General features: G+C 68.0%; 50 protein-coding genes (1 of these 50 only partly in view). 18 read left to right on the forward strand and 32 right to left on the reverse strand.

The window, feature by feature from the left end:
* Positions 1 to 184: 184 nt before the first annotated feature.
* Positions 185 to 955 carry a GntR family transcriptional regulator gene (locus U9J39_RS10125; RefSeq protein WP_326346999.1) on the forward strand — a complete coding sequence of 257 codons (771 nt, stop codon included), beginning with the start codon at positions 185 to 187 and terminating at the stop codon, positions 953 to 955.
* 18 nt (positions 956 to 973) lie between these two features.
* On the opposite strand, the gene U9J39_RS10130 is transcribed toward U9J39_RS10125, so the two are convergent.
* From U9J39_RS10130 to U9J39_RS10145, 4 genes are all read right to left on the reverse strand, one after another.
* Positions 974 to 1747, reverse strand: a complete 774-nt coding sequence (locus tag U9J39_RS10130) for an ABC transporter permease (RefSeq protein WP_326347055.1) — start codon at positions 1745 to 1747, stop codon at positions 974 to 976.
* Positions 1748 to 1771: 24 nt separating this feature from the next.
* Complete coding sequence (locus U9J39_RS10135; RefSeq protein ID WP_326347000.1) at positions 1772 to 2608, reverse strand: ABC transporter ATP-binding protein; 837 nt, start codon at positions 2606 to 2608, stop codon at positions 1772 to 1774.
* A gap of 20 nt (positions 2609 to 2628) precedes the next feature.
* Positions 2629 to 3771 (reverse strand): ABC transporter substrate-binding protein, encoded by a 1143-nt coding sequence (locus tag U9J39_RS10140; RefSeq protein WP_442784896.1) that lies wholly within the window; start codon positions 3769 to 3771, stop codon positions 2629 to 2631.
* Positions 3772 to 3971: 200 nt separating this feature from the next.
* On the reverse strand, positions 3972 to 5870 hold the full coding sequence (locus tag U9J39_RS10145) for an ABCB family ABC transporter ATP-binding protein/permease (protein WP_326347001.1): 1899 nt from the start codon (positions 5868 to 5870) through the stop codon (positions 3972 to 3974).
* A gap of 116 nt (positions 5871 to 5986) precedes the next feature.
* On the opposite strand from U9J39_RS10145, the gene U9J39_RS10150 reads away from it, so the two are divergent.
* On the forward strand, positions 5987 to 6391 hold the full coding sequence (locus U9J39_RS10150) for an acyl-CoA thioesterase (protein WP_062796782.1): 405 nt from the start codon (positions 5987 to 5989) through the stop codon (positions 6389 to 6391).
* A 225-nt stretch (positions 6392 to 6616) separates the two neighbouring features.
* Here the strand turns inward: U9J39_RS10150 and U9J39_RS10155 are convergent, their stop codons facing one another.
* The 7 genes from U9J39_RS10155 to clsB all read right to left on the reverse strand — a co-directional run bounded on the left by U9J39_RS10155 (position 6617) and on the right by clsB (position 16434).
* Complete coding sequence (locus tag U9J39_RS10155; RefSeq protein ID WP_326347002.1) at positions 6617 to 7393, reverse strand: enoyl-CoA hydratase; 777 nt, start codon at positions 7391 to 7393, stop codon at positions 6617 to 6619.
* Positions 7394 to 7413: 20 nt separating this feature from the next.
* Positions 7414 to 8370: a DegV family protein gene (locus U9J39_RS10160; RefSeq protein ID WP_115708146.1), complete on the reverse strand. Its 957-nt coding sequence runs from the start codon at positions 8368 to 8370 to the stop codon at positions 7414 to 7416.
* Positions 8371 to 8483: 113 nt separating this feature from the next.
* Positions 8484 to 9683: an acetyl-CoA C-acyltransferase gene (locus tag U9J39_RS10165; RefSeq protein ID WP_115679371.1), complete on the reverse strand. Its 1200-nt coding sequence runs from the start codon at positions 9681 to 9683 to the stop codon at positions 8484 to 8486.
* Between the two features lie 21 nt (positions 9684 to 9704).
* On the reverse strand, positions 9705 to 12161 hold the full coding sequence (locus U9J39_RS10170) for a 3-hydroxyacyl-CoA dehydrogenase/enoyl-CoA hydratase family protein (RefSeq protein ID WP_326347003.1): 2457 nt from the start codon (positions 12159 to 12161) through the stop codon (positions 9705 to 9707).
* A 123-nt stretch (positions 12162 to 12284) separates the two neighbouring features.
* Positions 12285 to 14072: an acyl-CoA dehydrogenase C-terminal domain-containing protein gene (locus tag U9J39_RS10175; RefSeq protein ID WP_326347004.1), complete on the reverse strand. Its 1788-nt coding sequence runs from the start codon at positions 14070 to 14072 to the stop codon at positions 12285 to 12287.
* Between the two features lie 76 nt (positions 14073 to 14148).
* Entirely contained in the window at positions 14149 to 14739 is a 591-nt protein-coding gene (locus U9J39_RS10180) for a TetR/AcrR family transcriptional regulator (protein ID WP_025583452.1), read from the reverse strand.
* A gap of 348 nt (positions 14740 to 15087) precedes the next feature.
* Positions 15088 to 16434 (reverse strand): cardiolipin synthase ClsB, encoded by a 1347-nt coding sequence (gene clsB / locus U9J39_RS10185; protein WP_326347005.1) that lies wholly within the window; start codon positions 16432 to 16434, stop codon positions 15088 to 15090.
* A 98-nt stretch (positions 16435 to 16532) separates the two neighbouring features.
* Between clsB and mobB the strand changes: the two genes are divergently transcribed.
* The gene (gene mobB, locus U9J39_RS10190; protein ID WP_115711541.1) at positions 16533 to 17063 is read left to right on the forward strand and encodes a molybdopterin-guanine dinucleotide biosynthesis protein B; all 531 of its coding nucleotides are present in this window, start codon (positions 16533 to 16535) and stop codon (positions 17061 to 17063) included.
* A 12-nt stretch (positions 17064 to 17075) separates the two neighbouring features.
* Here the strand turns inward: mobB and U9J39_RS10195 are convergent, their stop codons facing one another.
* The 15 genes from U9J39_RS10195 to U9J39_RS10265 form a co-directional block, all read right to left on the reverse strand.
* Positions 17076 to 17858, reverse strand: a complete 783-nt coding sequence (locus U9J39_RS10195; RefSeq protein WP_115708136.1) for an endonuclease/exonuclease/phosphatase family protein — start codon at positions 17856 to 17858, stop codon at positions 17076 to 17078.
* The gene (nudB, locus tag U9J39_RS10200) at positions 17855 to 18364 is read right to left on the reverse strand and encodes a dihydroneopterin triphosphate diphosphatase (RefSeq protein ID WP_115708134.1); all 510 of its coding nucleotides are present in this window, start codon (positions 18362 to 18364) and stop codon (positions 17855 to 17857) included. The genes U9J39_RS10195 and nudB overlap by 4 nt, the downstream gene beginning before the upstream one ends.
* 103 nt (positions 18365 to 18467) lie before the next feature.
* Positions 18468 to 19379 carry a hypothetical protein gene (locus U9J39_RS10205; protein ID WP_116313226.1) on the reverse strand — a complete coding sequence of 304 codons (912 nt, stop codon included), beginning with the start codon at positions 19377 to 19379 and terminating at the stop codon, positions 18468 to 18470.
* A 209-nt stretch (positions 19380 to 19588) separates the two neighbouring features.
* The gene (aspS, locus tag U9J39_RS10210; RefSeq protein ID WP_115708132.1) at positions 19589 to 21397 is read right to left on the reverse strand and encodes an aspartate--tRNA ligase; all 1809 of its coding nucleotides are present in this window, start codon (positions 21395 to 21397) and stop codon (positions 19589 to 19591) included.
* 65 nt (positions 21398 to 21462) lie between these two features.
* On the reverse strand, positions 21463 to 22173 hold the full coding sequence (locus U9J39_RS10215; RefSeq protein WP_115708130.1) for a DUF502 domain-containing protein: 711 nt from the start codon (positions 22171 to 22173) through the stop codon (positions 21463 to 21465).
* A gap of 13 nt (positions 22174 to 22186) precedes the next feature.
* Positions 22187 to 22525, reverse strand: coding sequence for an FmdB family zinc ribbon protein (locus U9J39_RS10220; protein ID WP_115711538.1), 339 nt, complete (start codon positions 22523 to 22525; stop codon positions 22187 to 22189).
* Between the two features lie 165 nt (positions 22526 to 22690).
* Positions 22691 to 24127, reverse strand: a complete 1437-nt coding sequence (locus tag U9J39_RS10225; RefSeq protein ID WP_115708128.1) for a sodium:solute symporter family protein — start codon at positions 24125 to 24127, stop codon at positions 22691 to 22693.
* A gap of 287 nt (positions 24128 to 24414) precedes the next feature.
* Positions 24415 to 25035: a methyltransferase domain-containing protein gene (locus U9J39_RS10230; RefSeq protein ID WP_115708126.1), complete on the reverse strand. Its 621-nt coding sequence runs from the start codon at positions 25033 to 25035 to the stop codon at positions 24415 to 24417.
* A gap of 36 nt (positions 25036 to 25071) precedes the next feature.
* Positions 25072 to 26649 carry a ubiquinone biosynthesis regulatory protein kinase UbiB gene (gene ubiB, locus U9J39_RS10235; RefSeq protein ID WP_116312135.1) on the reverse strand — a complete coding sequence of 526 codons (1578 nt, stop codon included), beginning with the start codon at positions 26647 to 26649 and terminating at the stop codon, positions 25072 to 25074.
* Positions 26650 to 26716: 67 nt separating this feature from the next.
* Entirely contained in the window at positions 26717 to 27424 is a 708-nt protein-coding gene (locus tag U9J39_RS10240) for a ubiquinone biosynthesis accessory factor UbiJ (protein ID WP_116312134.1), read from the reverse strand.
* 127 nt (positions 27425 to 27551) lie between these two features.
* The gene (locus tag U9J39_RS10245) at positions 27552 to 28535 is read right to left on the reverse strand and encodes a Tim44 domain-containing protein (RefSeq protein ID WP_326347006.1); all 984 of its coding nucleotides are present in this window, start codon (positions 28533 to 28535) and stop codon (positions 27552 to 27554) included.
* A 73-nt stretch (positions 28536 to 28608) separates the two neighbouring features.
* Positions 28609 to 29340 (reverse strand): bifunctional demethylmenaquinone methyltransferase/2-methoxy-6-polyprenyl-1,4-benzoquinol methylase UbiE, encoded by a 732-nt coding sequence (gene ubiE / locus U9J39_RS10250; RefSeq protein WP_115679357.1) that lies wholly within the window; start codon positions 29338 to 29340, stop codon positions 28609 to 28611.
* Positions 29341 to 29371: 31 nt separating this feature from the next.
* Positions 29372 to 29788, reverse strand: coding sequence for a gamma-butyrobetaine hydroxylase-like domain-containing protein (locus U9J39_RS10255; protein WP_115708119.1), 417 nt, complete (start codon positions 29786 to 29788; stop codon positions 29372 to 29374).
* Positions 29789 to 29876: 88 nt separating this feature from the next.
* Positions 29877 to 31742, reverse strand: coding sequence for an ABC transporter ATP-binding protein/permease (locus tag U9J39_RS10260; RefSeq protein ID WP_115708117.1), 1866 nt, complete (start codon positions 31740 to 31742; stop codon positions 29877 to 29879).
* 123 nt (positions 31743 to 31865) lie between these two features.
* Entirely contained in the window at positions 31866 to 32303 is a 438-nt protein-coding gene (locus U9J39_RS10265; RefSeq protein WP_115708115.1) for an HIT family protein, read from the reverse strand.
* Between the two features lie 164 nt (positions 32304 to 32467).
* Between U9J39_RS10265 and U9J39_RS10270 the strand changes: the two genes are divergently transcribed.
* Positions 32468 to 33496 carry a fimbrial protein gene (locus U9J39_RS10270; protein WP_326347007.1) on the forward strand — a complete coding sequence of 343 codons (1029 nt, stop codon included), beginning with the start codon at positions 32468 to 32470 and terminating at the stop codon, positions 33494 to 33496.
* A gap of 119 nt (positions 33497 to 33615) precedes the next feature.
* Here the strand turns inward: U9J39_RS10270 and U9J39_RS10275 are convergent, their stop codons facing one another.
* Positions 33616 to 37590: a DUF3683 domain-containing protein gene (locus U9J39_RS10275; protein ID WP_115708111.1), complete on the reverse strand. Its 3975-nt coding sequence runs from the start codon at positions 37588 to 37590 to the stop codon at positions 33616 to 33618.
* 181 nt (positions 37591 to 37771) lie between these two features.
* Positions 37772 to 38350, reverse strand: a complete 579-nt coding sequence (locus U9J39_RS10280; protein WP_111518313.1) for a YqaA family protein — start codon at positions 38348 to 38350, stop codon at positions 37772 to 37774.
* Between the two features lie 319 nt (positions 38351 to 38669).
* On the opposite strand from U9J39_RS10280, the gene U9J39_RS10285 reads away from it, so the two are divergent.
* From U9J39_RS10285 to U9J39_RS10320, 8 genes are all read left to right on the forward strand, one after another.
* Positions 38670 to 39176, forward strand: a complete 507-nt coding sequence (locus U9J39_RS10285; protein ID WP_115679351.1) for a (2Fe-2S)-binding protein — start codon at positions 38670 to 38672, stop codon at positions 39174 to 39176.
* 12 nt (positions 39177 to 39188) lie between these two features.
* The gene (locus U9J39_RS10290) at positions 39189 to 41570 is read left to right on the forward strand and encodes a xanthine dehydrogenase family protein molybdopterin-binding subunit (protein ID WP_115708110.1); all 2382 of its coding nucleotides are present in this window, start codon (positions 39189 to 39191) and stop codon (positions 41568 to 41570) included.
* Positions 41571 to 41596: 26 nt separating this feature from the next.
* Positions 41597 to 42397, forward strand: a complete 801-nt coding sequence (locus U9J39_RS10295; protein WP_115679349.1) for an FAD binding domain-containing protein — start codon at positions 41597 to 41599, stop codon at positions 42395 to 42397.
* Between the two features lie 101 nt (positions 42398 to 42498).
* Positions 42499 to 43395 carry an AAA family ATPase gene (locus tag U9J39_RS10300; RefSeq protein ID WP_116312130.1) on the forward strand — a complete coding sequence of 299 codons (897 nt, stop codon included), beginning with the start codon at positions 42499 to 42501 and terminating at the stop codon, positions 43393 to 43395.
* Positions 43396 to 43404: 9 nt separating this feature from the next.
* Positions 43405 to 44655: a vWA domain-containing protein gene (locus U9J39_RS10305; protein ID WP_116312129.1), complete on the forward strand. Its 1251-nt coding sequence runs from the start codon at positions 43405 to 43407 to the stop codon at positions 44653 to 44655.
* Positions 44646 to 45212, forward strand: coding sequence for a CoxG family protein (locus U9J39_RS10310; RefSeq protein ID WP_115708106.1), 567 nt, complete (start codon positions 44646 to 44648; stop codon positions 45210 to 45212). The genes U9J39_RS10305 and U9J39_RS10310 overlap by 10 nt, the downstream gene beginning before the upstream one ends.
* Positions 45185 to 46222, forward strand: a complete 1038-nt coding sequence (locus U9J39_RS10315) for an XdhC family protein (protein ID WP_115708105.1) — start codon at positions 45185 to 45187, stop codon at positions 46220 to 46222. Before U9J39_RS10310 ends, U9J39_RS10315 begins: the two co-directional genes overlap by 28 nt.
* Before the next feature lie 19 nt (positions 46223 to 46241).
* The gene (locus U9J39_RS10320; RefSeq protein ID WP_252667171.1) at positions 46242 to 46847 is read left to right on the forward strand and encodes a nucleotidyltransferase family protein; all 606 of its coding nucleotides are present in this window, start codon (positions 46242 to 46244) and stop codon (positions 46845 to 46847) included.
* Between the two features lie 17 nt (positions 46848 to 46864).
* Here U9J39_RS10320 and U9J39_RS10325 read toward each other — a convergent pair whose 3' ends face one another.
* From U9J39_RS10325 to otsB, 4 genes are all read right to left on the reverse strand, one after another.
* A complete protein-coding gene (locus U9J39_RS10325; protein WP_115708104.1) occupies positions 46865 to 47221 on the reverse strand; it encodes a 4a-hydroxytetrahydrobiopterin dehydratase in 357 nt (118 codons plus the stop codon).
* 31 nt (positions 47222 to 47252) lie between these two features.
* On the reverse strand, positions 47253 to 48644 hold the full coding sequence (gene otsA, locus U9J39_RS10330; protein WP_018008747.1) for an alpha,alpha-trehalose-phosphate synthase (UDP-forming): 1392 nt from the start codon (positions 48642 to 48644) through the stop codon (positions 47253 to 47255).
* Between the two features lie 83 nt (positions 48645 to 48727).
* Positions 48728 to 50593, reverse strand: coding sequence for a glycoside hydrolase family 15 protein (locus U9J39_RS10335; RefSeq protein WP_115708103.1), 1866 nt, complete (start codon positions 50591 to 50593; stop codon positions 48728 to 48730).
* 13 nt (positions 50594 to 50606) lie between these two features.
* Positions 50607 to 51413, reverse strand: a complete 807-nt coding sequence (otsB, locus tag U9J39_RS10340; protein WP_115708101.1) for a trehalose-phosphatase — start codon at positions 51411 to 51413, stop codon at positions 50607 to 50609.
* Between the two features lie 306 nt (positions 51414 to 51719).
* Between otsB and ilvA the strand changes: the two genes are divergently transcribed.
* The 6 genes from ilvA to U9J39_RS10370 all read left to right on the forward strand — a co-directional run.
* Positions 51720 to 53258 (forward strand): threonine ammonia-lyase, biosynthetic, encoded by a 1539-nt coding sequence (ilvA, locus tag U9J39_RS10345; RefSeq protein ID WP_115706203.1) that lies wholly within the window; start codon positions 51720 to 51722, stop codon positions 53256 to 53258.
* A 15-nt stretch (positions 53259 to 53273) separates the two neighbouring features.
* Positions 53274 to 54107, forward strand: coding sequence for an NADPH-dependent 7-cyano-7-deazaguanine reductase QueF (queF, locus tag U9J39_RS10350; protein ID WP_111518284.1), 834 nt, complete (start codon positions 53274 to 53276; stop codon positions 54105 to 54107).
* 256 nt (positions 54108 to 54363) lie between these two features.
* Complete coding sequence (locus tag U9J39_RS10355; protein WP_115708099.1) at positions 54364 to 55098, forward strand: TetR/AcrR family transcriptional regulator; 735 nt, start codon at positions 54364 to 54366, stop codon at positions 55096 to 55098.
* Positions 55095 to 56084, forward strand: a complete 990-nt coding sequence (locus U9J39_RS10360) for an HlyD family secretion protein (RefSeq protein ID WP_326347008.1) — start codon at positions 55095 to 55097, stop codon at positions 56082 to 56084. The genes U9J39_RS10355 and U9J39_RS10360 overlap by 4 nt, the downstream gene beginning before the upstream one ends.
* Positions 56081 to 57040: an ABC transporter ATP-binding protein gene (locus U9J39_RS10365; RefSeq protein ID WP_115708095.1), complete on the forward strand. Its 960-nt coding sequence runs from the start codon at positions 56081 to 56083 to the stop codon at positions 57038 to 57040. The genes U9J39_RS10360 and U9J39_RS10365 overlap by 4 nt, the downstream gene beginning before the upstream one ends.
* Positions 57037 to 57203: the beginning of an ABC transporter permease gene (locus U9J39_RS10370; RefSeq protein WP_115708093.1), read on the forward strand. The gene runs 991 nt beyond the window's last position; only the first 167 of its 1158 coding nucleotides appear in the window; the start codon lies at positions 57037 to 57039; its stop codon lies off the right edge, out of view. The genes U9J39_RS10365 and U9J39_RS10370 overlap by 4 nt, the downstream gene beginning before the upstream one ends.

Genomic DNA, 57203 nt, shown 5'->3' on the forward strand with positions numbered 1-57203 from the left:
TGCCGGATACGGGCAGCGCGGCAGGTCAAGCATCTGCATGGCTCGAACTATAGGACTTTGTTCGAACATTCGAATATTAGGAAAAACCCTGCGCGCAATGCTAAGATCGATCCGCGCGTCGCGGCGGCTGTCACGGGCATCGGCCGCGGCGCCGACGCCCTTGCCGCCGACCTCTCGCCAATTCATGCAAAGAGACATCGACCCCGTTTCCGCCGCCCTGGGCGCGACCTCGCCGCGCCATCTCGACCTGGCCCGCACGCTGATGCAGGAAATCGTGAACGGCAACCCGCCCGTCGGCGCGCTGCTGCCGACCGAGGCGGAGTTGTGCGAAACCTGGAACCTGAGCCGGTATGCGGTGCGCCAGGCGGTGCAGAAGCTGACCAACCTGGGCATGGTTTCGCGCCAGGCCGGTGTCGGCACGCGTGTGATCTCAGACCGTCCGCAAAGCCGCTTCACCCAGCTGATGGACTCACCTGCCGATCTGGTCAGCTATGCCAAGGGAACGACGTTGCGCACCTCGGCGTTCGGCACGGTGAAGGCAGATGACACGCTGGCGGCATTGCTGCGCTGCGCGCCCGGCGCGCGCTGGCTGCATATCCGCGGCACCCGCTTCGACAGTGCGCCCGGCCACGAGCCGATCGGGCTGGTCGACATCTATGTCGACGGCGCTTACGGCGAGCTGTCTCCGCCCGGCGAGACGCTCGACGTGCCGGTGTACACGATGGTGGAGAAGCAATACGGGATCAAGGTCACCCGCGTGGAGCAGGAGGTGCAGGGATGGCTGGTCGAAGGCGCGCAGGCCGCTGCCTTGCAGGTGCCGGACAAGTCGGCGGGCCTGCGCATCGTCCGCACCTATTTCCTGCGCGACCAGGCGATCATCGTGACCACCGGCGTGCATCCGGCCAGCCGCTTCAGCTACTGCTCGACTTACCAGCTGCAGCAGGCCGGCAGCTAGTGCGGCACTGAGCCCGCCTCAACCCCGGTGGGCCCAGCCGGTCATGCGCTTCTCGGCCACCGCGAACAGCTCGTACATCGCCATCGCCATCACCGCGATCACCACCAGCCCGGCAAAGGCCAGCGGCATCTTCATGGCGGAGCCGGCCGACACCAGCAGGTAGCCGATGCCCTCGTTGGCGGCATTCATCTCCGACACCGTGGTGCCGACAAAGGCCAGCGTGATCGCCACCTTCAGCGAGGCGAAGAAATACGGCAGCGCGCGCGGCAGGCCGACCTTGAACAGCACGTCGCGCCGTTTGGCGCCCAGCACGCGCAACACGTCTTCCAGTTCCGGCTCCAGCGTGGCCAGCCCGGTGGCGATATTGACCATGATCGGGAAGAACGAGATCAGGAACGCGGTCAGGATCGCCGGCCCGGCGCCGAGCCCGAACCACACCACCAGGATCGGCACGAAGGCGGCCTTGGGCAGCGCGTTGAAGGCGGTCATCAGCGGGTAGCTGGCGGCATAGAGCAGCCGCGACGAGCCCATCGCCAGCCCGAGCAGCACGCCCACGCCGATGGCCACGCCAAAGCCCACCATGGTGGTCCAGAAGGTGCGCCACGCATGGCCCGCAATCACGTCCGCATAGTCCGCCAGCGCGGCCACGATGGCGGACGGCGCCGGCAGGATGAAGTCGGATACGTCAAAGGCCATGCACGCGCCCTGCCACAGCAGCAGCACCGCGGCCAGCAGCAGCCACGGCGCCACGCGCTGCACGCGGCGCTCCTGCGCGGAAGTCAGCATCATCATCATTGTCTTGCCTCGGGGTCTGCTTCAGTGTTGGCGCACATGGCCGATCTTCTCGCGCAGCGCGTGCACCAGCCCGGCAAAGGGCTCGGTATAGGTCAGCTCGAGATCGCGCGGGCGCGGCAGGCCGATCTCCTTGCGCAGCACGATGCGGCCGGGGCGCTGGCTCATCACGTAGACCGTGTCGGCGAGGAACACGGCCTCGCGCAGGTCGTGCGTGACCAGGATCACGTTGAAGCGCTGCGCCTGCCACAAGTCGCGCAGCACGCACCACAGTTCCTCGCGGGTGAAGGCGTCGAGCGCACCGAAGGGCTCGTCCAGCAGCAGCATGCGCGGCTGGTGGACCAGCGCGCGGCAGATCGAGGCGCGCTGCTGCATACCGCCGGAGAGCTGCCACGGGTACTTGTCCTCGTAGCCGCCCAGGCCCACGGTATGCAGCAGCCGGCGGGCGCGGTCGACGTATTCGTCGCGCCTGGCACGCAGGGTCGAACGGTAGGGCTCGACGATTTCCAGCGGCAGCATCACGTTGTCGAGCGTGGTGCGCCATGGCAGCAGCGTTGGCGCCTGGAACGCCATGCCGACCTGCTTGAGCGGCCCGCTCACCTTCTGACCGGCCACCTTCACGGTACCGCGCGTGGCCGGTCTCAGCCCGGTCGCCAGCTTCATGAAGGTGGACTTGCCGCAGCCGGACGGGCCGACGATGGCGATGAACTCGCCCGGCGCGGCCTGCAGCGACAGGTCTTCCACCGCGAACTCGCCCTGGCGCGCGAGCGTGTCGTCATAGGCCAGCCAGACCCGGTTGAAATCGACGAAGGGCTCGACGGGCGCGGACGCTGCCGCCGCGGCAGCCGCGGTGGCCGGCATGGATTCAGCCAGGCCCGCCATCATCGCAGCACATCCAGTTCGGCCGCGCTCGGCAGGTACGCGTCGGTCCACAGCGCATCGGCGTTGATACGGCCCTTGGTGCCGAAGGCATCGGCCACCTGCGAGGCCATCAGCGACAGGCGCGGCTTGCTGATGCGGCCAAAGCCCTCGGCCTTGGCGTCGGGCGACCGGACCACGCTGTCCAGCGCCAGCTTCAGCCGGCGCGTTTCGAGCTTTTCGTCGATGATGCCGTCGCGCGCCTTGAGGGCGCGGATGCCCTCTTCCGGCCTCGCGATCACTTCGCGCGCCGACTTGCTGAAGGCGCGCAGGAACGCCTTCACCGCCTCCGGGTTCTTCCTGATGAATTCCTCCGACGCGATCACGGCGTTGCCGTACAGCTTCACGCCGAACTGCGGGTACGGCAGCACCACGATGTCCTCGTCCTTCACGCCGCGCGCGTTCAGGTTCAGGATCGACGTGAACGAGAACCCGGTGATGGCATCCAGATCGCCGCGCACCAGCATGGTTTGGCGCAGCGTCGGGTCCATCGCCTGCCAGTTGAACGACGATGCCTGCAGGCCGTTGGCCCGGGCGAAGATGGGGAAGGCGCGGCGGCCGGCGTCGAATACCGGCGCGCCCAGGCGCTTGCCGGACAGGTCCTTCGGCGCGCGGATGCCCGACTTCTTCAGCGCGAGGATGGCCGCGGGCGTGTTGTTGTAGACCATCATCACGGCCACCGGCTTGTTCTTCGCGTCGGGGTTGTTGCCGTAAAACTCCATCACCGACGACATGTCGGCGAAGCCCATGTCATAGGTGCCCGAGGCCACGCGGTTGACCACGTTGCCCGAGCCGTTGCCGGCATCGATCGCGACTTCCAGCTTCTCGGCCTTGTAGTAGCCCTTCTGCTCGCCGAGCAGGAACAGCGCCGCCGGCCCTTCGAAGCGCCAGTCGAGCTGGAACCGGACCTTGGTGGACGCAGCCTGCGCGTGGGCCGCGCCGGCGAATGATGTCGACAGCACCAGGCTGGTGCCGAGCATTGCGCCCAGCTTCAGCAGGCGGCGGCGTGCCGAAGCGCGGGCCGGGTGCGCACCGGCATGGCCAGCGCCTTCCGTGGCAGCCGTGAAAACGCCGGGCAACACTTGCGCAGCGCGGGATTTGGGCATGGCATCTCTCCGTGGATGGTGATTTCGGAGGGATTCGTCCGCAAGGGACATGCCAGCTTTGCCGGCCCCGTTCCAGGGCGTGCCCGCACGCGATTGTCGAACCAGAAATGGGCGTGGCGATTGCCGCGGCGGCATCGTCGGCAGCGATTGCCGACAATCCGCGCCGCGCCCTGGTGCAAGCCGGCGCGGCGCAACAGCGCTCAGGCGTCCTGCGTGGCGTCGCCCACGTCGAGCGCCAGCGCGTCCGCGCCGACCGCGTCGCCGCCCCTCGCGGCGGCGCGCGCCTGGATGTCCCACATCTCGGCATAGCGCCCGCCCGCGCGCATCAGCTGCGCATGGGTGCCGCGCTCGACGATGCGGCCGTGGTCCATCACCAGGATCTGGTCGGCATGAACCACGGTGGAGAGCCGGTGCGCGATCAGCAGCGTGGTGCGGTTCTGCGCCAGGCGCATCAGCTCGGCCTGGATCGCCTGCTCGGTGCGCGAATCCAGCGCGGAAGTCGCCTCGTCGAACACCAGCACCGGCGGGTTCTTCAGCAGCGTGCGCGCGATCGCCACGCGCTGCTTCTCGCCGCCGGACAGCTTCAGGCCACGCTCGCCCACGGGCGTGTCATAGCCCTGCGGCAGCTCGCGGATAAAGGCATCGATCTGCGCCGCCTGCGCCGCGGCGATGACTTCGTCGCGGGTCGCGTCCGGGCGGCCGTAGGCGATGTTGTAGTAGATGCTGTCGTTGAACAGCACGGTGTCCTGCGGCACGATGCCGATGGCGCGGCGCAGGCTGTCCTGAGTGATGGCGCGGATGTCCTGGCCGTCGATCTCGATCGCGCCGCCGCCCACGTCGTAGAAGCGGAACAGCAGCCGCGCCAGCGTCGACTTGCCCGAGCCGCTGTGGCCCACCACCGCGGTGGTGGTGCCGGCGGCGATGGTGAAGTCGACCCCGTCCAGGATGGTGCGGTCCGGCTCGTAGCCGAAACGCACGTCGCGGAAGCGCACCTGCGCCCCGCCGACTCGCAGCGGCGGCGCGCCCGGCGCGTCGGCCACCTCCTGGTGCGTGCCCAGCAGCACGAACATGCGGTCCATGTCGGTGGTGGCCTGCTTGATCTCGCGGTAGATCACGCCAAGAAAGTTAAGCGGGATATAGAGCTGGATCATCAGCGTGTTGACCAGCACCAGGTCGCCCAGCGTCAGCTTGCCGTCGACCACGCCCACGGTGGCACGCCACAGGATCAGGATCAGGCCGATCGCGATGATGGCCTGCTGGCCGAAGTTGAGGAACGACAGCGAGTTCTGCGAGCGGATTGCCGCGGTGCGGTACTTGCGCAGGTTCTCGTCATAGCGCTGCGCCTCGTAGGCTTCATTGCAGAAGTACTTGACGGTCTCGAAGTTCAGCAGCGAATCGATCGCCTTCTGGTTGGCGCGCGAATCCAGCTCGTTCATGCGGCGGCGGAAGTGCGTGCGCCATTCCGTCACCACGATGGTGAAGACGATATAGCCCACCAGCGCGGAGCCGGTGATGGCGGCGAACCAGATGTCGTAATGCAGGATGAAGAAGCCGATCACCAGCGCCATCTCCACCAGCGTGGGCAGGATGCTGTACAGCGAATACGAGATCAGCGACTGGATGCCGCGCGTGCCGCGCTCGATGTCCCGGCTCATGCCGCCGGTCTGGCGGTCCAGGTGGAAGCGCAGCGACAGTGCATGCAGGTGCCGGAACACCTGCAGCGCGATTTCGCGCACGGCGCTCTGCGTGACCTTGGAAAAGAGGATCTCCCGCAACTCGGTGAACAGCGTCGCGGACAGGCGCAGCATGCCGTAGGCGACGATCAGCCCGACCGGCACCGCCAGCAGCGCGCGCGGGTCGCCGGCGGAGATGTTCATGCTGTCGATCAGCCGCTTCATCAGCACCGGCACGCCCAGGTTGGCAACCTTGGCCGCCACCAGGCAGGCCAGCGCCAGCATCACGCGCCACTTGTAGTGCCAGACATAGGGCAGCAGGTTGCGCACGGTCTGCCAGTCGCTGCGGGGGGCGCGCTGGCCGGGAAAGAGCTTCACCGAGGCCGTGTCGGGGGCCTGCTCGGCGGTCGTGGAATAGCGGCGCATACGTTAGAATCCGGGCCAATGCGCGATTGTCGCAGAGATCGCGTTGCGCGGCTGGCGAAGGGTCTTTCGCTGCCACGCCCCATCCCCATCCCTCAGCAGTCCACCCGCATACCGCCATGAACGCTCCCCACACCGTCCCCGCCCTGCCTGCCGGCAAGAACCCCGCGCTGCGCGTGGTGCCGATGCCCGCCGACGCCAACGTGCACGGCGATGTGTTCGGCGGCTGGATCATGTCGCAGGTGGATATCGCCGGCTCGATCCCGGCGGTCGAACGCGCACAGGGGCGCGTGGCCACCGTCGCGGTCAATTCCTTCCTGTTCAAGCACCCGGTGTTCGTGGGCGACCTGGTCAGCTTCTATGCCGACATCGTCAAGACCGGACGCACCTCGATCACGGTCGAGGTCGAGGTCTATGCGCAGCGCATGCGGCACAGCAATGAGATCGTCAAGGTGACCGAGGCGACGTTGACGTATGTGGCGACGGATGAGTCGCGGCAGCCGCGGGTGTTGCCGACGGCTTGAGGGATGAAAGGCTCCTGCCCATCGGTCGGTGTGCTCCCTCTCCCGCTTGCGGGAGAGGGTTGGGGTGAGGGCGGGCGCTGGCCGAAGCTATCGCGCTGGAAAAAACCGTTGGCCCCGCTTTATGTGGTTCCTTGCCTAGCCCACCCCTCACCCCGGCCCTTTCCCCATGAGGGGAGAGGGTGAACACCTTGCTTAGGCGAGATCAAGCGGCTTGGGAGCACTCCCTCATTCAAACTTCCTAAAATCCGGCTTCCGCTTTTCAAAGAACGCGCTGAACGCCTCCTTCGCCTCCGGCGCCACCAGCATGCGCCGGAACACCGCGCCCTCGTCGGCCATCTGCTTCTCCACTTCGGCCATCGCGCCGGCCTTCATCAGGCGCTTGGTCTCGCGCAGCGACGACGCCGGCAAGGCCGCCAGCTTGCGTGCCTGTGCCAGGGCAAAGTCATGCAACTCGGCCACCGGCAGCACCCGCGTCACCAGCCCGATCTCCAGCGCTTCCTGCGCGCTGAAGGCCTCGCCCAGCAGCAGCTTCTCGGCCGCGCGCTGGTAGCCGACCAGCCGCGGCAGCAGCAGGCTGGAGGCGGCCTCGGGGCACAGCCCGAGCTGCACGAACGGCAGCGACAGCTTGGCGGTGTCGGACGCATAGACCAGGTCGCAGTGCAGCAGCATAGTGGTGCCCACGCCCACCGCGGCGCCGCTGACCGCCGCGACCACCGGCTTGCTGGCATGGCTGATCTGGTACAGGAACTGGAACACCGCGGCGGCTTCGGCGCCCTCGCCCGCGGTGGGCGGGCGCTGCATGAAATCCTCAAGGTCGTTACCGGCGGTGAAGACTTCGGGCTTGCCGCGCAGCAGGATGGCGCGCACGGCGGGATCGGTCTCGGCCGCGCGCAGCGCGTCGGCCAGCGACTGGTACATCGCCGCGGTGATGGCGTTCTTCTTGTCGATGCGGTCGAATTCGAGCGTCAGGATGCCCTGCTCGATGCTGGTACGGATGCTCATGGTGTCCTCGTCTGTGGGAGTTATTCGAAAGGCGGCGGCGACTCGGCGAGATAGCTGAGCCCGAACGCGCGCGCGCCGACATTCAGTGCCACTGTCAGGCTCATCGGCGCCAGCATCAGCTCGACGCCCTGGCTTCGTGCGGTATTCGCCAGCGACTGGTACGCCGGCATCGCGCGCACTTCGTCCAGCGGGCCTGCGTAGCAGGCCGAGATCGCCGGCACCAGCAGGTTGCCGGCGCGCAGGCATTGCTCGGCATGCTGCAGCACGCGGCGCCTGCCCTCTTCCGAGCCGCGCGCCCTGGCGATGGCTTCGGTCTGGCCGCGGTGCATATGCACCACGGGGCGGAGGTTGAACGCGCTGCCCATCACGTAGCGGCCCCAGGTAATGCTGCCCTCGCCCTTCTGCCGTGCGCGGGTGTACAGGTAGAGCAGTTCGTCGGGCACCAGGAACATGTGGGCGGCATCGCGCAGCCGTGTTTCCACGGCCTCGCGCACGGCCTGCGGACTGGCGCCGGCCAGCGTCATGCGCGCGGCTTCGCGCACGATCAGCGCCTGGCCCGGGCCGATGGCCCCGGTGTCGACCACGGTCAGGTCGAACAGCCCCGGGCGTCCCGCTTGCTTGCGCAGCCGCACGCTGCGCGCCACGGTGCCGATCACCGCGCCGCTCGCATGCGCATACAGCTTGCTGCGCGTGCTGGCGATGGTGAACAGGATGGCGCGGTCGCACTGCGCCGCCACGTTGCGCAGCAGGTGTTCCTCCAGCTCGCGCTCGACCATCGGCACCGATTCGGCATAGTGGTCCTGGCGGCCGACCAGGTATTGCTGGTAAAGCCGCGGCAATGCGTCTTCATCGCGCGTGTCGGCGACGAACTGCTCGCCGGCGCGGATGCGGAACGGAATGGTGTGGACCTTCAGCGCGGCCATGACGTCGCGTGGCAAGTCGCACGCGGCATCGGCCAGGATGGCTGTCTCCTGCATATTGTTGTCTCCTCCCCTACCTGGTGACCCGCGTCGCGGGCGGCAGCCCCGGTACTGCTTTCTTCACCTGATGCAGAAGGGCGGGATGGCCATGGGCCATCCCGCAGGCGCGTTTATACGCGCTCGAAGATACCTGCGGCGCCCATGCCGGTGCCGACGCACATGGTGACCATGCCGTACTTCAGGTTGTGGCGGCGCAGCGCATGTACCACCGTGGCCGAGCGGATCGCACCGGTCGCGCCCAGCGGGTGGCCCAGCGCGATCGCGCCGCCCATGCGGTTGACCCTCGCGGGATCGAGGTCCAGGTCGCGCATTACCGCCAGCGATTGCGCGGCGAAGGCTTCGTTCAGTTCGATCCAGTCGAGCTGGTCCTGGGTCAGGCCCGCCGCCTTCAACGCCGCCGGGATCGCTTCCTTGGGGCCGATGCCCATGATCTCGGGCGGCACGCCGCGCACCGCGAACGAGACGAAGCGCGCCAGCGGCACCAGGTTGAACTGCTTCAGGATCTTCTCCGAGACCAGGATCAGCGCGCCGGCGCCGTCCGAGGTCTGCGAGCTGTTGCCGGCGGTGACGCTGCCCTTGTTGGCAAACACCGGGCGCAGCTTGCCCAGGCCTTCGAGCGAGGTATCCGGGCGCGGGCCTTCATCCAGCGCGATGGTGCGGGTCTTCACGCTGACCTGGCCGCTGGCGAGATCGGGGAAGCGCTCGACGGTCTCGACCGGCGTGATCTCGTCGCGGAACTCGCCGGCCTGTTGCGCGGCGATGGCCTTCTGGTGCGACGCCAGCGAGAACGCGTCCTGGTCCTCGCGGCTGACCTGCCACTGCTGCGCCACCTTCTCGGCGGTCAGGCCCATGCCGTAGGCAATGCCGACGTTCTCGTCGCGGGCGAAGATCTCCGGCGACATCGACGGCGAGTTGCCCATCATCGGCACCATGCTCATCGATTCCACGCCGGCGGCAATCATCACGTCGGACTCGCCTACGCGGATGCGGTCGGCGGCCATCGCCACCGCGCTCAGGCCAGAGGCACAGAAGCGGTTGACGGTGATGCCGCCGACGGTGTTGGGCAGGCCCGACAGCAGCGCGCCGATGCGGGCCACGTTCAGGCCCTGCTGGGCTTCCGGGATGGCGCAGCCGACGATGGCGTCCTCGATCAGCTTCGGGTCCAGGTTCGGCACCTGGGCCACCGCGGCCTTCAGGATGGTGGCCAGCAGGTCGTCGGGGCGCGTGTGCTTGAAGGCGCCCTTGGGGGCCTTGCCGATCGGCGAGCGGGTAGCCGCAACGATGTATGCGTCTTGCAGTTGTTTCATGATCTCGGTTCCTCGCTAGCCTGATTAGTTACGCACCGGCTTGCCGGTCTGCAGCATGCCCATGATGCGCTCCTGCGTCTTGGCGGTGCCCAGCAGGTCGACGAAGGCCTTGCGCTCCAGCGCCAGCAGCCAGTCCTCGCTGACCAGCGCGCCGGCCTCGACGTCGCCGCCGCACACCACTTCGGCGATGCGGGTGGCGATCAGGAAGTCATGCGCGGAGATAAAGCCGCCGTCGCGCATATTGACCAGCGACGCCTTGATGGTGGCGATGCCCGAGCGGCCGGCCACCGGGATCAGCGCCGGCAGCGGCGCGCGGTAGCCGGCATCGGCCAGCGCGCGCACTTCGTTCTGCGCCACGTGCAGCAGCTCGTGCACGTTGAAGACGATCCTGTCCGACGGCTGCAGGTAGCCCATCTGGCGCGCTTCCAGCGCCGATGCGGAGACCTTGGCCATCGCCGCGCTCTGGAAGCGGCTGGTCACGAATTGCAGGATGTTGGTGCTGCCCGCTGCCTGCGCGGCGCGTGCTGCGGCCAGCGCGGCTTCCTTCAGGCCACCGCCGGCGGGCACCAGGCCCACGCCGACTTCGACCAGGCCCACGTATGTTTCCAGCGCAGCCACGCGTGCCGCCGAATGCAGCATCAGTTCGCAACCGCCGCCCAGCGCGATGCCGGACGCCGCCGACACCACCGGCACCGAGGCGTACTTCAGGCGCATCATGCCGTCCTGGAACTTCTTCACGAACGGCTCGATGCCCTTGGCGCCGCCCATCATGAAGGCCGGCATCGCCGCTTCCAGGTTGGCGCCCGCCGAAAACGGGCCACCCGGCGCGCCCAGCTGCAGCGAGGTCGGCTGCCACACCACCAGGCCCTTGTAGCCAGCCTCGGCCAGGTCGATGGCGCGGGTCAGGCCGTCGATCACGTCAGGCCCGATGGTGTTCATCTTGCTCTTGAACGAGACCACCAGCACGTCGTCCTGGCCCTCGCTGACCCAGATGCGCACGGCGTCGTTTTCCTCGACGGTGCGGCCCGCCTTGCGCGGATCGACCGCTTCGCTGCCCTTCAGCGCGGCACGGAACACCTGGCGCTGGTACACCGGCAAGGTGCTGCGCGCGACGAACGACTGCGTCGCCGGCGACCACGAACCTTCGGCGGCATGCACGCCCTGGCGCTCGGCGACGGGGCCTTCAAAGACCCATGCCGGCAGCGGCGCGGCCGAGAGCGCCTTGCCGCTTTCCACATCTTCCTTCACCCACTCGGCCACCTGCTTCCAGCCGGCCGACTGCCAGTCCTCGAACGGACCGGAGTTCCAGCCGAAGCCCCAGCGGATCGCCAGGTCGATATCGGCGGCGGAACCGGCGATCTGCTCCAGGTACACGGCGATGTAGTGGAACACGTCGCGGAACACCGCCCACAGGAACTGCGCCTGCGGGTTGGTCGATTCGCGCAGCAGCCTGATGCGCTCGGCCGGCTCCTTCTTCAGCATGCGCACCACGATCTCGTCGGCCTTCTTGCCCGACTCGACGTACTGGCCGGTCTTGGCGTCGAGCACCTTGATGGCCTTGCCTTCCTTCTTGTAGAAGCCGGCACCGGTCTTCTGGCCCAGCGCGCCCGCGTCGACCAGGCCCTTGAGCACCGCCGGGGTCTTGTAAACCGGGGCGAACGGGTCGTCGTGCAGGTTGTCCTGCATGGTCTTGATCACGTGCGCCATGGTGTCCAGGCCGACCACGTCCGCGGTGCGGAAGGTCGCGGACTTGGCGCGGCCCAGCTTGGCACCGGTCAGGTCGTCGACCACGTCGAACGGGATGCCGAACTTCTCGGCCTCGGCGAACACCGCCAGGATCGAGAAGATGCCGACGCGGTTGGCGATGAAGTTGGGCGTGTCCTTGGCGCGCACCACACCCTTGCCGAGCGTGGTGGTCAGGAAGGCTTCCAGCTGGTCGAGGATCTGCGGCTGCGTGGTCGCGGTCGGGATCAGCTCGACCAGGTGCATGTAGCGCGGCGGGTTGAAGAAGTGGACCCCGCAGAAGCGCGACTTCAGGTTATCGTCAAACCCGTCGGACAGCGCGGTGATCGACAGGCCCGAGGTGTTGGTGGCGAAGATCGCGTGCGCGGCCAGGTGCGGCGCGACCTTCTTGTACAGGTCGTGCTTCCAGTCCATGCGCTCGGCGATCGCTTCGATCACCAGGTCGCACTCTTTCAGCAGCGCGATATCGTCCTCGTAGTTGGCGGCCTGGATCAGGCCGGCCTCGTCCTTGATGCCGAGCGGCGCGGGCGACAGCTTCTTCAGGTTGTCGATGGCGCGCAGGGCGATGCCGTTCTTCGCGACCGGGGAAGCGGACGGGGCCCCTCCCCCGTCCTTGTCCTTGGCGGGAAGGTCGAACAGCACCACCGGCACGCGCGCGTTGATCAGGTGGGCGGCAATCTGCGCGCCCATGACGCCGGCACCCAGCACGGCGACTTTCTTGACGATGAAATTGGACATACTCGCTCCTGAGCAATGAGCGTTGTAAATCGTCGTCCCCGCGTACGCGGGGACCCAGTGACTTTGGTGTTCCGTCAGCGCCTGTAACGACGCCGGGTTCCCGCCTTCGCGGGACCGACGGACTTAGAACAGATCCGCGTCCAGCGCCATCAGCGAAGCCGAACCGGCGCGCGCCTTGCGGATCTCGGCGGCCGTTTCCGGCAGCAGCTTGGCAAAGTAGAAGCGCGCGGTGGCCAGCTTGGCGGTGTAGAACTTGTCGCCGCTGCCCTGCTTCTCCAGCGCGATCTTGGCCATGCGGGCCCAGAAGTACGCGAACACCAGGTGGCCCACCACGCGCAGGTACGGCACCGCGGCGGCTCCCACTTCGTCGGCGTTGCCCATCGCCTTCATGCCGATTTCCATGGTCAGCTTCTGCACCTTGTCGCCCAGGTCGGCCAGCGGGTTGACGAACTCCTGCATGGCTTCATTGGTGCCTTCGGCCTCGACGAATTCCTGCACGATCTTGCCGAAGGCCTTCATCTTCGCGCCCATGTCGCCCAGGATCTTGCGGCCCAGCAGGTCCAGCGCCTGGATGGTGTTGGTGCCTTCGTAGATCATGTTGATGCGGGCGTCGCGCACGTATTGCTCCATGCCCCATTCGGAGATGTAGCCGTGGCCGCCGAACACCTGCATGCCCTCGTTGGTGGCGGTGAAGGCGTTGTCGGTCAGGAACGCCTTGATCACCGGCGTCAGCAGCGCGACCAGGTCGCCCGCCTGCTTGCGCACGGCCTCGTCCGGGTGCGACAGCTCGCGGTCGATCTGCAGCGCGGTCCAGTAGCTGAAGGCGCGGCCGCCTTCGGCGTAGGCGCGCTGGGTCAGCAGCATGCGGCGCACGTCGGGATGCACGATGATCGGATCGGCGGCCTTCTCCGGCGCCTTCGGGCCGGTCAGCGCGCGCATCTGCAGGCGGTCCTTGGCGTAGGCGACCGAGTTCTGGTAGGCCACCTCGGTCAGGCCCAGGCCCTGCGCGCCCACGCCCAGGCGCGCGGCGTTCATCATCACGAACATGGCGTTCAGGCCCTTGTTGGGCTCGCCCACCATCCAGCCGCGCGCGCCGTCCAGGTTCATCACGCAGGTGGCGTTGCCGTGGATGCCCATCTTGTGCTCGATCGAGCCGCACTGGATGCCGTTGCGCTCGCCCGGGTTGCCGCTGGCATCCGGGATGAACTTGGGCACCACGAACAGCGAGATGCCCTTGGTGCCGCCCGGCGCGTCCGGCAGGCGCGCCAGCACCAGGTGGATGATGTTCTCGGCCAGGTCGTGCTCGCCGGCGGAGATGAAGATCTTGGTGCCGGTGATCAGGTAGGAGCCGTCGGCCTGCGGCTCGGCCTTGCTGCGCAGGATGCCCAGGTCGGTGCCGCAATGCGGCTCGGTCAGGCACATGGTGCCGGTCCACACGCCGGACACCAGCTTGGGCAGGTAGGCCTGCTGCAGCTCGGGGGTGCCGTGTGCGTGCAGGGCCTCATAGGCGCCGTGCGACAGGCCGGGGTACATGGTCCAGGCCTGGTTGGCCGAGTTCAGCATCTCGTAGACCACGTTGTTGACCACGATCGGCAGGCCCTGGCCACCGAAGGCCGGGTCGCACGCCAGCGCTGGCCAGCCGGCCTCGACATACTGCTGGTAGGCTTCCTTGAAGCCGGTGGGCGCCTTGACCACGCCGTCGCCGACATAGGTGCAGCCTTCGCGGTCGCCCACCTGGTTGAGCGGGAACACCACGTCCGAGCAGAACTTGCCGGCTTCCTCGATGACCTGGTTGATGGTGTCCGCGTCGATGTCCGCGTGCGGCGGCATCGCCTTGAGTTCGGCTTCGGCGCCGAGCAGTTCATGGAGCACGAACTGCATGTCGCGCAACGGTGCGGTGTACTGGCCCATCAGAGACTCCTTGGAGTTGTGCGATGCCGCCACGCCGCCCGCCTCGCTTGACGCGATCCGGTCCGACCCGACGGCCTCAGGTACGGTAAGACTGAATCAGCTTGTTGAGCGCGACCATGGCAAGCTCGGCGCTGTCGGGCAGGCGCAGGAAACGGGCGTCATGATGCAAGCCTAGTTCAAGGCTGTACATCTCGAACAGCATCAGGCGCGGATCGCAGTCCGCGCGCAGATGCCCCTCTTCCTTGGCCTGGTTGATGGCGCGGGTCAGCGCTGCCCGCCAGATGGTGACGCTCTTGACCAACTCGTCACGCACCAGGCTGCCGGCACGGTCGTCGTACTCCACCGCGCCGCTGATGTAGATGCATCCCGTCGTCACTTCCTGGATGCGCTTCTCCATCCAGCGCCGCACCATCGACCACAGCCGGGGCAGGCCGCGCGGCTCCTGCAGCGAGGGATAGAACACCTCCTGCTCGAACCGGCGGTGATACTCCCGCACCACCTCCACCTGCAGGTCCTCGCGCGAACCGAAATGCGCGAAGACGCCGCTCTTGCTCATCTGCATGCGTTCCGCGAGCAGGCCGATGGTCAGACCTTCGAGCCCGTCGCGGGACGACAATTCCAGTGCGGCATCCAGAATCGCCACGCGCGTCATCTCGCCCTTGCGCATGGGCGAGGGCGACGAGGCGGCGGATTCGAGACGGGCTGACTGGTGTCGCATGTTTTTTCTCCGTTCTGCGGCGCCTGCTGCGGCACCGCGTATGACCCTGACGTTGCATTCATTGCTTGCGGGCGGCCGGCGGATTTGCCGGTGCATACCGCGAATGCACGCAGTCTAAGCCAAAAAAGAACGGTCGTTCAGATTATTCTGGCGCGGCACCTGCCCATCAAGCTTTTAATTAGACCGCTGTTTCTAAACGGACTGCAATGCAGCATGTCCGCCAGCCGCGATGCTGCCACCGGTTTCAGCGCGGCCGTTGCCGCATGGCAGCAAACGCACACCGGCCGCCACGCCGTTTCAGTAGCGGCCGGTGACGCCGGCGATGATCACGCCCAGTCGCAGCAGCATATAGGCCGTCCAGTTGGCCAGCCGGTGCAGCGGCGAGCGCCGCGCATGCACGTCGGGCAGCACGCGCACGCTGCGGTGCGCAATGGCGCGCTCCAGCGCTTCGCGCAGTTCAGCGGCGAAGGCCGCATCATAAACGGCAACGTTGGCCTCGCGCGCGAGCAGCAGGCTGAACGGGTCCATGTTGCTCGACCCGACCGTGGCCCAGGCCTCGTCGACCACACCGACCTTGGCGTGCAGGAAGCTCTCGGCGTACTCGTAGATCTCGACCCCGGCCTCGAGCAACGAGGCATAGAGCGCATGGGTGGCGTAGTGCTGCAGCCGGTATTCGACCATGCCCTGCAGCAGCAGCCGCACGCGCACGCCGCGCTCGCGGCAGGCCAGCAGCGCGCGCCGCATCTTGTGGCCGGGCAGGAAGTAGGCGTTGGCCAGGATCACGTCGTGGCGCGCCGCGCCCAGCGCGCGCAGGTATTCGCGCTCGATGGTGCGGCGGTTGCGCAGGTTGTCGCGCAGCAGCAGCGTGGCGCGAATGCCGCCGGTGGCTTCGGGGCGCGGCGGCAGGTCGGTCACCAGCGGGTAGTCGGCGACCGCCGCGGCGCGCTCGCTGCCGCGCGCCTCGCGCAGCGACAGCCGCCACCACAGCCGCTCGGACGACAGCGCGATGCGGTCCACCAGCGGCCCGCTGACCTGCACCGCGAAGTCATAGCGCGGCCCCAGGTTGGCGCCTTCGAAGGGACCGTGGTTGTGGTCGTCGATGATGTTGATGCCGCCGACGAAGGCGACATGGCGGTCGATCACGGCGACTTTGCGATGCAGCCGGCGCAGGTGGCGCCGCGCCAGGCGGAAGCCGCGCAAGGCGCGGTAGACGCGCAGGCGCACGCCGCCCGCGCGCAGCCGCTCGGCCAGCTCGGCGGGCATGTCGCCGGCGCCGAAGCCGTCCACCGTCACCCGCACCGCGACCCCGCGCGCGGCGGCCCGGATCAGCGCGTCGGCGACGGCGCGGCCGACCTCGTCGTCGGCATAGATGTAGGTTTCCAGGATGACCTGGAACGCGGCCTGGTCGATGGCGGCGATCAGCGCCGGAAAGAAGTCGTGGCCGCCGTGCAGCAGCCGAACGGTATTGCCGGTGGTGGGCTTGCCGCGGCGCCAGGCCCAGCGCAGCATGTGGTGGCGATAGGTCGGCTCGCCGGAGGTGGCGGTGTCGTGCACCGGGGCGCTCTCGGCCTGGGCGGAGTGGGAGATCCGTGACATGCCGTGATTATCGGACAGTTTGCCGCGGGCCAGGCGCAGCCTGCACATTGCCGCCCGGAACTCTGCTATCGTCGATGCCGATGCCCGCCCCGCCGCTACCGCAGGTGGCTGCAGGCAGACTCCCGACGCCCCCTACGGAAACCATGGTGAAGGTATTCGGCATTACCGGTTCGTCCGGCAGCGGCAAGACCACGCTGCTGGACCAGCTCATCCCCTGCTTCGTCGGCGCTGGCCTGCGCGTGGCCGGCGTCAAGCACACCCACCACGGCTTCGATCCCGACACGCCCGGCAAGGATTCGTGGCGCATGCGCGCGGCCGGCTGCGCCAACGTCGTGCTGGTCGGCGCGCGCCACCTGACGCTGATGCGCCATTACCCCGAGGCCGTGCCGTCACCCGAGCTCGACGACGCGCTCGCGGTGCTGCCGCCCGATACCGACCTGGTGCTGGTGGAAGGATACAAACGCAGCGATTTTCCCAAGCTCGAAGTATTCCGCCCCGCGCTGGGCCGTGCACCGCTATGGGACGAGGTGCCGGGCGTGGTGGCGGTCGCGAGCGACGATCCCGCCGCCGTCGCCGCCATGACCACGCTGCCAGTGCTGGACCTGAACGATGCCCAGGCGGTGTTCGCCTTTATCCGCGACTATCCCCTGCCCGGCCGCGACGGCGGCGCGGGCTGACCGGGCTCTGCCTCAGGCGGCCTTGTCCGCGGGCGCGTCCCGCTCCACCATTTCGCCGAGCGGATGGCCCAGCTCCGCCACCAGCGGCACGTGGTCGGAGCGTTGCGCCCAGTCGCGCCCGGTCAGCGCGTGGGCGCGTTCGATCTCGTAGCCGCGCACATAGATGCGGTCGAGCTGCCACCACGGCATATGGCTGGGAAAGGTGTGCAGCCGCGCCCCACGCGCATGCGAGGCCTCGACCGCGCCCAGCGTATTGCAGATCTGCGCGTCGAGCCGGTGGTTCCAGTCGTTGAAGTCGCCGGCGATCACCAGCGGCACGCCCGCCGGCACCACGTTCTGCACACGCTCCACCAGGGCCTCGGCCTGGCGCGCACGGCTGCGCGCGAACAGGCCGAAATGCACGCAGATCAGGTGGGTCTCGACGCCGTGCACGTCCGCCACCGCGTGCAGCAACCCGCGCTGCTCGAAGCGGTGGTCGGAAATATCGAGGTTCTCGGACATCAGGATCGGATGGCGCGACAGGATCGCGTTGCCGTGATGGCCGTAGTCGTAGACCGCATTGCGGCCGTAGACCGAATGCGGGTACGCATCGGTCGCCAGGTAGTTGAGCTGGGTATGGTCGGGATCAAACAGCGCCGCCGCCACCAGGCGGTCGTTGCGGTCCTGCACTTCCTGCAGGAAGACGATGTCGGCATCCATGGCATGCAGGCCGGCCCGCACGTTCTGGATGCGCGGGCGCCGCGACAGGCCGGTCACCCCTTTGTGGATGTTGTAGGTGACCACGCGCAGCTTCATGGCCGGCCTCCGAGGGCTGCCTCGCGGCTGGCATCGGTGCCCGCAGCGGCCGGCGCGCCGGCACCGCCCGCGCGCCATCCCAGCTGGCGGATGGCATCGGCATTGCTGCTGGAAAAGCACTGTTGCGCCGCCTGCTGCCACGGCAGCCACTTGTACTGCAGGTGTTCACGTGGCGCCAGCGTCACCGGTAGTGCCTCGGCCACGCGCAGGCCGAACCAGTGCTCGGTATTGCGCGTCACCCCTTCGGCGTAGCGGTGGCGCCACTGCGGATAGATGTCGTACTGGATGGCATGGCCCCAGTCGGTCAGCTGGTGTTCGCCGGCGATGATGCCGGTTTCCTCGGCGACTTCACGCGCGGCGGTCAGAGCCAGGGGTTCGTCCAGGGTGTCGAGGCTGCCGGTGACGGACTGCCAGAAGCCCGGGCGATCGGCGCGTTCCAGCAGCAAGACTTGAAGATCTGGCGTGTAAATCACCACCAGCACGGATTCCGGGATCTTGTATGACATGGGTCTGGGCCAAAGGACAAACCCAAGGATAGCGCAGGCGCGCGCGCTTGCCACGGGAAAGCGCTGCGGCGCCCGTGCGCGGGCGCCGCAACTTGTGGCCGTGTCAGGCTGCGCTGCGCGCGCCCTGCATGCCGTGCGGGGCCAGGTAGGGTTCGGTGCTGCCGTGGCGCTGCCAGGTGTCGAACACCTGCGGCGATTCGCCGTGGCCCCAGGCCGCGCGCAGCTGCTCCATCAGCGGTGCCAGCGCGTGGCGGTAGCGCTTGGCGGCGGCATGCGCGTGGGTGGCCAGGGCGTCGGCGCGCTGGCGCACTTCGCCCTGCAGCCGCATCCGTTCCTGTGCGATTTCCTTCTCGCGCTGGCCCAGCGTGTTGTACTTCTGGATCAGGAAGCGCTGATAATCGCCGCCATCCATGCCCTGCGCCGCCTGGGCATTGACCTGCTCGAAGCGCAGCACGATGCTGCCGGTTTCCTGTTCGATATGGGCGGCCTCGGTATCCAGCGCCTGCAGCGCCTCCTGCACGCGCTGGGCGTCGCGGCGCAGCGCCTGCACCTGCGCGGCCTCGTCCTCGAACACGCGCTGCGCATCGAGGTAGGCTTGCACCACCGGTTGCGGCGCCACCACCAGCAGCGGATCAGCGCCATCGGCGCGCTGTCCGGCAAGCAGCGCATCGTCAGCCACGCGCAGGTTGCCCAGCTCGTCCAGCCAGCGTCCGCGCGTCATCACCACGCCGACGGTGTCCAGTGCCAGCCGGCGCAGGGCTTCGGCGCGCTGCATCTCGACCGGCTCGGCCGCCGCCTGGGGCGACGCCGCCTGCACCGCGTGGGCGATATCGGGCACGCACGCGGCCACCGTGGTCGCCACCGATTCGGACATGGCCTGCGCCGCGCGGCGCTGGGCGCGGCGCAGCTCGAAACGGGCCAGCAGCATCATGATCAGTCCGGCCGCCAGCCAGGTCAGGATGGTTTCCTGGTGGGCCAGCAGGAACTGGCGGATCAGTTCGGTATCCAGATTCAGGTTCACGAATTTCCTCCCGAGTGCCGGGGACCTTCATGACAGGGCCCCTCGGCAAATTACGTGTCAAAGGAAGGAGACCGGCCCGCCGCCGGCTTCGTTCCGACCGGTAACAAATCGAAACCAATGCGCCGGGTGCCGATGTTGCGCAAAAAGCAAAAAAGCCGCGCAATCGCGCGGCTTTTCTTGCAGATCATGCGATCGGGAACCGGTCAGGCGTTGGGCTTCGGTTCGGCGGTGCGCAGGCGGATATGCAGCTCGCGCAGCTGCTTCTCGTCGACCGAGCTCGGTGCCTGCGTCAGCAGGTCCTGGGCACGCTGGGTCTTGGGGAAGGCGATCACGTCGCGGATCGAGTCGGCACCGGCCATCATCGTGACGATGCGATCCAGGCCGAAGGCCAGGCCGCCGTGCGGGGGCGCGCCGTACTGCAGCGCGTCGAGCAGGTAGCCGAACTTGGCGCGCGCTTCCTCGTCGTTGATCTTGAGCGCGCGGAACACCTTGCTCTGGATGTCCGAGCGATAGATACGGACCGAGCCGCCGCCCATTTCCCAGCCGTTCAGCACCATGTCGTAGGCCTTGGCCACGCACTTGCCCGGATCGGTCTCGAGGTATTCCAGGTGCTCGTCCTTGGGGCTGGTGAACGGGTGGTGCATCGCGACCCAGCGCGCGTCTTCCTCGTCGTACTCGAACATCGGGAAGTCCACCACCCACAGCGGCTTCCAGGCGTCCTCGAACAGGCCATTGGCCTTGCCGAAGTCCGAGTGGCCGATCTTCAGGCGCAGCGCGCCGATCGAGTCATTGACCACCTTGGCCTTGTCGGCGCCGAAGAAGATGATGTCGCCGTCCTGCGCGCCGGTGCGCTTCAGGATCTCGGCAATGGCGGCGTCGTGCAGGTTCTTGACGATCGGCGACTGCAGGCCGTCGCGGCCCTTGGCCACTTCGTTGACCTTGATCCAGGCCAGGCCCTTGGCGCCGTAGATGCCGACGAACTGGGTGTAGGCATCGATCTCGCCGCGCGAGATGGCGCCGCCGCCCGGCACGCGCAGGCCGACCACGCGGCCGTTGTCGCTGTTGGCCGGGCCCGAGAACACCTTGAAGTCGACGTCCTTCATCACCTCGGTCAGCTCGGTGAATTCCAGCTTGACGCGCAGGTCAGGCTTGTCCGAGCCGAAGCGGGCCATCGCCTCGCGGAACTCCATCACCGGGAATTTCGCGTCGAGGTCGACGTCGATGGCGTTCTTGAACACCGTGCGCATCATGTCCTCGAACAGGTCGCGGATTTCCTGCTCGGTCAGGAACGAGGTCTCGCAGTCGATCTGCGTGAATTCCGGCTGGCGGTCGGCGCGCAGGTCCTCGTCGCGGAAGCACTTGGTGATCTGGTAGTAGCGGTCGAAGCCCGACACCATCAGCATCTGCTTGAAGATCTGCGGCGACTGCGGCAGCGCGAAGAAGTGGCCCGGGTTCACGCGCGACGGCACCAGGTAGTCGCGCGCGCCTTCGGGCGTGCTCTTGCCCAGCATCGGGGTCTCGATGTCGATGAAGCCCTGCGCGTCCAGGTACTTGCGCACTTCCATCGCCACCTTGTAGCGCAGGCGCAGGTTGTACTGCATCTGCGGGCGGCGCAGGTCCAGCACGCGGTGCGTCAGGCGCGTGGTTTCGGACAGGTTGTCGTCGTCGAGCTGGAACGGGGGCGTGACCGACGGGTTCAGCACGGTCAGCTCATGGCACAGCACCTCGATCTTGCCCGAGGTCAGGTTGGCGTTCTCGGTGCCGGCCGGACGCGGGCGCACCTTGCCGGTGACGCGGATGCAGAACTCGTTGCGGATCTCTTCCGCGGCCTTGAACATCTCGGGGCGATCCGGGTCGCACACCACCTGCACCAGGCCCTCGCGGTCGCGCAGGTCGATGAAGATCACGCCGCCATGGTCGCGGCGGCGCTGGACCCAGCCGGTCAGGGCCACTTCCTGGCCCGAGAATTGTTCGGTCACCAGACCGCAGTAGTGAGTACGCATGGAGGACATAAGGAGATTCCCGGTAAAACGCGGCTGCCCGACAGCATCGGCCAGCCCGTGATCAGTTTGGAGGCTCAAGGATCGGTGGTCTGGACCGGTTCCTCGCTGCTGGACCTGCCGGCCGGACTCGTGGATACCGGCCGGGGCGCGCTGCCGTTCTTGCGCGGCAATTCCGCCGGTGCCACCACGCCCATCGAGACGATGTACTTGAGCGCGGCGTCGACGGTCATGTCGAGTTCGATGGTGTCGGCCTTGGGCATCATCAGGAAGAAGCCCGAGGTCGGATTGGGGGTGGTCGGCACGTAGACGCTGACGTACTCGCCCTGCAGGTGGTTCTGCACGTCGCCGCCGGGGCGCCCGGTCAGAAAGGCGATGGTCCACGAGCCCTCGCGCGGGTACTGCACCAGCAGCGCCTTGCGGAAGGCATTGCCCGACGACGACAGCAGCGTGTCGGACACCTGCTTGACGCTGGTGTAGATCGGCCCGACCACCGGGATATGGCCCAGCAGCGCTTCCCACCAGCGCACCAGGCGCTGGCCGATGAAGTTATGCGCGAGCAGCCCGACCAGCAGGATGAACAGCAGCGTCAGGATCGCGCCCAGGCCGGTCACGCGCTTGCCGAACATCAGCCGGTCCGGCCGCCAGGCTTCCGGCAGCAGCGCCAGGCTCTGGTCCATCGTGCCGATGATCAGGCTCAGCACCCACAGCGTGATGCCCAGCGGCACCAGCACCAGCAGCCCGGTCAGGAACCAGGTCTTGAGAGCGGAAGTCTTCTTGGCTACCACGGGCGGGTCCGGCTCAGTGGCAGGCGCAGGCGCTGCCGCAACCGCCGGCAGCCGGCGCCGCGCTCGCTGCAGCCGTGCCGCTCGACGACGATTCGGCCGCCGCCGGCGCGCTCGCCGCAGCCGCTGCAGTGCCGCCGGTGGCCGCGGGCGCGCTGGCGCCGCCGCTGCCGCCGCGGAAGTCGGTCACATACCAGCCGGAGCCCTTGAGCTGGAAGCCGGCAGCGGTCAGCTGCTTCTTGAACGCGCCGGCGGCGCCGCAGGACGGGCAGTCCGTCAGCGGGGCATCGCTCATTTTCTGCAGCACATCGCGCCCGTGGCCGCAGGCGTCGCAACGGTAGGCATAGATCGGCATGGTGTTATTTCGCGAGAAAAACTTGGGAATCGGTACCAGGGCGGACATCGCCGCCAGCCGGGGCGGCCGCGGGAATATCCCGCGCGGCGATGCAAAGCCTTGAATTATAAACCGTTCCGGGGCCGCCTGATCGGCGGAAATAAGGGGGTGGGCGACCCCGCGCCGTCAGGCGATATGGACTTCCTTGACCGGCGCGTGATCTGCAATCCACTGCGGCAGCAGCGAGCCGATCACCATGCCGCTGACCGAGAACAGCAGTCCCACCATCTGCGGCGGCACCACGGCATCGGCAAAGGCAACCTCGCAGGTCAGCCAGGATGACAGGCCCAGCAGGATCGCCGCCAGCCCGCCCTGGCGGGTGGCGTGCTTCCAGAACATGCCGAAGGCCAGCGGCACGAACGACGACACCAGCGTGACCTTGTAGGCATTTTCGACCATATGGAAGATCGACAGGTGCGAGTTCAGCGCGAACAGCGTCACCAGCGTGGTGAACACCAGCACCACGGTCTGCATCACGCGCAGGAACTGCTTGTCGTCGAGATGGCGGAAATACGGGCGCAGGATGTTCTCGGCAAAGGTCACTGACGGCGCCAGCAGCGTCGCCGAGGCGCAGCTCTTGATCGCCGACAGCAACGCGCCGAAGAACATCACCTGGGCGAACATCGGCGCGTGCTGCAGGATCAGCTGCGGCAGGATCAGCTGCGAGTCGGTGTCGATGTACTTGGCAACCATGCCCGGGTCGATCAGCGTGGCCGAATACGCCAGGAACATCGGGATAAAGGCAAAGCAGAAATACAGCACGCCGCCCAGCACCGAGGCGCGGCCGGCGATCTGCTCGGTGCGCGACGAGGTCACGCGCTGGAACACGTCCTGCTGCGGGATCGACCCCAGCATCATGGTGAACAGCGCCGCGGCGAAGCCGATGATCTGCACGAAATCCAGTGCCGGCAGGAACTCGAACTTGCCCGCCGCGGCCGCGTGCGACACCACCGCCGTGACGCCGCCGGCCTGGCCGCTGACCTCGTAGCCGATATACATCATGCCGATCACGATGATGATCATCTGGATGAAGTCGGTGATCGCCACCGACCACATGCCGCCGAACAGCGTATAGACCAGCACGCTGCCAGCGCCGATCATCATGCCGGCCTCCTGCGACAGCGCGCCGTCCGACACGGTATAGAACACCAGCCCCAGCGCCTTGATCTGCGCCGCCACCCAGCCCAGGTACGAGACCACGATGCACAGCGTGGTCAGCACCTCGGCCAGCCGCCCGTAGCGGTTGTGGTAGTAGTCGCCGATGGTCAGCAGGTTCATCCGGTACAGCGGCCGGGCGAAGAACAGGCCCACCAGGATCAGGCACAGCGACGAGCCGAACGGGTCGGACACCACACCCGACAGGCCTTCCTTCAGGAACACGGCAGGGATGCCCAGCACCGTCTCCGAGCCGAACCAGGTGGCGAAGACGGTGGCGGTGACGATATGGAACGGCAGGCTGCGCCCGGCGACGGCGAAATCGGTGGTGTTGCGCACGCGCAGCGCCGCCCACAGGCCGATGCCGACCGAGATTACCCAGTAGATGATGACAAACCAGATCAGCATGCCGCTGCCCTATGCAGAAGGTGCCCTTGTGGCGAAAAACCGAATGCCGGGCGGCAGGGCGCGGGTCGCGCACGGTGGCCCGGAGTCCAATTCATCGGTCGGGGCCGCATATCGGGGTGCCTGGCGCTGTCCCGGCGAGGCGGGCAACGCGGCGGGGCCCGCGGTCGTAGCCGAATCAAAACGCGGATTATAGCGACGCAGACCGGCGCGGGCGAAAAAAATTCCCCGCTGGCGCGAATGCGCCACGCGGGGCACCGCCTGCGCCACAAGCCGGATGCCCGGCGGGTTCAGCCGCCGCGCCGGCGCCATATCTGCCAGCGCTCCTGCCCCTGGAACACCGGCAGCGGCGCGGCCGAGGGCCGGTCCTCGATGCGCTCGAAGGCCGGCCCGAGCAGCGCATCGAGCTCCGTCTCCGGCATCGCGAACGGCGGTCCGCCGCGGTTCTCGCCCAGGTAGAAGTAGCCAGCCAGCAGCCCGCCCGGCGGCAGCAGCTCGGCCACGCGGGTGCCATAGGCCGCGCGCAGCGCCGGCGGCAGCGCGCACAGGAAGGCGCGCTCGTAGATGAGCTCGCACCGCGGCTGCGGCGTGAAGGCAAAGAAGTCGCCCTGCTGCACCACCGCCCCGGCCGGCCCGAGCGCGCGCCGCGCCGACGCCACCGCCTGCGCAGAAAAGTCGATCGCCGTCACCGGCCAGCCGCGCTCGAACAGCCACGCCGCCTCCCAGCCGTTGCCGCAACCGGGCACCAGCGTGGGACACGGCTGGCGGCCTTCGACAAAGCGGCGGAATTCTTCCGGCACGCCGCCCAGGTCCCAGGGCGTGAAGCCTTCCTTGAAGCGCTCGTCCCAGAACGCCGGGTCGCCGGCGTTGCGCGTGGTAAAGCCGGGCACCGGCCTGGTGGTATCGCCCATGGGTCTGTCTCCGTCCTTTGTGGTATTGGCCTGCGCCTACCAGTAGCCGGCCCAGCCCAGCACGTGCGTGAGTACGATGCCGGCGACAAAGCCGCCCACCAGCAGCACCGCGGTGCCGAGCAGCCGGTTGGTGCGGCGCTGCTCCACCACCAGCATCGCCAGCAGCTTGTCCTGCTCGCCGTTGGTGGTGAGCGCCCGCCGCTCCAGGAACTGGTGCGCCAGGCGCGGGAAGTCGGGCAGCATCTTGGCCCACAGCGGCGCCTCAACCTTGATCCGCTCCCAGGCGCCCTGCCAGCCCACCTGCTCGTGCATCCAGCGCTCCAGGAACGGCTTGGCGGTCTTCCACAGGTCCAGGTCCGGATCGAGCTGGCGGCCCAGCCCTTCGATATTGAGCAGGGTCTTCTGCAGCAGCACCAGCTGCGGCTGGATCTCGACGTTGAAGCGGCGCGAAGTCTGGAACAGCCGCATCAGCACCATGCCCAGCGAGATTTCCTTAAGCGGCTTGTCGAAGTACGGCTCGCAGCAGGCGCGCACCGCGCTTTCCAGTTCTTCCACGCGGGTCTCGGGCGGGACCCAGCCCGATTCCACGTGCAGCAGCGCCACGCGGTGATAGTCGCGGCGGAAGAAGGCGATGAAGTTCTGCGCCAGGTAGTTCTTGTCGAATTCCGACAGCGCGCCGACGATGCCGAAGTCCAGCGCGATATAGCGGCCGAAGGTCTCGGGCTGCACCGACACCAGGATGTTGCCCGGGTGCATGTCGGCATGGAAAAAGCCGTCGCGGAATACCTGGGTGAAGAAGATCTCGACGCCCTCCTCCGCGAGCTGGTGCATGTCGACGCCGGCGGCCTTGAGCGACTCGGTGCGCGAGATCGGGATGCCGTGCATGCGCTCCATCACGAACACCGTGCTGCTGCACCAGTCCCAGAACACCTCGGGCACCAGCAGCAGGTTGGTGTCGGCAAAGTTGCGGCGCAGCTGGCTGGCATTGGCCGCCTCGATCATCAGGTCGAGCTCGTCGTGCAGGTATTTGTCGAACTCGGCCACCACCTCGCGCGGCTTCAGGCGCTTGCCGTCGGCCCAGAAGCGCTCCAGCCAGGTGGCCATGTCGCGCATCAGCGCCAGGTCGCTGTCGATCACCGGCAGCATGCCCGGGCGCAGCACCTTCACCGCGACCTCGCGCCCATGGCAGGGGCCGCCCTTGAGCGTGGCGAAGTGCACCTGCGCGATCGAGGCGCTGGCCACCGGCTGGTGCTCGAAGGTCTCGAACAGCTGGTCCAGCGGCCGCCCCAGCGAGCGCTCGATGATCCTGACCGCCACCGCCGAATCGAACGGCGGCACCTGGTCCTGCAGCTTGGCCAGTTCGTCGGCAATATCCGGCGGCATCAGGTCGCGCCGGGTCGACAGCACCTGGCCGAACTTGACGAAGATCGGGCCCAGCCGCGTCAGCGCCAGCCGCAGCCGCACGCCGCGGGGCATGTCGAGCTTGCGGCCGATGGTGATGACCCGCACCAGGAAACGGATCCTGCGGCTGCTGAAGCCGGAGAGCACCAGCTCGTCCAGGCCGTAGTAGAGGATGACGAAAAGGATCTTGCCAAGGCGCAGGAGGCGGGTCATTCGGGAGTCTTCACGGGGCCGGGCAGGCAGTCAGTGGATGATCGGGGGGAAGCGCGGCTTGGCCGCCTCAGCGGTGCGGCGACGGCAGCTTGCCGGACGGGCCGGACGCGCCGGACGGGCCGGAGGAGCCCGGCGCTGGCGGCGTGCCGCCGCGCTCCAGGCGCTCCAGCCGCTTCTCCAGCCGCGCCAGGCGGTCGCGCACCTGGCCCACGCCGGCGCCAAAGTCATCCAGCGCGGCGTGGCGTACCAGGGTCGGCTGTTCGTCTAGCAGGTAGTCGGTGACGTTGTCCAGCAGCGCCCGGCCCACGCGCGTGGCCTGCTCATGGACCTGGCGCGCGCCATCGACCACGCGCTGCGCCACGCTGTCGCTGACCGGCCCGCCGAGGATGCCGCGCAGCGCGCGCGACAGGTCCTCGGCGGCATCCCAGCGCAGGTTGCGCGCCAGCGTCGACACCGTATTGGCCAGCTCGGCGTCGCCCTCGATGCGCACATGGCGCATGGCGGCGGCCTGGCCACCTTCGGCCACGTCTGCGGCAACCAACGGCCACTGCTGCACCGGCACGCGCAGCGTCACCGCGGGCGCCTCGGCCGCGGGTGCCAGCTCCGTGCAGCCGTGTTCGGTCACCTTCAGCGACAGCTCGAAGGCGGCGGCATCGAAACGGATCACGCGTCCGGCAAACGGCGCCAGCTGGTTGCGGGCCCACGGCTCCTGCTCGAGCAGGTGATTCAGTGCCGCGACGGCAGGCGTGGCCAGGGCGGAAGGCAGAGTATTCATGACAGCGCGGTTGGCGGGCAGGCGGCGACGCGCGGGACCGGCGTCGCAAACAAAAAGGCCCACGCTTTCGCGTGGGCCTCCATTCTAAGCTACTCCCCCCGGCGCATCACCGCCGCGGGGTGCGGCATCAGGACTCTTGCTGGATCCCGGCCAGCAGCCAGCCACCGCTGCCGGAGACCGGCTTGGCCAGGTTCCAGACCTCGCCGAACGGCTGCGCCGCCTCGCCCGCCTTCTCGCGGATCATGCCCGAGAAACGCACGCTGGCCAGGTGCTGGGCCGGCGACGACTCGATGCCGAGCAGCTGGGCTTCGAGCGTGACCACATCGGTCTTGTTGACCTCGGCGCCGCGCTCGGCCAGGTCCATCTTGATCTCGGCGAACATCTCCGGCGTGGTGAACTCGCGGATATCGTCCAGGTTGCCGGCATCCCAGGCGGCCTGCAGGCGCACGAAATGGACCTTGGCATTGCGCAGGAAGGATTCGGCGTCGAAGTCGGCCGGCACGCCCCACGGCTGCTGCGCCACGGCCCCCGCTGCGACCGGCGCTGCCGATGCCGGCAGGACCGGGCTGCCCGACACGTTGCCCGACATGTTGCCCGACGAAAGCGGCGTCGGCTCGCCGCGGAACATCGGCTCGGCGTCGCGGCCGAGGTTCGGCGCGCCGCCGGCACCGGCATAGGCCGGCTGAGCCGTGCGCTTGCTGCCACGGAACTTGCGGATCAGCCAGATCGCGGCAAAGGCCACCAGCGCGATCAGGATCAGGTTGGACAGGAAGGTCAGCGCCGCGCCGCCCAGGCCGAAGTGCGACAGCAGCCAGCCGATGCCCAGGCCGGCGGCGATGCCGCCGAGGATGCCGCCCCAGTTGCGCTTGGGCGCCGCGGCCGCGGCCGCGCCGGCTGCGCCGGCGGTGGCCGGTGCCGCCTGCTGTGCGGGTTGCTGCGCCTGTTGCGTGGGCGAGGTGGGCTGGGTCTGCTGGCGCTGGGTCACCGACTCGGACTGCTTGCCAATGCTGCGCGAGCCGCCCATGCGCTTGGCCTCGGCGTCGAACGCCATGCCGACGGCCAGCGCCGTGACCAGCGACCCCACCAGGAATTTTCCACGAATTGACGACATATGCTGTTATCCCCTGTCAGTTTCACCCATATACGGGCGAGCATGGCGATTTCAAGTGTTCTTTCAAGTGTTCTCAATACTTGCGCCCGACGTGGAGCGCCACCACTCCGGCCGTCAGATTGAAGTATTCGACATTCTCCAGGCCTGCATGTTCCATTAAGCGTACAAGCGAAACCTGGTCTGGATGCATTCTGATCGATTCCGCGAGATAGCGATAGCTGGGGGCATCCCCTGCCACGCGCTGGCCCAGCCACGGCAGCACCTGGAAAGAATAGACGTCGTAGGCCTTCTCCAGCGGTTTCCACACCTTGGAGAACTCCAGCACCATGACCTTGCCGCCCGGCTTGACCACGCGGCGCATCTCCGCCAGCGCGGCTTCCTTGTGCGTCATGTTGCGCAGGCCGAAGGCGACCGTGACCAGGTCGAAGTAGTTGTCGGGGAACGGGATTTTTTCCGCGTCGCACAGCGCCACCGGCGTGACGATGCCCTTGTTGAGCAGCCGGTCGCGGCCCACGCGCAGCATCGACTCGTTGATGTCGGTCAGCCACACCTGTCCGGTCGGGCCGGCCTGCTTCGCGAACGCCTTGGCCAGGTCGCCGGTGCCGCCGGCAATGTCCAGCACCTTGTGACCCGGGCGCACCCCGGCCTGCGCGATGGTGAACATCTTCCACAGCCGGTGCATGCCGCCCGACATCAGGTCGTTCATCACGTCGTACTTGCTGGCCACCGAATGGAACACGCCGGCAACCTTGCCGGCCTTTTCCGTTTCGTCGACCTTTTCGAACCCGAAGTGGGTTTCACTCATCTTTCAAGACTCCAGGATTGTCGGGGGCGGCTCAGTGATGGCCGCAGGCGTGCCCGCCACCTGCGGCGGGCATCGGGGTGTCGCGGTTCGCGCCGGCGGCTTCCAGGCGCTGCAGGTAGTCCTGCCACAACGCGTCCTGGTTGTCGCCCAGGCGGTACAGCAGGTCCCACGAATAGATGCCGGTGTCGTGGCCGTCGGAAAAGCGGATCTGGATGGCGTAGTTGCCGACCGGCTCGACCGCGTCGACGCCGACCTCGCGCTTGCCGGTCTGCAGCACCTCCTGTCCAGGGCCATGGCCCTGGACTTCGGCGGAGGGCGAATACACGCGCAGCAGCTCGAACGGCAGCCGGAAGCTGCGGCCATTGTCGAAGCCGATCTCGAGCACGCGCGATTGCGTGTGCACCGTCAGCGCGGTGGGATGGGGGGTGTCTTTTTCCAGGCCTGCCATGGTGATCGCGGCCCGCTGAGGGGCGCCGGTGAGGGTGATTGCCGCATGATGCCGCCGTGGCCGCGCCGGCTGCCGCGGCAGCCCCGCATCACGCTTCGCATACGACCCGATAGCTTACCCCAGGCTCGCCGGCTTGCGCAGCCCGGGCCGCTTCCGCGTCCTGCGGCACGTAGCGCAGCCTGCGCTGGTGGAACGCCGCCACGGTGCTGCGGTGCGCAATGCTGACGATCGCCGTTTGCGGCAACTGCTCCACCATCAGCTGGTACATGGCGCGCTCGGTATCCTCGTCCAGCGCGCTGGTGGCTTCGTCGAGGAACAGGTAGTCGGGCTTCTGCAGCAGCGCGCGCGCAAAGGCCAGGCGCTGCTGCTCGCCCGGCGACAGCCGCAGCGACCAGTTGTCGAACACGTCGAGCTGGTCCGCCAGCGCGGCCAGGCGGGTCTGGCGCAGGGCCGCCTGCAGGACTTCCTTGCTGTGCTCGGTGCCCGCGTCCGGGTAGGCCAGCGCATCGGCCAGCGTGCCGATCGGCAGGTAGCTGCGCTGCGGCAGGAACAGCCGGCGCGCCCCTTCCGGCATGGTCACCGTGCCGCTGCCGTACGGCCAGATCCCGGCGAGCGCGCGGAACAGCACGCTCTTGCCGCAGCCTGATGGGCCGCTGACCAGCCAGCGCTCGCCCGGCGCCACCGCCAGCGAGAACGGCGCCACCAGCGGCCGCTGGCCCACCGCCGCGCCGCGCGCTGCGCGCACCGGCAAGGCCAGCGCCAGGCTGTCGATGGCGATGCCCTCCTGCGGCTTGCCGTGGTAAGCCACCTCGATATCACGGCTGCCATCCTGCGACGCATCCTGCCGCTCGGCCACGCGGATGGCTTCGTGGAAGTCGATCAGGCGGTTGGCCGCCGCCTTCCAGCCCACCAGCGTGGCATAGCTGTCGACGAACCACGACAGCGCGCCCTGCACCTGGCCGAACGCGGAACTGGTCTGCATCAGCCCGCCCAGCGTCATCTTGCCGGCGAAGTAGCGCGGCGCCGCGACCAGGATCGGGAAGATGATGGCGAACTGCGCATAGCCGGAACTGACGAAAGTCAGCCGCCGCGTATAGCGCATCAGCTGGTTCCAGTTGGCGCGGATGCGGTCGAAGCGCGCGCGCAGGCCGGCCTGCTCGGTCGGCTCGCCGCGGTACAGCGCCACCGGCTCGCTGTTCTCGCGCAGGCGCACCAGCGTGAAGCGGAAGTCTGCTTCGTATTGCTCCTGCTGGAAGTTCAGGCCGATCAGCGGGCGGCCGACCACGTGCGCCACCAGCGAGCCGATCACCGCATAGCCGGCCGCGAACCACACCATATAGCCGGGGATGGTCCATTCGGTGCCGCCCAGCGCGAAGCTGATCGGCCCGGACACGGTCCACAGGATGCCGACGAAGGACAGCAGCGTCACCACCGAGTTGAGCAGCCCCAGCGACAGCGACAGCGCGCCGTCGGTAAACAGGCGCAGGTCATCGGCAATCCGCTGGTCGGGGTTGTCGGTGGCGTGGGTCTGTTCGATGCGGTAGTAGGCCTGGTGCCCGAGCCAGTGCCCCATGAAGCGGCCGGTCATCCAGGTACGCCAGCGCATCTGCAGCATCATGGTGTAGTACTGGCGCGAAATCGCCGCGACGATGAAGAACGCCGCGATCCATGAGAAGCGCAGCAGCAGCACCTTGAACGAGGCATAGTCGCGCTGCTCCAGCGCGTTGTAGAACACGCGGTTCCATTCGTTGAGCAGCACGTTGATATAGACGATGCCCAGGTTCAGGGCGATCACCAGGGTAAGCAGGCCAAGGCCAGCCACGCGGTCTTCGGATTTCCAGTAGGGCTTGATCAGCGCCCAGGTCGCTGCCATGCGCAGCCGGCTCTGGATCTTGAGGGCCTTGGCAGGGACGGCCGGGCCCGGTACGGTGACTGAGGTCGGAGTGGAGGACATAGGGACAGCGCTTGACCCGCCAGCGGATGCCGGCCGGGCTTGTTGTTCTGGATACCGTGGCGACGGGCCACGGCGTCAACAGCATTCAGACGGCCGGGGCCGGGCGCGGGTTCCGCGCGCCCCTCAGGCGTCGTCGGCCTGGAGCAGCGAAAGCGCCGTGCGCAGCGCCGGCAGCCGGCTGGCCAGTTCCTGCACGCGCGCGGTATCCGCGGCGCGCTGCGGCGCCGCCCAGATGGCCTCGGGGAAATGCGTGTCCCAGCGGTAGCGCGGAATGATATGCCAGTGCAGGTGCGGCACCATGTTGCCGAAAGCGGCCAGGTTGACCTTGTCAGGCGTCATCACTTCGCGCACCACCCGCTCCGCGCGCGCGACCAGCCGCATCAGCCACGCCTGGTCGGCCTCGTCAAGGTCGCTCAACTCGGCCACGTGGTCGTTCCAGACGATGCGGCAGAAGCCGGGAAAACGGTCATGCTCGACCAGGATCAGGCGGGCGCGGTCGCCCATCCAGACCAGTTCGCCGCCGTCGGAGCGGCACAGGGCGCAGTCGGGAACTCCGCTCATGAGGTGATTTTATCCATGGATGCTTGCTGTACGCGACAAGGCTCGCTGTCGTTTCCGCATATGCAAAAAACGTGCTGAGGATACCGTTTTCAGGTTTGGCTTATTGTTTCCCTTGTTTGCCGCTGGAATAGTGATTGCCTCCAGGCAACAATCAAATAGTAGTCATGACCCGCTGCGTGCACCGCAAACAGGCAAATCGATGGATCGCCGCCCTCAGGCTTTGCGCGCTCCTGCTCTGGAGTATGAGCCTTGCTTCCCCGGCGACCGCCGACTGCATTGTCACAAGCGGCAATCCCGGCACTGCAACCATCTCGCTACCGGCAACAATCAGTGTACCGCGCGACACGCCGACGGGAACCGTTCTCTACGACAGCAACTGGGTTGCGGCCGGCCCGGTAAATATTTCGTGCAGCGGCACGTTCCAGTACACGTATGGCTATGCGAGCCCGATGCAGCTGGTGCCCGGCTACAGCAACGTATACCAGACGACTGTCGCCGGCATCGGCATCAAGGCGGGTTGGGCAAACTGGATGTCCGGCACGCCCAGCATCGACAGCGCCCCGCTTGCCTCGCCGCCGGTATCACAAGCCATTACCAACCAGGCCTGGACCCCATACGGCCCGATGAGCCGCTACCGCATGCAAATGGTCGTCACGGGTCCGGTGAGGCCGGGTACCGTTACGCTGCCCCCCCTGCTGGCGCAAGCCAGCTATGGCTCGCTGACCGTTGCCCAGCTGATGATAAGCGGCAATACGCAGATCATCGCCCCGGCCTGCACCGTGCAGACCCCTTCCTTGACCGTCAACATGCCGCCGCTCAGCGCCTCCGCCTTCCAGGCCACGGGCTCGACAGCCGGCCAGACCGCATTCAGGCTGTTGCTCAGCTGCTCCGGTCCGACTGCCATCGCCATGACCCTCACCGATGCCACGCAGCCCGGCAACACAGGCAGCAACCTGTCGCTGGCAAGCGGGTCGAGTGCCGGTGGGGTGGCCTACCAAATCCTCTACAACGGCACGCCGATGAGTTTCGGGCCCGCGTCGGCGGTAGCCGGCAACCTCCACCAGTTCAATGTCGGCACCGTGACCGGCGCCAGCGACATGCAAGTCCCGCTGACTGCGCGCTACATCCGTACCGGCACTGTGACGCCGGGCACGGCCAATGCCGCCGCGACGTTCACAATGAGCTATCAATAACGGCGCAGGAGCGCCGTACACCAGCCCCCGCAGCGGCACACTTACCCTCCCGCCGGCACGCGCCTTCGGGGCATACTCGGGAGCCAGTTCTCGCGTAGCCGACGACTGGCTCCCCTTGCTCAGACCAGCACCCTCTCAATGCCGCCGGCATTGGCCTTCTGCACGTACTCGGGAAGCCAGTTTTCACCCAGCAGGTGCTTGGCCATCTCGATCACGATGTAGTCCGCCTGCACCGACGCATCTTCCTTGTAGCGCGACAGTCCCTGCAGGCACGACGGGCAGCTGGTCAGGATCTTGACGTCGCCGGTAAAGCCGTCGGCGCGCAGCTTGTCGGCACCCTTGGTCATTTCCTCTTCCTTGCGGAAGCGGACCTGCGTCGAGATATCCGGGCGCGTCACCGCCAGCGTGCCCGACTCGCCGCAGCAGCGCTCGTTCTTCTCGATCTTGCCCAAACCCGTGTTGCCGCCCATCAGGTCGTTGACCAGCTTGGTCGGGTCCATGGTCTTGATCGGGGTGTGGCAGGGATCGTGGTACATGTAGCGCGTACCGGTCACGCCCTCCAGCTTGACGCCCTTCTCGAGCAGGTACTCGTGGATGTCGATGATGCGGCAGCCCGGGAAGATCTTCTCGAATTCATACCCGGCGAGCTGGTCGTAGCAGGTGCCGCAGCTGACCACCACGGTCTTGATGTCGAGGTAGTTCAGCGTGTTGGCCACGCGGTGGAACAGCACGCGGTTGTCGGTGACGATCTTCTCGGCCTTGTCGTACTGGCCGCTGCCGCGCTGCGGATAGCCGCAGCACAGGTAGCCCGGCGGCAGCACGGTCTGCACGCCGACGTGCCACAGCATCGCCTGCGTCGCCAGCCCGACCTGCGAGAACAGCCGCTCCGAGCCGCAGCCCGGGAAGTAGAACACCGCTTCCGATTCCGGCGTGGTCGCCTTCGGGTCGCGGATGATCGGCACGATCTCGTTGTCTTCGATGTCGAGCAGCGCGCGCGCGGTCTTCTTGGGCAGGTTGCCCGGCATCTTCTTGTTGATGAAGTGGATCACCTGCTCGCGCACCGGCGGCTTGCCGACGGTCGCGGGCGGATGCGCGGTCTGCTTCTTCGCCAGCTTCTTCAGTACGTCGTTGCCCAGGCGCTGCGCCTTGTAGCCCCAGTCGATCATGACCTTGCGGGTCAGGTTGATGGTCTCGGGGTTGGTGGCGTTGAGGAAGAACATCGACGCCGCGGTGCCGGGGTTGAACTTCTTCTGCCCCATCTTGCGCAGCAGGTTGCGCATGTTCATCGAGACGTCGCCGAAGTCGATCTTGACCGGGCACGGCGTCACGCACTTGTGGCAGACGGTGCAGTGGTCGGCCACGTCGGAGAACTCGTCCCAGTGCTTGACCGAGATGCCGCGGCGGGTCTGCTCTTCATACAGGAAGGCCTCGACCAGCAGCGAGGTCGCCAGGATCTTGTTGCGCGGGCTGTACAGCAGGTTGGCGCGCGGCACGTGCGTGGCGCACACCGGCTTGCACTTGCCGCAGCGCAGGCAGTCCTTGACGCTTTCGGCAATGGCGCCGATGTCGCTCTGCTGCATGATCAGCGACTCATGCCCCATCAGGCCGAACGACGGCGTGTAGGCATTGCGCAGGTCGGCGCCAGGCAAGAGCTTGCCCTTGTTGAAGCGGCCCTGCGGGTCGACCTTCTGCTTGTAGGCGCGGAAGTCGCCGATCTCTTCCTCGGTCAGGAACTCCAGCTTGGTGATGCCGATGCCATGCTCGCCCGAGATCACGCCGTCCAGCGATCGCGCCAGGTCCATGATGCGGGCCACCGCGCGGTGCGCGTCCTGCAGCATGTCGTAGTCGTCGGAGTTGACCGGGATGTTGGTGTGGACGTTGCCGTCGCCGGCGTGCATGTGCAGCGCCACGAAGACGCGGCCGCGCAGCACCTGCTTGTGGATCTTCTGGGCCTCGTCCAGGATCGGCTTGAATTCGCCGCCGTTGAAGATCTTGCGCAACTCGGCACGGATCTCGTTCTTCCAAGACACGCGGATGGTGCGGTCCTGCAGCAGGTGGAACACGCTGGCGTCCGGCTGCTGGTGCAGCCGCGCCTCGAACTCCTGCCCGAGCAGCCCCAGCCCGTGCCCGATCAGCGAGGCCTTGGCCTGCGCCAGCGGCGTGTCCAGATGGCCTTGCAGATAGCGCCAGCGCGCACGGATCTCGCGCAGCAGCGTCAGCGCGTGCTGCACGCGGTCTTCCAGCAGCTCGGCGCTGGGGATTTCGTTGGCGTCGTCGCTGCGGCCCAGCGGCAGGTTGCCGCGCGCGAAGAACGCTTCCAGCGTGTCGACCAGCTGCAGCTTGCTCTTGATCGACAGCTCGATATTGATGCGCTCGATGCCGTCGGTGTATTCGCCCATGCGGTTCAGCGGAATCACCACGTCTTCGTTGATCTTGAAGGCGTTGGTGTGCTTGGCGATGGCGGCGGTGCGCGAACGGTCCAGCCAGAACTTCTTGCGCGCCTCGGGGCTGACGGCGATAAAGCCTTCGCCGCTCTTGCCGTTGGCCATGCGGATCACTTCCGAGGTGGCGCGCGCCACGGCGTCTTCATCGTCGCCGACGATATCGCCGATCAGCACCATCTTCGGGAAGGCGTTGCGCTTGCTCTTGGTGGCGTAGCCGACCGCGCGCAGGTAGCGCTCGTCCAGGTGCTCCAGGCCGGCCAGGATGGCGCCGCCGGGCTTGCGCGTCTCGGCATCGAGGAAGTCCTTGATCTCGACGATGCTGGGGATGGCGTCGCGCGCCTGGCCGAAGAACTCCAGGCACACGGTGCGGATGAACTTCGGCATGCGGTGCAGGATCCAGCGCGCGCTGGTGATGATGCCGTCGCAGCCTTCCTTCTGCACGCCGGGCAGGCCGGCCAGGAACTTGTCGGTGACGTCCTTGCCCAGGCCTTCCTTGCGGAACTTGCGGCCCTCGATGGCGAGCGTCTCGGTGCGCAGCACCTTCTCGCCCGGGGCGCGGTTGCCGTCCGACCACTTCAGCTCGAAGGTGGCCACCGGCACGTCGTGGATCTTGCCCAGGTTGTGGTCCAGCCGGGTGATTTCCAGCCAGTTGCCCTCCGGGTCCACCATGCGCCACCAGGCCAGGTTGTCCAGCGCGGTGCCCCACAGCACGGCCTTCTTGCCGCCGGCGTTCATGGCGACATTGCCGCCGATGCACGAGGCGTCGATCGAGGTCGGGTCAACCGCGAACACCAGGCCGGCCTTGTCGGCCGCATCGGCCACGCGGCGCGTCACCACGCCGGCGCCGGAGAAGATGGTCGCGACCTTGTGCGACACGCCCGGCAGGTCGGTCTGCTCGACCGGACCCAGCTGCTCCAGCTTCTCGGTATTGATCACCGCGCTCATCGGCGTCAGCGGCACGGCGCCGCCGGTGTAGCCGGTACCGCCCCCGCGCGGGATGATGGTCAGGCCGAGCTCGAAGCAGCCCTTGACCAGGCCGGCGATCTCTTCCTCGGTGTCGGGCGTCAGCACCACGAACGGGTATTCCACGCGCCAGTCGGTGGCGTCGGTCACGTGCGACACGCGCGACAGGCCATCGAACTTGATGTTGTCCTTCTGCGTGACGCGGCCCAGTACGCGCTGCGCGCGCTTGCGCAGGTCGTAGGCGGCGGCGAATTCGTTCTTGAAGTCCTCGATCGCCTGCTTGGCGAAGGCGACCAGCTGCTCCACGCGGTGCGAGCGGTCCTCGGCGGCGGGCTCGGCGTGCTCGGCACGGTCGGCGGCGCGGCGCTTCTCGATCTCGTTCAGGCGGTGGTGCAGCGCGCTGACCAGCATCTGGCGGCGCTTGGGATTTTCCAGCAGGTCGTCCTGCAGGTAGGGATTGCGGCGCACCACCCAGATATCGCCCAGCACCTCGTACAGCATGCGGGCCGAGCGGCCGGTGCGGCGCTCGCTGCGCAGCTCGTCCAGGATGCGCCAGGCTTCCTCGCCGAGCAGGCGGATGACAATCTCGCGGTCCGAGAAGGACGTGTAGTTATAGGGGATTTCACGCAGGCGCGGCGGGGCGTCCTGCGCGGCGAGCTTGGCGTCGAGCACGAGTGGGGCGTTCATGGGGGGACCGCTTCCTGCTGCGCACGGGGACAGTGCGCGAATCGTTCAGTAAAGGGCGATTGTACTGCAAGCCCTGCTTTCGCCGCACCGCAGCATGACGGAATCCTTGTCGGAACAAGGGATTAGCGACTGTCCGGGCGCCCGATGCGCCCCGCAAGACGGTCCCGAAGCCGCGCCGGAATCAGAACCAGGCCTTCACGGTGTGCGCAATGTTCTGCCAGAAAGTGTCCGGAATCCACATCAGCCCAGCGGTCATGACCAGGTAGCGCAGGAACTTGCCGACCGCCATCCAGGCCAGGCTGGGCCAGAAAGACAGGCGCAGCCAGCCGGCCAAAGTGCACAATGGATCACCAACGCCGGGCAGCCATGACATCAGCAGCGTGGGCGGGCCCAGCCGGCGCATCCAGCGGAAGTAGCGCGCATCGAGCTTGGGCTTGGGCGGCTTGCGCGCGTGGGCGCGGTGCTCCAGGTGTTCGGCCTCGTGCTCGCGCGCACGGCGCCGCTTGTGGTAGCGCACCAGTGCCAGCTTGGCCGCGTAGCCCAGCCACCAGTCGATCGCGCCGCCAACCGTGTTGCCGGCGGTGGCCACCAGGATCGCCGGCCAGAACATCTGCGGATTGAGCTTGACGTAGCCGAACACGGCGGGCTCGGAGCCGAGCGGCAGCAAGGTGGCCGACACCAGGCTGACCACGAAGATCGCGGGCAGGCCTACCTTGGGCAAGGCAATGGTTTCGAACAGCCAGTCGAAGAAGGCTTCCATGTAAGGGGACAGGGCCGGTGGCGCGGCTCATTCTAGCGGGCCGTGCCCCAAACGGGGCGCGGGCAAACCACATGGCACCTGTGCGGGATTTGTGATTAACTGTTAGAGCCTGTCGCGGCCAAACGTTCGCCGGCCGTGCCGATGCGCCGGCCGCAAGGTTCGCTGGCGCACCAACCGCAGTTGCAGCGGCAGCACCAATATCACGAATTAGCCGTCCTATAGCCGTCTTAAGCGGCAGTACCGCGTCGTGGCCAGTCCCGCGCTTTGCTTTCGGGATCTGGGAATTGGTCATGCGCGTCCACCCCACATGGAGACAAGCATGGCGATTCCGATCCGCCTGACGGTCAACGGCAAGCCCGTTGACGCGCAGGTAGAACCCAACACCCTCCTGGTCCAGTTCCTGCGCGAACAGCTGCGCCTGACCGGCACCCACGTCGGCTGCGACACGGCGCAGTGCGGCGCCTGCACGGTCCACCTGGATGGCCGGGCGGTCAAGTCGTGCAACATCCTGGCGCTGCAGGCGGACGGCGCCACCGTGACCACCATCGAAGGACTGGCCGGGGACAAGGTTGGCAACGGCCTGCACCCGATGCAGGAGGCTTTCCGCGAATGCCACGGGCTGCAATGCGGCTTCTGCACGCCGGGCATGGTGATGAGCGCGACCGCGCTGGTCCAGCAGCATCCCGACGCCGACGCCGCCACCATCCGCGCCCACCTGGAAGGCAACCTGTGCCGCTGCACGGGCTACCACAATATCGTGCGTGCGGTGCAGCAGGGCCAGGCGGCCATGCAGGGCACGGCGGCCAGCGCCGCCAGCGCGGAATAAGGGGGACCTGCCATGAACGCACCCGACAACCAGCGCCTGGTGGGCGCTTCGGTCAAGCGCAAGGAAGACTACCGCTACCTGACCGGCAACGGCCAGTACACCGACGACATCGTGCTGCCGCAGCAGAGCTACGGGTATTTCCTGCGCTCGCCGTACGCGCACGCGCGCATCCGCTCGATCGACAAGACCGCGGCGCTGGCCGCGCCCGGCGTGATCGCCGTGCTGACCGGCGCCGAGCTTGCCGCCGACAAGGTGGGCGGCCTGCCCTGCGGCTGGCTGATCCACAGCATCGACGGCACGCCGATGAAAGAGCCGCCGCACCCGGTGATCGCCCACGACAAGGTGCGCCACGTCGGCGACCAGGTGGCGCTGGTGATCGCCGAGACCCTGCAGCAGGCGCGCGACGCCGCCGAGCAGATCGAGGTCGACTACGAAGAGCTGCCTGCCGTGGTCGGCGCCGCCGATGCCGCATCGGCGTCGACGCTGGTGCACGACGACGTGCCGGCCAACACCTGCTACACCTGGGGCCACGGCGACAAGGCCGCCACCGACGCCGCCTTCGCCAAGGCCGCGCACGTGACCACGCTGGAGATCGTCAACAACCGGCTGATTCCCAACGCAATCGAGCCGCGGGCGGTCAACGCCAGCTATGCGCGCCAGGACGACAGCTACACCGTCTACGTCGCCAGCCAGAACCCGCATGTCGAGCGCCTGCTGATGGGCGCGTTCGTGCTGGGGCTGCCGGAATCGCGGCTGCGCATCATCGCGCCCGACGTCGGCGGCGGCTTCGGCTCCAAGATCTTCCTGTATCCGGAAGACGTGGCGCTGACGTGGGCATCGAAGAAGGTCGGCCGCCCGGTCAAGTGGACCGCGGACCGCAGCGAGTCGTTCCTGACCGACGCGCACGGCCGCGACCACGTGACCAAGGCCGAGCTGGCGCTCGATGCCGACGGCAAGTTCCTGGCGATGCGCGTGCATACGGTCGCCAACATGGGCGCGTACCTGTCGACCTTTGCCAGCAGCGTGCCGACCATCCTGTATGCGACGCTGCTGGCCGGCCAGTACTCCACGCCGGCGATCTATGCGGAGGTCAAGGCGGTGTTCACCAACACCGCGCCGGTGGATGCCTACCGCGGCGCGGGGCGGCCCGAAGCGACCTTCGTGGTCGAACGGCTGGTCGAAACCGCCGCGCGCGAGCTGAACATCGATCCGGCCGAACTGCGGCGCAAAAACTTCATCCGCCAGTTCCCGTACGCAACCCCGGTGGGCCTGACCTACGACACCGGCGACTACGAGCCGTGCCTGGCGCGCGCGCAAGAGCTGGCCGACGTCAAGGGCTTCCCGGCGCGGCGCGACGAGGCGAAGCAGCGCGGCAAGCTGCGCGGCCTCGGTTATTCCTGCTACATCGAGGCCTGCGGGCTGGCGCCTTCCAACATCGCCGGCGCGCTTGGCGCGCGTGCCGGCCTGTTCGAGGTGGGCGAGATCCGCGTGCACCCGACCGGCACGGTGACGGTCTTCACCGGCTCGCACAGCCATGGCCAGGGGCACGAAACCACTTTCGCGCAAGTGGTGGCCGACCGCCTCGGGCTGCAGCTCGACCAGGTCGAGATCGTGCACGGCGACACCGGGCGCGTGCCGTTCGGCATGGGCACCTACGGCTCGCGCTCGCTGGCGGTGGGCGGCTCCGCCATCGTCAAGGCGCTCGACAAGATCGAGGCCAAGGCCAAGAAGATCGCCGCGCACCTGCTGGAGGCGTCTGACAGCGACATCGAGTTCAGCAACGGCGTGTTCCGCGTGGCCGGCACGGACCGCACCAAGACCTTCGGCGAGGTCGCGCTGAGCGCCTACGTGCCGCACAACTACCCGCTCGACAAGCTCGAGCCGGGCCTGAACGAAAACGCCTTCTACGACCCGACCAACTTCACCTACCCGTCCGGCGCCTATGTGTGCGAGGTGGAGGTCGACCCCGACACCGGCGCGTCGCAGGTGGTCAAGTTCACCGCGGTCGACGACTTCGGCAACATCATCAACCCGATGATCGTCGAAGGCCAGGTGCATGGCGGCATCGGCCAGGGGCTGGGCCAGGCCATGCTGGAGCAGTGCGTCTACGACGAAGACAGCGGCCAGCTGCTGACCGGCTCGTACATGGACTACGCCATGCCGCGCGCCGGCGACCTGCCCGACTTCACCGTCGAGACCGCCAGCGGCACGCCCTGCACGCACAACCCGCTGGGAGTGAAGGGCTGCGGCGAGGCCGGCGCGATCGGCTCGCCGCCGGCCTTCATCAACGCGCTGGTCGACGCGCTGTCGCCGCTGGGGGTGAAGGATGTGCAGATGCCCGCCACGCCGCATCGCGTATGGCAGGCGATCCAGGCAGCGCAACCCCAGCCCTGAGCCACCGCACCGCAAAGGAAACCGACATGTACGCATTCAACTTTGAACGCGCCGCGGATGCCAAGGCGGCGGTGGAAAAACTCAAGGCCGATCCCGACGCCAAGTTCCTCGGCGGCGGCCAGAGCCTGCTGGCGGCGATGAAGCTGCGGCTGGCATCGCCGTCGACGCTGGTCGACGTCGCGCGCATTCCCGGCATGGCCGAGATCCGCGTCGAAGGCAAGGAGGTCGTCATCGGTGCCGCCGCGCGCCATGCCGACGTGGAAGCCAACGCCGAGGTGCGCCAGCGCATCCCGGCGCTGGCGGCGCTGGCCGGCGGCATCGGCGACCGGCAGGTGCGCGCGATGGGAACCATCGGCGGCGCGCTGGCGAACGATGATCCGGCGGCGTGCTATCCCGCGGCGGTGCTGGGGCTGGGCGCCACCGTGGTCACCGACCGGCGCAGCATCGCGGCGGATGACTTCTTCAAGGGCCTCTACGAAACCGCGCTGGAACCCGACGAGCTGATCACCGCGGTGCGGTTCCCGATCCCGGATCAGGCGGCCTATGTGAAGTTCCGCAATCCGGCATCGCGCTTTGCGCTGGTGGGGGTGATGGTGGCGCGCACCGGCAATACGGTGCGCGTGGCGGTCACCGGGGCGGCCGACAGCGTGTTCCGTTGCCAGCCGCTGGAGCAGGCGTTGTCGGCCGACTTCAGCACGCAGGCGGCGCGTGGGGTGAAGGTCGATGCGGGGAAGCTGAATACTGACCTGCATGCGTCGGCGGAGTACCGGGCGCATCTGATTCCGGTGCTGGCGGCAAGGGCGGTGGAGGCGGCGGTGAAGGGGTAGTGGCGCATCACCTGTCCCATTGTGGTCTCCCCTCTCCCGCAAGGCGGGAGAGGGGAGCAAACCGCTGGCGTGCGAGGCGCGTCGGCAAAACAGAACGCTTCATGCTCCCCACCTCCATCGACGACACCCTCGCCCAGCTCGAACACCAGCAATACTTCGCCGACCGCGAAACCGCCACGGTGCTCTACCTCGCGCTGCGCATGCAGCGTCCGCTGTTCCTCGAAGGCGAGCCCGGGGTCGGCAAGACTGCACTGGCGCAAGCCATGGCGGGCGTGCTCGGCACGCGCCTGCTGCGGCTGCAATGCTATGAGGGACTCGACGCCGCCAGCGCCCTGTACGAATGGGACTACCCGCGCCAGATCATGGCCCTGCGCCTGGCCGAAGCCCGTGGCGAGCGGCCCGAGGCGCAATCGCTGTACCACGACGACTACCTGCTCAAGCGCCCGCTGCTGGAGTCGCTGCTGCCCGATCCCGCCGCACCGGGCGTGCCGCGCGTGCTGCTGATCGACGAGATCGACCGCGCCGACGAACCGTTCGAGGCCTTCCTGCTCGAGGTGCTGTCCGAATTCCAGGTGTCGATTCCCGAGATCGGCGTGATCCGCGCCGAGCGCCCGCCGCTGATCGTGATCACCTCCAACCGCACGCGCGAGGTCCACGACGCGCTCAAGCGCCGCTGCCTGTACCAGTGGGTTGGCTATCCCGACCGCGACCGTGAATTGCAGATCGTCGCCGCGCGCGCGCCCGAGGCCGCTGCCGCGCTGCAGGCGCAGGCGATTGACTTCGTGCACAGGCTGCGCGGCATCGACCTGTTCAAGGCGCCCGGCATCGCCGAGGCCATCGACTGGTGCCGCGCGCTGGCGGCGCTGGGTGTAACCGAGCTCGACCCGCAATCGGTGCGCGACACGCTGGGCGTGCTGCTCAAATACCAGGACGACCTGGCGCGCGTCGACGGCCCCACCGTGGCGGAACTGCTGGCGGGCGCCGCGCCGGGAGGCTGAGCCGTGCCCATGCTGCACGCCGCGGCGCGCAGCGGCGGTCCGCATGCAGGACTGCCGGTGCTGGCGCGCAACGTCACCCACTTCATGCGGCTGCTGCGCGACGGCGGCTTCGCCTTGTCGCCGGCGCACGCGGTCGATGCACTGGCCGCGCTGCGCCTGGTCGACATCGGCCGGCGCGACGACGTGCGCGCCGCGCTGGCGGCGCTGGTGCTGTCCGGCCCCGACCAGCGGCCGCTGTTCGACGCCGCCTTCGACCTGTTCTGGCGCGATCCCGACTGGGAAGGCAAGCTGCGCGCGCTGCTGCTGCCGCGTGTCGACGCGGGCGCGCCGCCGCCGAAGCGCAGCAACCGGCTGGCCGATGCGCTGGCCGCGCGCCAGCCCGATATGCCCACGCGTCCGGCACAGACCGAAGCCGAGCGCATCCACGTGCCGCTGACCTTCTCCGACCAGGAACGCCTGGCGCAGCGCGATTTCGAAACCCTGACCGCGCAGGAATGGCGCGCCCTGCAGCATCTGGTGCGCACCCGCCGCACCCACCTTGCGCTGCAGCGCACGCGCCGGCTGCGCGCCGCCACCTGCGGCACGCACGCCGACCTGCGCGCCAGCGCGCGCCTGGCGGTGCGCCAGCACGGTGAGTGGCTGCGCTGGAAATTCCGCAGGCACGCCGAGCGCAAGCCGCCGCTGGTGCTGCTGCTCGATATCTCGGGCTCGATGAGCCAGTACTCGCGCGCGGTGCTGTACTTCTGCCATGCGCTGATGCAGTCGCGCGAGCGGTTGTCGGTGTTCCTGTTCGGTACGCGGCTGACCAATATCACCCGCTCGCTGCGCGAGCGCGACCCCGACGAAGCCGTCGCCGTGATTACAAGCCAGGTGCGCGACTGGGCCGGCGGCACCCGCATCGGCGCCGCGCTGGCGAGCTTCAACCGCCACTGGGCGCGCCGCACGCTGTCCGGCCGCGCCACGGTGCTGCTGGTGACCGACGGGCTCGACCACGAACATATCGACCTGCTCGGCGACGAAATGGCTCGCTTGCGCCGCTTTGCCCATCGCATCGTCTGGCTCAACCCGCTGCTGCGCTACCCTGGATTCACGCCGCAGGCGCGCGGCGTGCAGGCGATCCTGCCGCATGTCGATGCGCTGCGCCCCGCGCACAACCTGGATAGCCTGCTGGCGCTCGAATCCCTGCTGTCCGACCAGGGCGGGCCCGCGCGGGCCGGCGCCCCCAACTCGCCAAGAAAGGAAACCCCGCCATGGAAATGAACCAGAGCCAGCGCCTGCCGGTGCCGCAGCAGGTGGCATGGGAAGCGCTCAACGACACCGAGCTGCTCAAGCAATGCATCCCGGGATGTGAGAGTATCGAGCCCGACGGCGACCACGCCTACCTGCTGGCGATGACGGCCGCGGTGGGCCCGGTCAAGGCGCGCTTCAAGGGCCGCATGGCGCTGGAAGACATCCAGGCGCCCGACAGCTACACCATCCGTTTCGACGGCCAGGGTGGCGCGGCGGGCTTCGGCAAGGGCAGCGCCCAAGTCCGGCTGGAACCAGACGGCGATGAAACTGTCCTGACCTATACCGTCAACGCCCAGGTGGGGGGCAAGATCGCCCAGATCGGCTCGCGGCTGGTGGACGCCGCGGCACGCAAGATGGCTGACACCTTCTTTGCGCGCTTCACCGAGGCCGTCACCCCTGACGCCACAGACAGCACGCCAGCGGCCGAGGGCGCCCCCGCCGCAGCCGCCGGCGACAACTCCGATAACGAACCGACAGAACAAGCGAAGCGGAAACGATCATGGACAGCGTGGATCTCGAAGTCCTGAAGAACAGCGTGCAGTGGCAGCAGCAAGGCCACCGCGTGCTGCTGGTGACGGTAGTGCGGACCTGGGGATCGTCGCCCCGGCCCGAGGGTGCGATGCTGGCCGTGCGCGACGACGGCCTGGTGGTCGGTTCGGTCTCGGGCGGCTGCATCGAGGACGACATCATCGACCGCGTGCGCCGCCAAGGCATCACCTCTGACCGGCCTGAAGCGATCAAGTACGGCATCAGCGCCGAGGAAGCGCACCGCTTTGGCCTGCCGTGCGGCGGCACCATCGAGCTGGTCGCCGAGCCGCTGGGTCCGGCCAGCGGCATCGCCGAACTGCTCGACGCCGTGGAGAACGGCCGGCTGGTCGCGCGCACGCTCGACATGACCACGGGCGCGGCCACGCTGGGCCCGGCCAATGCCACCGACGGGCTGGCGTTCGACGGCAAGACCCTGCTCACCATCCACGGCCCGCGCTACCGCATGCTGGTGATCGGCGCCGGGCAGCTGTCCAAGTACCTGTGCCAGATCGCGGTCGGCCTGGGCTTCCAGGTCACCGTGTGCGACCCGCGCGAGGAATACACCGAGACCTGGGACATCCCCGGCGTCACCATGGTACGCACCATGCCGGACGACACCGTCACCGACATGAAGCTGGACGAACGCTGCGCGGTGATCGCGCTGACGCACGACCCCAAGCTGGACGACCTGGCGCTGATGGAAGCGCTGCGCACCCGCGCCTTCTATGTGGGCGCGCTGGGGTCGCGCCGCAACAACCAGGCGCGCCGCGAACGGCTCAAGGAGTTCGACCTGACCGAGCTGCAGCTGGCACGGCTGCACGGCCCGGTGGGCATCTATATCGGCAGCCGCACGCCGCCGGAGATCGCGATCTCGATCCTGGCCGAGGTGATCGCGGCCAAGAACCACGTCTCGCTGCCCGACATCCTGCAGGTGGAAGGCGCCAAGGCCGCGCGCGAAATGGCTGCCAGCACCGGCAGCAGCTGCGACGTGGCGCCCGATCCTGCCTGACGACCCCGCGAGTGCCGCCATGACCGCCGCCCCCAACGCTCCCCTGCTCCGCACCGACCTGCCCACCGGCATCCTGCTGGCAGCGGGCTTCGGCCGCCGCTTCGATGCCGCCGGCCAGCGCAACAAGCTGCTGGAGCTGCTGCCCGGCGGACGCTCCGTCGCCTGGCGCAGCGCCCGCACGCTGGCCGCGGCGCTGCCCGAATCGATTGCCGTGATCCGCCCCGGCAACCCGGCGCTGGCGGAAGAACTGCGCCGCGGCGGCTGCCGCGTGCTGGAAGCGCCCGAGGCCGAAGCCGGCATGGGCGCGGCGCTGCGTGCCGCCGTGGCGGCAACGCCCGAAGCGCGCGGCTGGGTCGTGGCGCTGGCCGACATGCCTTGGCTGCCGATGGAACTGATCCGCGCGGTGGCGCTGACCATCACCACGCCCGACACCATCGCCGCGCCGTGGCGCAACGGCCAACGGGGCCATCCGGTGGGCTTTGGCGCGGCCTGGCGCGACGCCCTGCTGGCACTGGACGGCGACGAAGGCGCGCGCGCGCTGCTGAAGGACAAGCCGGTGACGCGGATCCTGACCGAGGACGAGGGCGCGTTCCGGGATATCGATACGCCGGCGGATCTGCGCTGAGACAGAAGCAAGCCGGCTCAGCCGCCGCCCTGCTGCGCTTCGGCCAGTTCGGTGGTCTTCACCGCCATGATGAAATCATTGCGGTGCAGGCCCTTGATCTTCTTGGTGCGCCAAGACACCGTCGCATGTCCCCAGCCGAAGCTGATCTCGGGATGATGCCCCTGCGCCTCGGCCAGCTGGCCGACGCCGGTCACGAAGGCCAGCGCCTGCGCGAAATTGCCGAAGCTGAAACGCCGCTCGAGCCGCGTCGCGCCATCGGCCAGTTCCCAGCCTGGCGCCTGCTGCAGCAGGGCCTCGGCCTCGTCGGGCGTCAGCGGCGGCACGCCGCCGCGGCAAGGCGTGCACGATTGCGCTGCCAGGTTTTCTTCGCTCATGGTCTTGCTCCCCGACCGGAACGCGCCGTCGCTATGCGCCTTCGGTCTCGGTCAATGCGCGCAGGTATTCACGGCTCCACCAGTGCACATCCTGCGCGCGGATGCGCTCCAGCAGTTTCTGGTGGCGCTGCTGGCGCTCGGCCAGCGGCATGTGCAGCGCCTGCTGGATCGCCTGCGCGGTGGCGCGCGTGTCATAGGGATTGACCAGCAGCGCCTCGCGCAGCTGCTCGGCCGCGCCGGCAAAGCGCGACAGCACCAGCACGCCCGGATCCTCCGGATCCTGTGCCGCGATGAATTCCTTGGCCACCAGGTTCATGCCGTCGCGCAGCGGCGTCACCAGCGCCACGCGGCTGGCGCGGCACAAGCCGGGCAGCCGCTTGCGCGCGGTGGTGCGGTGGATATAGCGCACCGGCATCCAGTCCAGCTCGCCGAATTCGCCGTTGATCGAGCCGCTCAGCTGCTCCATCTCGCGGCGCAGGTCGACATAGGCGTCGACCGATTCGCGCGAAGGCGCGGCAATCTGCACCAGCGTCGCGCTCGAGCGGTTCTCGGGATACTCGGCCAGCAGCCGGTAGAACGCCTTGAGCCGCTGCGGCAGGCCCTTGGAATAGTCGAGCCGGTCGATGCCCAGCAGCAGCCGCCGGCGCGCATATTGCGCGCACATCATCTCGTAGGTTTCCTGCGCTTCCTCGCCGCGGCCCAGTTCCATGAACTCGTCGACGTCGATGCCGATCGGAAACGCCTGCGCCCGCACCGTGCGGTGGAAGGCGCGGTAGCGATGCTCGCCCATCGGCTCGGCCTGCGCTTCGGCCTGCACGTAGCGCGAGAAATGCTCGACGTCGGCATGGCTCTGGAAGCCGAGCAGGTCGTAGGCAAACAGCGCGCGCATCAGCCACTCGTGCTGCGGGATCGCGGCCAGGATCAGCGGCGGCGGCAGCGGCACGTGAAGGAAGAAGCCGATCTTCTGCCCGCAGCCGATCGCGCGCAGCTCGGACGCCAGCGGGATCAGGTGGTAGTCGTGGATCCAGATGATGTCGTCGGGCTGCAGCAGCGGCGCCAGCTTGCGCGCGAACAGCTGGTTCACGCGCCGGTAGCCGTTGAGGAAGTTGGAATCGAAATCCGCCAGGTCGAGCCGGTAGTGGAACACCGGCCACAGCACGCCGTTGCTGTAGCCCAGGTAGTAGGCGTCATGGTCCTCGCGGCTCAGGTCGACGGTGGCCAGCGTGACGTTGCCGGCCTGCTGCAGGTGCAGGTCGCCTTCGCCGGGCGTGCCACCCTGGGCGGTTTCCAGCGCCTTGCCGCTCCAGCCGAACCACAGGCCGCCGGTCTGCCGCAGGGCCTCGGACAGCGCGACGGCCAGGCCGCCCGCGGCGACGTTGCGTGGATCTGCGACCCGGTTGGATACCGCTACAAGTCTTGGCATAGATGTTTTTCTTCAGTTCCTTGTTCTTGGTGCCGGCACTGCGTGCCGTGCGCGGATGCCGCCCCCCACTCGTTCATCGCCGCTCAGATCACCGTATCCCACGGCGCCGACAGCCGCATGGCGCCATTGATCAGCCCGACCATCGAATAGGTCTGCGGGAAATTGCCCCACATCTCGCCGGTCACCGGATGGGTATCCTCGGACAGCAGTCCGAGCGGGTTGCGCGCGGCCAGCATGGCCTCGAAGATTTCGCGCGCCTGGTCGCGGCGGCCGATGCGAGCCAACGCGTCGATGCGCCAGAAGGTGCAGATATTGAAGGCGGTCTCGGGCTTGCCGAAATCGTCCGGGGCCTCGTAGCGGCGCATGTAGGGGCCATCGCACAGCGAGGTCTCAAGCGCCTTGACGGTGGCGATGAAGCGCGGGTCGCGCGGGTCGATGAAGTTGACCTCGGCCATCAGCAGCACGCTGGCGTCAAGCTCGCGCCCGCCGAAGCTTTCGGCGAAGGCCTGGCGCGATTCGCTCCACGACTCGGCCAGGATGCGTTCCTTCATGCGATCGGCGTGGCCGTGCCAGTAGGCGGCGCGCTCGGGCAGCACCAGTTTTTCGGCCACCTTGGCGAGCCGGTCGCAGGCGGCCCAGCTCATCAGCGCCGACGAGGTATGCACGCGCGCCCGCGTGCGCAGTTCCCACATGCCGGCGTCGGGCGTGCCGAATACCCGCACCGCCTGCTCGCCCACCGCTTCGAGGCGGCCGAACTCGGCCGCGCCGCCGCGATGCAGCAGCCGGTGGTCATGGAAGGCCTGCGCCGCGCCCAGCACCACATTGCCATAGACGTCGTGCTGGAAGTGCTCCTGCGCCTGGTTGCCGACCCGCACCGGCCCCATGCCGCGGTAGCCGGGCAGGTGGTCGAGCATGCTCTCGGGCAGTTCGCGCTCCAGGCCGATGCCGTACAGCGGCTGGATATGGCCGTCCTGCGACTGCATCACCACGTTGGAGAGCCAGCGCAGGTAGTCCTCCATGGTGCCGACCTCCGACAGGCTGTTGAGCGCGCGCACCACGAAGAAGGCATCGCGCAGCCAGCAGAAGCGGTAGTCCCAGTTGCGGCCGCTGCCCGGCGCTTCCGGAATGCTGGTGGTCATGGCCGCGACGATGGCGCCGGTCTCTTCGTACAGCGACATCTTCAGCGTGATGGCGGCGCGGATCACCGCGTCCTGCCATTCGCGCGGCACCGCCAGGCGTCGGCTCCACAGCCGCCAGTAGGCGGTGGTTTCCTGCTCGAAATCGCGCGCCGTCTCTTCCACGCCGTGCGCCAGGGTCTCGTCCGGGCCCAGGATGAAGTTATGCCCGCGCGTGACCAGGAACGGCGTATGCGACAGCACGTAGGCAAGCGGCGCGTCGGTGGTCATGCGCAGGGTCATGTCGTCGCCGATGTAGCGCACGTGGCTGCTGCCGCGCGTCACCTGCGGCGCCTTGCGACCCCACTCGAAGCGCGGCGCCACCACCACGCGCACGCGCGGCGCGCCGCGCACCGGGCGGATGCGGCGAATCAGCGTGGTCGGCCGGAAATAGCGCCCCAGCCGGAAAAAGCGCGGGGCGAAGTCGGTGATCTCCAGGCAGTTGCCGTGGATGTCCGTCAGCCGCGTGCGCAGCACCGCGGTATTGGGCTCATACCACTGCCGCGACGAATGGAAGTCCTCGATCTCGATCGAGAAATGGCCGGCGTTCTCGCTCGGGTCCAGCAGGGCATTGAACACCGGGTCGCCGTCGAAGCGCGGCAGACAGGACCAGACGATGCGTCCGCGGCAATCGACCAGCGCCGAGATGGCGCAGTTGCCGATCATGCCAAGCGACAGCGACGGATTGGCGAAGCGGGTGCCGCCGTCCACGGTGCGGTTAACGCCTTCGGTCGGCGGCTTGCCCAGCTCCGCCGGGCTGCTCGGATTGGTCACGGCAGGTTCTCCCTTACGATGTCGTTGAGCCCCGGCCCGGGCCCGGCCCGGCCTCGTGGGGCACGGCGCGCGGTGCGCCGGCACTGGCCGATGACGCCAGCGCATGCGCCGAGCGGTGCAGCCAGCTGCGCAGCGCTGCCGGCCCGGGCACGCTCACCGCGGCGACGGTCTCGCGCTGGCCCACCAGCACGCCCAGGCCGCCCAGCTTGCGCACCGCGGCGAAGCCGGGTTCGTCGGTCATGTCGTCGCCGGCAAACAGCGGCACGCGCTGGGCAAAGGGCGCGGCCTTCATGAAGGCCGCGATGGCATCGCCCTTGTCGACGCCGGCCGGCTTGATCTCGACCACCATCTTGCCCGGCAGCGCTTCCAGGCCGACGGCATGGCGCAATACGTCAGTGACCGCGGCATCGACGATGCCGGCCAGCTCGGGCGCCTGCCGGTAATGGATCGCGACCGCGACCGACTTGCGCTCCAGCCGCAGCGCCGGGTAGGCGCGCACCAGCGCTTCCAGGTGGGGGATCAGCGGTTCGAGCCCGGGGGCGTCGGTCTTCGACACCATGCCGCCGTCGGTGCGGAATTCGGCGCCGTGGATGCCGGCCGCGGGCAATTGCAGAGGCTGCAGGAAGTGGTCGAGTTCGATGATTGGCCGCCCCGAGATGACGGCCAGCGCGCCGTCCAGCCGCTGGTACAGCGTGCGCAGCGTGCCGACCAGTTCTGGTTCGACCTGCACCAGTTCGGGCCGCGGGGCCAGGTCGGCCAGCGTGCCGTCGAAGTCGAGAAACAGGGCGGTATTGGGTTCGATTAGCGGTAGCTGTGGCATCGCGTGAAACCGTAACACGTCGTTTTGACCGGCGTCCACCGGACGCCGTCCTACATGGCGCAAGCGCAACCCCGGGCCGATGCAAGTCCGGCGCCGGCCTGCCCGCCCACATTCCCGCCTCGCCGCAAGTGAATGCCGAACCACTCTGTCCGGCGTGACCGTGGTGTGGCGGGCACTGTCGCCAGGGGGCTGCCGGGTCTCACGGCCCGGGTGCGCGAGGCCGGCATCCTTTATCATTGACGGTTTCCGCCAGAATTTCCCGGCTTTTTTGCGCGCCAATGGCGCGCGCCGGCCAGCCCCGAGACCATGACCCGCCAGTCCGCCGCCCGACCCGATTACCTGAAGAAGATCCTGACCGCCAAGGTCTATGACGTGGCGCAGGAGACCGAACTGACCTATGCGCACCAGTTGTCGGCCCGCACCGGCAACTCGGTCTGGTTCAAGCGCGAGGACACCCAGCCAGTCTTCTCCTTCAAGCTGCGCGGCGCGTACAACAAGATGGCGTCGCTGTCGCCGGAAGAGCTCAAGCGCGGCGTGATCGCCGCATCGGCCGGCAACCACGCGCAGGGCGTGGCGCTGGCCGCGGCCCGGCTGCAATGCAAGGCCATCATCGCCATGCCGGTGACCACGCCGCAGGTGAAGATCGACGCCGTGCGCGAGCGCGGCGGCCAGTGGGTCGAGATCATGCTGCACGGCGAGTCCTACAGCGACGCCTACAACCACGCCGCGGTGCTGGAGAAGAAGCACAAGCTCACCTTCATCCACCCGTTCGACGATCCCGAGGTGATCGCCGGCCAGGGCACCATCGCCATGGAAATCCTGCGCCAGCACCCGGGCCCGATCCATGCCGTGTTCGTCGCCATCGGCGGCGGCGGGCTGATCTCCGGCGTCGCCGCGTACATCAAGGCGGTGCGCCCCGAGATCAAGGTCATCGGCGTGCAGACGGTCGATTCGGACGCGATGAAGCGCTCGGTCGATGCCGGCAAGCGCATCGAACTGAAGGAAGTGGGCCTGTTCTCGGACGGCACCGCGGTGAAGCTGGTCGGCAAGGAGACCTTCCGCGTCACGCGCGAACTGGTCGACGACATCATCCTGTGCGATACCGACGCGATCTGCGCGGGCGTGAAGGACGTGTTCCAGGACACCCGCAGCATCCTCGAGCCGGCCGGCGCGCTGGCGGTGGCGGGCCTGAAGGCGTACGCCGAGCGCGAGAAGCTCAAGGGCCAGCACCTGGTGGCGATCGCCTGCGGCGCCAACATGAACTTCGACCGCCTGCGCTTCGTCGCCGAGCGCGCCGAGGTGGGCGAGGCCCGCGAAGGCGTGTTCGCCGTGACCATCCCGGAAGAGCGCGGCAGCTTCAAGCGCTTCTGCGAGCTGGTGGGCACGCGCAACGTGACCGAGTTCAACTACCGCATCGCCGACACCAGCATGGCGCATATCTTCGTTGGCGTGCAGATCGCCAGCCGCGCCGAGAACGACAAGATCGCCGCCAGCTTCCGCAAGCATGGCTTCGACACGCTCGACCTGTCCAATGACGAACTGGCCAAGCAGCATATCCGCTACATGGTGGGCGGGCGCTCGGCGCTGGCGCATGACGAACTGCTGTATCGCTTCGAGTTCCCGGAGCGCCCGGGCGCGCTGATGAAGTTCCTGTCGAGCATGAGCCCGAACTGGAACATCAGCCTGTTCCACTACCGCAACCAGGGCGCCGACACCTCCAACATCCTGGTCGGCATCCAGGTCCCCAAGAACGAGAAGCGCGCCTTCCGCGCCTTCCTTTCGACGCTGGGTTACGTACACTGGGACGAGACCGACAACCCGGTGTACAAGCTGTTCCTGTCCTGATCCCGCCGAGCGCCCATGAGCCTTCCCGAACACTCGCCGCTGGGCAAGCCCTCGGCCTACAAGACCGAGTACGACGCCACCCTGCTGTTCCCGATCCCGCGCCAGCCCAAGCGCACCGAGATCGGCCTGCCCGAGGGCAGGCCGGTGCCGTTCTTCGGCGTCGACATCTGGAACGCGTACGAGCTGTCGTGGCTGAACCTGAAGGGCAAGCCGCAGGTGGCGCTGGCCACCTTCATCATCCCGTCGGACACGCCCAACATCATCGAGTCCAAGTCGTTCAAGCTTTACCTGAACTCGTTCAACCAGACCCGGATTGCCTCGCCCGAAGCGCTGCAGCAGCTGCTGCACCACGACCTGTCCGAAGCCACCGGCGGCACCGTGCAGGTGCGGCTGGTGACCGAAGCCGACCTCGGCACGCAGAAGATGGGCGAACTCGACGGCCTGCTGCTCGACCGCCTCGACATCGAGGTGGACCGCTACGAGCCCGCGCCGGAGCTGCTCAGCGCCGACCAGGAAGAAACGCCGGTGGAAGAAACGCTGGTGTCGCACCTGCTCAAGTCCAACTGCCTGGTGACCGGCCAGCCGGACTGGGGCAGCGTGCAGATCCGCTACGTGGGCGCGCCGATCAACCAGGAAGGCCTGCTCAAGTACCTGATCTCGTTCCGCAACCACAACGAGTTCCACGAGCAATGCGTCGAGCGCATCTTCATGGACGTGATGCGCCAGTGCAAGCCAGTCAAGCTGGCGGTGTATGCGCGCTATACGCGGCGCGGGGGCCTGGACATCAATCCGTTCCGCACCAACTTCAATACGGCGTGGCCGGATAACAAGAGGAATGCGCGGCAGTAGGCCGGCGTTGCCTCTTCGGTAATTCGCGACGGCAGGTTCTCTACCGCGCCGGCTTTCTCCCCTCTCCCGCGCGCGCAAGACGGTATCGTCTTGTGCCAAGTGCGGCGGCAACGTTGCTTGCCGCCCCCCCAAATCCCCCAAAAAGCACATTTCCACTGCGGACGGCCTCGCGCGCGCCCAAGTTGTAACCGCCCTTGAATTAATTAACTCAAAAATTAATATTAGCTGAACACCCCCTTCCGCCGAGCCAGCCGCCATGCCCCGCAAACCCGCTTCTCCCAAGCCCCCCAGGCGCAGCCCGGGCCGCCCGGCGGGCCAGCCCGGCCAGCGCGAGCGCATCCTCGATGCCGCAACCGAACTGTTCTCGCGGCAGGGCGTGCCCGGCACGCCGGTCAAGGCCATCGCGGCGCTGGCCGGCGTTACCCCGGCACTGGTGCACTACTACTTCGGCGACCGCGACCTGCTGCTCGACGCCGTGATCGACGAGAAAGTGGAGCCGCTGGTGGCCCGCTTCTTTGCCGGCGGCCAGCCCGACGACGAACCGCTGGCGATGCTGGTCGGCATCGCTACCCGGCTGATCCGCGCGGTCACGGAGGCGCCGTGGTTCCCGGGCCTGTGGATCCGCGAAGTGGCCAGCGACGACGGCGCGCTGCGCGAGCGCGTGCTCAAGCGCTTTGCGCTCGAACGTGCCGGCGCGCTGATGGCGCCGCTGGCGGCAGCCATCGGGCGCGGGCAGCTCAACCCCGGCCTGGAACCGGCGCTGGTGGTGCCGTCGCTGGTCGGGCTGACGCTGCTGCCGCTGGCCACCACGCATATCTGGCGCCGGCTGCCCGGCGCGGAAGCGGTCGATACCGACGCACTGGTGCGCCATGTCACGGCGCTGCTGACGCATGGGCTGTCCGCGACGCCGGCAACGGCGCAGCCGAAGACGCTCGCAGACGCCGCCAAACGGAAGGGCCGCACGGCCCGGCATTCTCCGGAGTCCGCATGAACCACGCTGCTTCCATCCATCGTCCGCGCCTGCGCACAGCGCTGCGCGCCACTGCCCTGCTCGGCGCCGCGCTGCTTGCCGCCGCTTGCGGCAACGCGCGCACCGATAGCTGGCAGGGCTACGTCGAAGGCGAATTCGTCAGCGTGGCCTCGCCCTTCGCCGGGCGCCTCGACACGCTCTCGGTGCAGCGCGGCCAGCAGGTCGCGCAGGGCGCGGCGCTGTTCGCGCTCGAAGCCGACGACGAGCGCGCCGCGCGCCAGCAGGCCGAAGACCAGCTGCGCGCGGCCGAAGCCACGCTGCAGGACCTGAAGACCGGCAAGCGCCCGCTCGAAGTCGAGGTCAACCGGGCCCAGCTGGCCCAGGCGCAGGCCCAGGCCCAGCGCAGCGCCGCGGCCTTGCGGCGCGACCAGCGCCAGTACGAGATCGGCGGCATCGCCCAGGCGCAGCTCGACGAAGCGCGCGCGCAGGCCAGCAGCGACGCCGCGCGCGTGCGCGAGCTGCAGCGCGATATCGACGTGGCGCGCCTGCCGGGACGCGAGGCGCAGCAGGCGGCGCAGGCCGCGCAGGTGGCGGCCGCGCGCGCCGCGCTGGCGCAGGCGCAGTGGAAGCTGTCGCGCAAGACCGTGGCCGCCACCCAAGCCGGGCTGGTCTACGACGTGCCCTACCGACTGGGCGAATGGGTGCCGGCGGGCAGCCCGGTGGTGCGCATGCTGCCGCCGGGCAACGTCAAGGTGCGCTTCTACGTGCCGGAAACGGTGGTCGGCGCGCTGCGCAACGGACAGGCGCTGCAGGTGCGCTGCGACGGCTGCGCCGCGCCGGTGGCCGCCACCATCAGCTATGTCGCCAACGAGGCCGAGTACACGCCGCCAGTGATCTACAGCAACGAGACCCGGCGCAAGCTGGTGTTCCTGGTCGAGGCGCGCCCCTCGGCCGCCGACGCGCCCAAGCTGCGGCCGGGCCAGCCTGTCGAAGTGGTGCGGCAATGAACACCAGCGCGAACGGCAACGGCCTCGCCATCGACGTGCGCGGACTGAACAAGCACTTCGGCGACAAGCATGTCGTCAACGACCTCAGCATGCAGGTTGCGCGCGGCGAGATCTTCGGCTTCCTCGGCCCCAACGGCAGCGGCAAGACCACCTCGATCCGCATGATGTGCGGACTGCTGACGCCGGACTCCGGCGCGGGCACCTGCCTGGGCTACGACATCCTGACCGAGTCTGACGAGATCAAGCGCCGCGTCGGCTACATGACGCAGAAGTTCTCCTACTGGGACGACCTGTCGATCCGCGAGAACCTGGACTTCGTCGCGCGCGTGTACGGCATGCCCAACCGGCGCGAGGCAGTGGAGCGCGCGCTCGAGGACCTGGGCCTGGCCACGCGCTCGGCGCAGCTGGCCGGCGCGCTGTCGGGCGGCTGGAAGCAGCGCCTGGCGCTCGCGGCGTGCCTGCTGCACGAGCCGGAACTGCTGCTGCTCGACGAACCCACCGCCGGCGTCGATCCCAAGGCGCGGCGCGACTTCTGGGAGCAGCTGCACCGGCTGGCCGCGCGCGGCATCTCGGTGCTGGTCAGCACGCACTACATGGACGAGGCCGAGCGCTGCCACAAGCTGGCCTATATCGCCTACGGCAGGCTGCTGGCGCACGGCACCGCCGATGAAGTGGTGGCAAGCCAGCGGCTGTCGACCTGGAGCGTGGAAGGCGACGATCTCGCGGCGCTGTCGGCGCAGCTGCAGGGCGCGCCGGGCGTGGAGCAGACCGTGGCGTTCGGCACCGCGCTGCACGTGACCGGGCGCGATGCGCAGGCGCTGGCCGACACCCTCGCGCGACTGGCCGGCCCGGGCCGGCGCGTCGAGCAGGCCCAGACCAGCCTGGAAGACGTGTTCATCCACATGATGAGCGGCGCCGAGGACAACATGGCGCGCAAGAAAAAGGAGGCGTCATGACGCCGGCCACTTCTTCAACGCCGGCACGCTTCTCGCTGCAGCGCTGGTGGAGCATCGTGCTGAAGGAATTCCTGCAGCTGCGGCGCGACCGCGTCACCTTCGGCATGATCGTCGGCCTGCCGATCATGCAGCTGCTGCTGTTCGGCTTTGCCATCAACACCGA

Source organism: Cupriavidus sp. SS-3 (genome assembly GCF_035818815.1).
Taxonomy (GTDB): domain Bacteria; phylum Pseudomonadota; class Gammaproteobacteria; order Burkholderiales; family Burkholderiaceae; genus Cupriavidus; species Cupriavidus taiwanensis_C.

Bases quoted from the DNA above. Each gene is read 5' to 3' on its own strand.
- U9J39_RS10135 (WP_326347000.1), bottom strand. From the start codon at position 2,608: ATGCCGGCCACCGCGGCTGCCGCGGCGGCAGCGTCCGCGCCCGTCGAG.
- U9J39_RS10300 (WP_116312130.1), top strand. From the start codon at position 42,499: ATGCTCCCCACCTCCATCGACGACACCCTCGCCCAGCTCGAACACCAG.
- otsB (WP_115708101.1), bottom strand. From the start codon at position 51,413: ATGCCACAGCTACCGCTAATCGAACCCAATACCGCCCTGTTTCTCGAC.
- U9J39_RS10245 (WP_326347006.1), bottom strand. From the start codon at position 28,535: ATGTCGTCAATTCGTGGAAAATTCCTGGTGGGGTCGCTGGTCACGGCG.
- U9J39_RS10255 (WP_115708119.1), bottom strand. From the start codon at position 29,788: ATGGCAGGCCTGGAAAAAGACACCCCCCATCCCACCGCGCTGACGGTG.
- U9J39_RS10230 (WP_115708126.1), bottom strand. From the start codon at position 25,035: ATGGGCGATACCACCAGGCCGGTGCCCGGCTTTACCACGCGCAACGCC.
- U9J39_RS10270 (WP_326347007.1), top strand. From the start codon at position 32,468: ATGACCCGCTGCGTGCACCGCAAACAGGCAAATCGATGGATCGCCGCC.
- U9J39_RS10195 (WP_115708136.1), bottom strand. From the start codon at position 17,858: ATGAAGCTGCGCGTGGTCACCTACAACATCCACAAAGGGGTGACCGGC.
- queF (WP_111518284.1), top strand. From the start codon at position 53,274: ATGAGCCTTCCCGAACACTCGCCGCTGGGCAAGCCCTCGGCCTACAAG.
- U9J39_RS10170 (WP_326347003.1), bottom strand. From the start codon at position 12,161: ATGTCCAATTTCATCGTCAAGAAAGTCGCCGTGCTGGGTGCCGGCGTC.
- nudB (WP_115708134.1), bottom strand. From the start codon at position 18,364: ATGTCATACAAGATCCCGGAATCCGTGCTGGTGGTGATTTACACGCCA.
- U9J39_RS10365 (WP_115708095.1), top strand. From the start codon at position 56,081: ATGAACACCAGCGCGAACGGCAACGGCCTCGCCATCGACGTGCGCGGA.
- U9J39_RS10225 (WP_115708128.1), bottom strand. From the start codon at position 24,127: ATGCTGATCTGGTTTGTCATCATCTACTGGGTAATCTCGGTCGGCATC.
- U9J39_RS10130 (WP_326347055.1), bottom strand. From the start codon at position 1,747: ATGATGATGCTGACTTCCGCGCAGGAGCGCCGCGTGCAGCGCGTGGCG.
- U9J39_RS10160 (WP_115708146.1), bottom strand. From the start codon at position 8,370: ATGCAGGAGACAGCCATCCTGGCCGATGCCGCGTGCGACTTGCCACGC.
- ubiB (WP_116312135.1), bottom strand. From the start codon at position 26,649: ATGACCCGCCTCCTGCGCCTTGGCAAGATCCTTTTCGTCATCCTCTAC.
- U9J39_RS10320 (WP_252667171.1), top strand. From the start codon at position 46,242: ATGACCGCCGCCCCCAACGCTCCCCTGCTCCGCACCGACCTGCCCACC.
- U9J39_RS10310 (WP_115708106.1), top strand. From the start codon at position 44,646: ATGGAAATGAACCAGAGCCAGCGCCTGCCGGTGCCGCAGCAGGTGGCA.
- U9J39_RS10325 (WP_115708104.1), bottom strand. From the start codon at position 47,221: ATGAGCGAAGAAAACCTGGCAGCGCAATCGTGCACGCCTTGCCGCGGC.
- U9J39_RS10150 (WP_062796782.1), top strand. From the start codon at position 5,987: ATGAACGCTCCCCACACCGTCCCCGCCCTGCCTGCCGGCAAGAACCCC.
- U9J39_RS10260 (WP_115708117.1), bottom strand. From the start codon at position 31,742: ATGTCCTCCACTCCGACCTCAGTCACCGTACCGGGCCCGGCCGTCCCT.
- U9J39_RS10305 (WP_116312129.1), top strand. From the start codon at position 43,405: ATGCTGCACGCCGCGGCGCGCAGCGGCGGTCCGCATGCAGGACTGCCG.
- U9J39_RS10180 (WP_025583452.1), bottom strand. From the start codon at position 14,739: ATGCGCAAGGGCGAGATGACGCGCGTGGCGATTCTGGATGCCGCACTG.
- U9J39_RS10125 (WP_326346999.1), top strand. From the start codon at position 185: ATGCAAAGAGACATCGACCCCGTTTCCGCCGCCCTGGGCGCGACCTCG.
- U9J39_RS10315 (WP_115708105.1), top strand. From the start codon at position 45,185: ATGGACAGCGTGGATCTCGAAGTCCTGAAGAACAGCGTGCAGTGGCAG.
- U9J39_RS10290 (WP_115708110.1), top strand. From the start codon at position 39,189: ATGAACGCACCCGACAACCAGCGCCTGGTGGGCGCTTCGGTCAAGCGC.
- U9J39_RS10280 (WP_111518313.1), bottom strand. From the start codon at position 38,350: ATGGAAGCCTTCTTCGACTGGCTGTTCGAAACCATTGCCTTGCCCAAG.
- U9J39_RS10175 (WP_326347004.1), bottom strand. From the start codon at position 14,072: ATGGGCCAGTACACCGCACCGTTGCGCGACATGCAGTTCGTGCTCCAT.
- U9J39_RS10145 (WP_326347001.1), bottom strand. From the start codon at position 5,870: ATGCGCCGCTATTCCACGACCGCCGAGCAGGCCCCCGACACGGCCTCG.
- otsA (WP_018008747.1), bottom strand. From the start codon at position 48,644: ATGCCAAGACTTGTAGCGGTATCCAACCGGGTCGCAGATCCACGCAAC.
- U9J39_RS10155 (WP_326347002.1), bottom strand. From the start codon at position 7,393: ATGAGCATCCGTACCAGCATCGAGCAGGGCATCCTGACGCTCGAATTC.
- U9J39_RS10265 (WP_115708115.1), bottom strand. From the start codon at position 32,303: ATGAGCGGAGTTCCCGACTGCGCCCTGTGCCGCTCCGACGGCGGCGAA.
- ilvA (WP_115706203.1), top strand. From the start codon at position 51,720: ATGACCCGCCAGTCCGCCGCCCGACCCGATTACCTGAAGAAGATCCTG.
- U9J39_RS10275 (WP_115708111.1), bottom strand. From the start codon at position 37,590: ATGAACGCCCCACTCGTGCTCGACGCCAAGCTCGCCGCGCAGGACGCC.
- clsB (WP_326347005.1), bottom strand. From the start codon at position 16,434: ATGTGCAGGCTGCGCCTGGCCCGCGGCAAACTGTCCGATAATCACGGC.
- U9J39_RS10295 (WP_115679349.1), top strand. From the start codon at position 41,597: ATGTACGCATTCAACTTTGAACGCGCCGCGGATGCCAAGGCGGCGGTG.
- U9J39_RS10355 (WP_115708099.1), top strand. From the start codon at position 54,364: ATGCCCCGCAAACCCGCTTCTCCCAAGCCCCCCAGGCGCAGCCCGGGC.
- aspS (WP_115708132.1), bottom strand. From the start codon at position 21,397: ATGTCCTCCATGCGTACTCACTACTGCGGTCTGGTGACCGAACAATTC.
- U9J39_RS10285 (WP_115679351.1), top strand. From the start codon at position 38,670: ATGGCGATTCCGATCCGCCTGACGGTCAACGGCAAGCCCGTTGACGCG.
- U9J39_RS10240 (WP_116312134.1), bottom strand. From the start codon at position 27,424: ATGAATACTCTGCCTTCCGCCCTGGCCACGCCTGCCGTCGCGGCACTG.
- ubiE (WP_115679357.1), bottom strand. From the start codon at position 29,340: ATGAGTGAAACCCACTTCGGGTTCGAAAAGGTCGACGAAACGGAAAAG.
- U9J39_RS10140 (WP_442784896.1), bottom strand. From the start codon at position 3,771: ATGCCCAAATCCCGCGCTGCGCAAGTGTTGCCCGGCGTTTTCACGGCT.
- U9J39_RS10360 (WP_326347008.1), top strand. From the start codon at position 55,095: ATGAACCACGCTGCTTCCATCCATCGTCCGCGCCTGCGCACAGCGCTG.
- U9J39_RS10220 (WP_115711538.1), bottom strand. From the start codon at position 22,525: ATGCCGATCTATGCCTACCGTTGCGACGCCTGCGGCCACGGGCGCGAT.